The following is a 57,671-nucleotide window of genomic DNA, read 5'->3' on the forward strand; positions in this document are numbered from 1 at the left end:
AAACTCAAATATATCATCTTGCCTCGGCTGTCACTCTCCTTTATTCCCGCAGCATACTTTCTGATACAACACCTAATAACGAACCGAAAAATCTCGTGGAGAGAATTTATTACAAATAGTGAATAACAGTAAAATCCCAATAATCATTCCAATCCACGCTCCCGTTAAATCACTTGAAGCATCAATCAAAACACCTGCCATGAACGGGAATACTGAAGCAATTAAGTATCCACCACCTTGCACAAAAGCTAATAAAGTCATGGCTTGCTTAGCGTTAGAGGCGTAATCAAGCGCTATGATTAAAGATAAAGGAAATAAAGCACCAATCCCTAAACCTAAAATTATAACGGTTAAAAATGCAAGCTTTGAGGGGATATAGATAAGCAATATTAAACCAACTAATATGAGCGATAAAGTGACAAATAATGGCTTTCGGCGATCGGTGTATTTTTTGATAAATATAGAAATTAAGATGCCAGAAACTACTTCTGCTACCGTTAAAATACTTAGTAAAGCGCCAGAAGCATCTCTACTCCACCCAAGCTGGGTGTAACTTAGTGGCAACCAAGCTAGAACCAATGTGTATGCACCTGTTCCTATGCCAAAAAAAAGCATTAACAGCCATGCATTTTTAGATTTTATAGGTAGAGGTAAATAACCGTTTCTACTGCTCTTGATATGTGGCATACCAGAGAAAAACAGTATAATTGCCAATATGGCAGGGATAGCCATAATCGATAAAGCGATATTCCAGCCAAATACTCCTTCTAAAGGAGAGGTTGTAGCAGCTGATATTGCAGCCCCCGCCATAATACCTGTTGTAAATAACCCCATAAAAACGCTAGCATTGTCTGGCGCAATTCTTTTTAAATAGGCGGGCATTAGAGTTTGGATGATTGCTATACCAATACCTCCAATGAGAGAAGTCAGTAGTAGAAGTAATGTAGAGTCAGCAAAAAATCGGTAGCCACAAGAAAGTGCTATCGCCAACAATCCAGCTAATATACCTATATACTCGCTTACTCTAGATTGAATTCTGGGACCTAAAAGTGCAAAGCAGCCCATCATTGCAACTGGCAAAGTAGTCAATAATCCAGCAGTTTGATTATTGATTCCTATAGCATCTGCTAAAACGGGTACGATCGGAGATATCGAGGCCATAATAGGCCTAAGATTAAGACCTACGATTATTGTTATGATGGCTAATATCCATTGGTTATAGCTAAACTTACTCATTTCCTACCTCACACTCTTGGTTATGTGTCTTTTTTAGTTATGAGTCGATGCATTATCACGATTTTAATTGGTTATCTTTTGCAGTAGTACCAAGCAATAATCAAATATACGCTAGCACTTTAGATCTAAAACATCGTAAAATTTAATGGCTCTGTCTACTGTATATATTCGAGAAAATCTGACTTTAGGATGTCCAAACATACTGACATTAGCATTAAGGCCTTGTTACTACAGTCCAAACACTCTGATACGTTCACTGGCTGACTGATAGATTTTTTCGCCAGCTGGCTCAACGATGTTACCAAATGGCATTTGAGCAACCAGTTCCCACTGCTTAGGAATTGAAAAAGCTGATGCAATATCATTATTGATTAGTGGATTATAATGCTGAAGATTTGCACCAATATTTAAAGCACTTAATTCTAGCCACATAGCATATTGATGCATTGCTGAGGTTTGCTGCGCCCAAATAGGAAATCTATCAGCATATAGCTCAAACTTATCTTGCAACGATTGTATAACCTCCTTATCTTCGTAAAACATAACTGTACCCACAGCCGCACGAAAACCATCCATTTTTTGTTTACTACCTGAAAAGTCGTTACTGCCAACCGCCTTACGTAAATGGGTTTCGGTGATATCCCATAGCTGCTTATGCTGCTTACCAAACAACACTACCAGACGTGTCGTCTGTGAGTTGAAGGCTGAAGGGGTATTTAGTATTGTGCGCTCAGCAATATCAATAATTGCTTGTGGTTTTACTGGTAAGTTGCCACCTAAAGCATAAATGGACCGACGTTTAGTGAAGGCTTGTTGTAGGTTGGCTGAATTGGATTGCGGCATATTTTTATCCTTTTAAATTTTGTTAAATAGAATGTTATTTATATCGTGTGATTAAGGTTGGTCAAGCTTATTGAATAAACTTACAAAGGAAATCAAACTTTTTAAATTCAGGTCTTATCAGGCACTTCAAGTTTTTGTTTCGATAGTGTCATCATTTTCATACCACCCCATGTAACAAGTGCTACACCGAGTGCAATCAAAGAGGCGCCTAGAATGAGCCCGTCCGGTGGAGATTCACCTTGTAAAAAAACAGCGACAGGGACACCTACAATTGCTCCAACAGATCCTAATAAGCTTAATAAAACCGGGCCACCCGTTTTTTGAAGTAGAAACAATAATTGAAACTGACCGGCGAATATGAAGGCCTGTAAGGTAATTAAACCAAGTGGCAGGAAACCTCCCAGTGGAACAGTCAGTGAGAAGTTCGGTAGGAGGCTTGTTGCGCCAAGTAAGACTACAGCCGCAATAAGCATGCCTGGAGCAAGCGCATTGGGAGACGCTCCTTCCGGCCAACGCAATGTACGATAGAGGTTACCAATAGCGAGCAAAACAGGGCCACAGAGTGCTATCAAAATCCAAAACACACTGGCATCTGGTGCAGAAAATTTACGGGCAGCTAGGACACCTGCACCGGCAAGTGCAGCTGCAACCCCAAGAGCTCGAACAGTCTGAAATCGCTCCATCCCTAATGCTAGTGCCCCAAGATAGGTGAGAAGCGGTGGTAAGGAAATGATTAGGGCTACAAAACCGGCACCGACATGGGGAATAGCGGAAAAGAAAAGTAAGTTAGAGCCTGCAACGCTGACCAAAGCAGAGATAAAGTAATATTCAAAGCTGCGTTTATTGAGGGGTGGAAGTTCATGGAGTAGTAACGCAATAACTAACAAGATTGTGGCAGCACCAGCAATTGACCACAATAAAAAGGCAAGCGGAGACAAACCTATTTCACCCGCATATTTTGCAACGTTGGTAGAGATACCAAGTAACGCACCTCCAACTAGAAGACAAGTTAAAGGAACTAGCCATACACTTTTACAAGCAGAGCCATTTCGCTCTGTAAATTTAGTCATATAATATCCTAACGGCCTAAAATGGCCTTGATATCAGAATATCATTATATATCTTGATGTCAAGATAATAATATTGCTATTATTACTGCTTATGAGGAATTTTCAGTAGAAATAGAAGTTTTAATATCTCCAAAATCATAAATATTCTGATCATACCGAGGAGTAAATCAATGCAAACTGAAGGGTGTACACAAGAAGATGCAGTACAGAAGATTATTAGTCAGTGGCAAAACCAAGGATTTGCTACTGATAGCTTGTTAGCAATGGAGACCATAGGGCGTATAAAGCGGTTAGAAGTAATATTAATGCGAAAGCTATCTGCTAACTATAAGATAAATTATAAAATATCACATTGGGAATTTGATGTGTTGGCGACATTACGACGCACAGGCACCCCATATCTAATGAGCCCAACCGTTTTATTTGATAGCATGATGGTGAGTTCTGGTACGATGACCAATCGCTTACAGCATTTAGAAAAGAAGGAACTTATTGAGCGCATTGATAACCCAGAGGACAAACGAAGCTTATTAGTCAAACTAACCCCAAAAGGTCTTGAATTGATTGATAGAGCCGTCGCATCACACGTGCAATTGGAGAATGACTTGATGAGTGATATGAGTGAGGAAGAGCTACTTATTCTCAATTTATTATTAAAGAAAATTGAGAATAACCTGCCTATTGTTTAGATATAAAAAATATCTTTATGTAGAGATAAATAGTAGGTAATCGAAAACAATTGAACTTATCCTCGAAAAGCTTAATTAATGTGCATTACAAGTAAACCGTAATTCCATACCTTACGGAAGATATCAGTAGCCTACAGCCTAATATACAAGTCCTCACTAAGGTACCGAACTGATTAAATCAGTTCAGCAATTATCAGCTCATTAAATTGATCAAGTGGAATGTACAGTCATCGAAATATTAATGTTATTGTCTACATATTTAACAGCATAGGTCAGAAAGCGCTATGAATACATTGATGATCAGCAGGCTATTATTAATAATAGGTATACGTTGTTAGATTGAGTCATTGTTCTAGATAGTTCTATTAACTTCTTTCGTTAAGTTCTGAATTAAGCACAGTAGTAATTAATTGCCTCAGCCAGTTATGCGCCGCATCACCCTCACGGCGTTGATGCCATAGTAATTTAAAATCGAATGATGCAATTGGAAAAGGCGGTTCGAATATTTGAACCTGTGAGTTGCTATCAGTCACATCAAAGCTACGCCGCGCCGCTGTCAAAATGAGGTCAGTACCAGCCACTAATTGATTGGCAATTCCCCAATGTGGCAAAGTCATTACAACATGACGACTTAACCCTGCGCCACTAAGTGCGCGTTCAATTTCATTATTAGCACCTGATTGCATGGCAACGAGGATATGCGGTCGAGCCAACCAACTATCTTTATCGAGAATACCAGTCTCTGGCAAAGTTTTTTTGTCTGCTAAACAAGCAAAAGACTCAACAAATAAGGTGTGCATAAGAAGCGCTTCTGGCACTTTATCTGGGAATACACCGAAAGCCATGTCAGTTTCACCATCAAACACATCCGCCATCATCGCTTTGCGGCTTCCTTGACTCACCTCAAGCGCAATGCCAGGCGCAAGCACTCTTAATGAGCGCACCAAACTCGGCATAAATACACGTGCGCCATAGTCAGACATAGCCAGACGAAATACTCGCTTCGCACTGAGAGGGTTAAATTCTGGGGTCTCAATCAACGCACCGAGCTGCTCTAGAACATCAGTCAACGGCAGGATTAACTCGCTCGCTCGCGAAGTCAATTCCAATTTTCCTGAACGTCGAACCAATAGAGGGTCATCAAATAGGGTACGTAAATGGGCCAGTGCGTGGCTAACTGCCGGCTGACTTTTATGTAACCGGAGAGCGGCTCGTGATACGTGCTTTTCTACTAATAATGCGTGCAACGTCACGAGCAAATTAAGGTCAATACGTCTTAAGTTATTCATATAACGAATAGTGAAGTAAAAAAACAATAATTTCAATTCAAATTTTTAATATGAAATAATTATTCCAGAAAATTAAATAAATCTGGAGCAAACGTATGAATATATCGCTTACTGGCATCTCTTTTGCCTTTATCGCCTTAGTTGCTGGCGCTTTAGTCCCTCTCCAAGCTGCAAGTAACGCTGAGCTAGGCCGTGCTCTTGGACATCCTCTTTGGGCAACGGTAGTGTCGTTATTGGTGAGTGTACTTATAGCGATACCTGTCATTCTTTCTATGCGTGTCCCTACGCCCATATTGAGTGAAATCAGACAATTACCAATGTGGGTCTGGTTTGGTGGCATAGCTGGCGTCATCTATATTACATCCGCATTAATTCTAGTCCCTCGCTTAGGCGCAACTCGCTTTATTGTTTGCGTGATAGCAGGTCAAATGCTTATTTCATTAATATTAGACCAGTACGGTCTTATGAATTTACCGGTGAAAGAGATAAATGCTGGCCGTTTAGTAGGTGTTACTTTTGTTCTACTAGGCATGATCATGGTGCTGTGGCTCACGCCCTCATCTACCAATTCAAGTAACGTTAAAGCTAGCATAGCTGGCAATTTAAATACCATAGAAAGTACGTCGACAAGTAGTGCTAAGTCTGTTTCTCATTTTGAAAGCTAGTCATATCTATATCAATGCGTAAACAATGAGAATTAATTATTCAAATACTATTTGGTGATCTTGTTAAGCCTGTATTTGAAAAAAGATAACTGGGGTATGCTATTAAGTCCCTAGAACCAAACTTGGGAGATTTTAATCAAGCGGCGTTGCAATAAAACTCATGATAAACCTGTCTAGGTGATTTTATCCCCAAATCCTTTTGAATTATAGTTTGATTGTATTTAAGCTCAATATAGAGCTTGTAAGACTTGACCAAACCTTATCAGGTTATTATTTTAATAAGTAATTTTAGAAAAAATTATTTAACTTAATTTATGTAGAATTAAACAAATGTAATTACCGTACTATAATTTCCGTTTTCTGTACTGACCGCTATTAAAAAAGGAATTCTTATGAAAAATCTTGCGGCTTATCTTTGTTTTGCCTTGGCTTGTATCTCTACTTCTCATGCTGAAACCATCGCTGGTTACAGCTTTGAAAAATACCCTGCTAAAATCTATAACGCTAAACAAGCACCCTTAAAATTAGGTGACTGGAGCTCTTTTCGTACTCGACTGAAAGCAGCTCATAAAGATGGTGAAATTAACTTCGCGGGTAACTATATCGTAACAACCTGGGGCTGTGGTACAAGCTGTGTATCAGGGGCTATGATTGATAAACGTACTGGCAAAGTATACGGTATCCCACTGGGTGAAACTGAGGATAGTGTAACCCCTTATGAAAGTGGCGCAGAATGCTTCGCAGACGGCGCAGAACTTGATGACAACGAGCGTTTGGCTTTCTATCCCAATAGCCGCTTATTTATCAGCCGCAATTGTGAAGGCGAGCAAGTCAACGAAACCATCGGTAAACAACTTATCACCTATTATGTCAACATTTGGGATGAAAAGACTAAGACATTCAAACTAAAAAAGGTTCAGGAATCTAAACTCGTTAAAGTGGACTACAGTCAATTTTAAACTAACTTTTTCCTGTATTTATCTTTTAAAGCCAAGTTTTTAGCCTAAACTGGGCTCATACTACCCTCTACCTTTTTTAGAAGTCTTAGCTTGGGCTATCTTGACCAAAAAATAAACCATCTCGACGTTGTAGTGGCACACTAAATTTAAGCTGTATTTAAGAGAAGATCTGCTGCCCACAAAAAAGCCAGACAACCTAAGCTGTCTGGCTTTAAAATTTGAACGACTTATCTATGATTAGGTTCGCGCCACACAGCATGCTCACATACCTCACAGCACCAACGCTCTTTTGAGCGCATATACGGAATGTCTGCTGGTATCTGTAAAGGGCACACATAGCCGCAGTACTCACAAAGCACATCATCTAAATAAGCAAAACACTCACCGATTGTCTTGAATAGTACTTGAGGGCTAATCTCATACGTCTGACAAAGCGCTTTTACGTGCTTAACGTAGTCGCTTTGATTATCATATGCCCAGTAATCCTCACAGATTTTTAGATCTCGTGCGTTCTGCGTCATATTCGGCTGAAGTTTTACACTCATTACATTCTCCTTAGTAGCCGACATAGTCAGAGTGCGGTAGTAGCTCATAAAGCTCGCTTTGAAGCTGACAACGCATATCCTCAATCAACATAGTCAAGATCCACCTCCAAGCGCTTCTGAACCCACACACGCATCGCCATATCATTAGCAAAACAGTGCTTTACTCCTAAGAAGCGTGCGAGGTTATGACCCGATGAAATATAAAACTCACGCATCAATGCATTAGCAATCTTATTCGCATCCTCACTGATTGCACCGTCAGGTTTAAGTTCAGCAAACAGCTCTTCATAATTGATGATTGTCATTGTGACGTCTCCTTATCAGTCTGTTTATTCCTGATGAGTGCTTCAGCCTCAGAGCTATTCGATGCGCTGGTCAGCTTCTCCTTGCTAGCTAGTAGCAAATTATCCATCGCAGAGCCATCCTGACGGGTAATGTCAGGTACATAGCGGCTATACACCCGAAACAGCATCTCCGTACTACTGTGACCCATCTGCCGAGCAATCCACTCAGGATTCTCACCAGCAGCGAGCCAAAGCGTCGCTGCCGTGTGTCGAGTTTGATAAGCACGCCGGTGTTTGAGGCCGAGTAGGGCAAGGGTGGGTTTCCATACCCGCCTGTTCACATTACGGTACTCCATGGGATTACCTTGTAAGTTGCAAAACACAAACTCAGACTTACCAAAGGTGCGTGCCTTCTGCTCTTGTAGTGCGTCATAGACCAACTGCGACATCGCAATATCACGTTGTGAGCCTAACGTCTTCGTTGGACCCATCTCCCCATTCACTAATGCACCGCGAATACTGATCTCACGCCGATCAAAGTTAATGCAGTCCCACTTCAGCCCATCAATCTCACTGGTACGCATCCCTGTAAAGAAGCGGATGGTGTAGTAGGGCCTATAATCAGCACGGACATGCTTTAATATCAGCCACACCTCACTCAATGTAAAAGGATTTACATCAGGACGCGCTTGCTTGAGGTTCTTAATATTTTTATAAGGCATCTCAAACTCATGGCGATCTGATGCTTCTTCTAGTATCATACGAAGAAGTATCATGATCTGATTGATTCGTGCTACTGACAGACTTGACTGACTATCTTTACCGTAACGAACTTTGGCGAGGGAGCTACGGAAGGTCAGCAAGTCTGGTTTTTTTATCGCATGTACCGCTTTACCACCAAACTCAGGTAATAAGTACTTGCTCAAAATAATCTGCGTCTTTTGCCGATAGCTCGGCCGCCACTCAATCTTCTTCTCCTCATACCAAATATCGACAAACTGCCTAAAGGTAGGGTTGCGACTGATACAAGCTTCCGCTCTATCAACCAGTGCTGTCATCTCTTTTAAACGCGTACTCTTCGGAAAGTAGGTGCCATAGTCAAAGATGCCTAGGGTTATTTCTGCTTCCATTTTTTTCAAAACAGTCGCTAATTTTTTTCTGTTAGCTGGGTTGTCTTCCAAGCTAGTCTTTTCTCGACAACGTATACCTAGGTAGTAGAAGTCGGCAATTAGTTTGCCAAACCGTCCTTGTATAGTAGCCATAATAAACCTCCTTCTATTATTGAAGTGCCATACCGTTAATAGCGCTCATCACCGGCTTACACATATCCTCTTCGATACGCTCCCATACATACAGAATCTTACGACCACCAAAAGGGCGTATATAATGAATATTCTCAATCAAAACAGTGTCCTTAAGTTGGTTACGGATAGTACGTGCATCGTATTTGATACGATCGGCTAATTCTTGAGTAGTGAGATAAGTCTGTGACATAATAGTTCTCCAGTCAGTATTAAATAGTTTTTAATAAACACTTTGTTGTTGCCAACGAGTACTATATTATCAGAAAAGTAGTCATTGGCAAGTACTTTTTACTTACCAATAAGGAATTTATTGTGATTTCATGTAACTTACCTGTTCTTTTGGCAGAAAGAAGGTTGCGTGTGGCAGATTTAGTGAGAATGACAGATATCAGTAAATCGACGCTGCATAGGATCTATAACGATGATACGACTAGAATTGAGTTCGATACTTTGAGCAAGCTATGTAATGTATTAGAAGTAACGCCAGGGGATATTTTGAAATACGTTCCAGATGAACTTGGTGAGGACGACTCTTTAGAAGAGTAAATTAACTGTCGCTATAGGTGATAGGAAATTTCTAGCTAAAGGTTTACTAGAGCCAAAAGATGCTTACGAGGCTTAATAAATTTTTTATTGTTAGGTTGTAGTCATCGCTTTTTAAGTGAAGACCAGTAATAAATACTATAAATTTGAAACGTATTTCCAAAAACTAAGCATCTGAGAAACACGTTTTTTGCTGAATTGAGGTTGGGTTCAAAAATTAGCATAGGGCCAAATTTACTAGGTTAGGTGTCATGATGATTTTTGAACCAAAAATAGCTAGGTTGTGGTCAGATACGCATATGCAGTTTTAGGGCAGGGCACGGTTTGGGCACCAAATGGGCACCGCTCCGAAAATGGGCTCTTTGATTGAGTAGCTAGACTTAACTGAATTAGAAAAGATATTTCGGAATCTCTTCTACAGGCCTTAAAAATCGGACAAAAAAAAGCCTCACTGTTAAGTGAGGCTTTTTAAGTATTTGGAGCGGGAAAAGAGATTCGAACTCTCGACCCCAACCTTGGCAAGGTTATGCTCTACCACTGAGCTATTCCCGCTAATTATCAATTAACTATCGTCAGTTGATGAAGGCGTATTATACGCAGTTTTTTGAACGTGTCAACAGTTAGTATGAAAAAAAGTAAAAGATAGTAAATTGGCATATTATCCTAGCCTTCATCTGTGATATAACAGATTGTTGTAATCTATATTCCAAAAGCTTTGCTTTCTATAAATAGGCTGGAATACAGTTTTATAATGACTTTAACCATATTAATCATTTTCATGAGTTATAAAGATAACACTTAAGGATAAGTACTATGAGTCAACAATATACCATCGCTGATTATTTGTTTGATCGTGTCGCAGAAGCAGGCGCGTCAGAGATATTTGGCGTACCTGGTGATTTCAACTTAACTTTTTTAGACAATATTATCGCCTCTGATAAGCTGCGCTGGGTGGGTAACACCAATGAGTTAAATGCAGGTTACGCAGCTGACGGCTATGCACGTGAGCGTGGCTTTGCGGCGATGGTGACGACCTTTGGGGTGGGAGAATTGTCAGCGATTAACGCGACCGCAGGCTCTTTTGCTGAGTATGCACCAGTGCTACATATCGTGGGCGCGCCAAGTACGGCTCTACAAGATTCAAAGCGCCGCATCCATCACTCACTTGGTGATGGCGTGTTCAATCATTTTATTAAAATGGTAGAGCCGGTCACGGTAGCACGAGCGCAGCTTACCCCTGAAAATGCTGCCTCAGAAATCGACCGTGTGATTCGTTTAATTCTTAAAAAACATCGCCCAGGCTATCTGTTACTATCGCCTGACGTTGCTCGTCAACCTATTTATCCACCGACTACAAAGCTTGTTGATAGCCAAGAAGACATCACCAGTCAAGCAGCATTGGCAGACTTTAAGCAAGCGCTCATAGAGTTTCTGCCAAACAAAACCACAACGTTGATGGCAGATTTGATGGTGCATCGTTTAGGGCTGCAAAATCAGCTTAAGGCATTGATTGCCGATACAGATATTCCTTATACGACGTTGTCATGGGGCAAAACCTTACTTGACGAAAATAGTGAGCGCTGGGCAGGGACTTATGCTGGCGTGGCATCACGTCCCGTGGTCAAGGATGCAGTCGAAAACTGTGAGTGCTTAATAAAAATCGGTGTGCAATATACCGATACTACGACGGCAGGTTTTAGCCAAGATATTGATGAAAGTACAGTGGTTGATTTGCATTATGAGCGCGCGAGCATTGCTGGCAAAAACTTTGCGCCCATTGCCCTAAAAGACGCCCTAAAAACGCTACATGAAGTCTTGACCTCAGATATTAATATTGTGCCAAAGCAGTTCTGTAAAGAAGTCAAGCCGCATGAGCAGCAGGGTAAGGACGATGAGGCTATTCTTCAAGATGATCTATGGCATATCATTGCCGATCATCTAGACCATAATAATTTGGTGTTTGCAGAACAGGGAACGGCGTATTTTGGCATCAGTGATGTGCGTTTACCAGAAGGCGTGACTTGTTATGGACAACCAATGTGGGGCTCGATTGGCTATACGTTGCCGGCAAGTTTGGGTGCGGCTATTGCATCGCCAAACAAGCGCAGTGTCTTATTGATTGGTGATGGCTCAGCTTTGTTGACCATTCAAGAAATCGCGGTGATGATTCAAGAGCATATCAATCCAGTGATTGTACTGATTAATAATGATGGCTATACCGTGGAGCGGGCGATTCATGGTGAAAACCAGCGCTATAATGATATTCCTAAGTGTAACTGGCAGATGATGCCAAAAGCTTTTGGTGCTACCGATGATAATAGTCTGCTGCTAAAAGCAGAAACAGCAGGCGAGTTAAAAGCGGCTCTTACGAAAGCAGCGGCTGTAAAAGACAAGTTGGTTATGTTGGAGGTCATTGCAGATAAGCATGATATCCCGCCACTACTCGCCGATATCAGTGCCGCACTGAAGCCAAAAAACGATTGAGTGAGTAATAAAAAACTCGCTTCATAAAAATGAATAGCCCCATTTAGCACCATTGCTAGATGGGGTTTTTTGCACTTTTTTATCATATAGATTAATTAATCAGCGATGGCTCTTATGTCGGTTTGCAGACTTTAGTATCATGGTGGATTGGGCTATTTCCAGCCCTTATCATTCCATAGGAGATGACCCCGTCGTGATTTGGTTAAAAATGCTTATTGGTGCTCTAATGGTATTGGCGATTCAATTATTCGCGCAAACCAGATTTTTTTATTTGGCAGCACTCGCGCCACTGTTCCCCACATTTACGTTAATCAGTCACTTTATTGTTGGTACTGAGCGTAGCCCCGCTGATTTAAAAGTCGCATTAATATTTAGTATGTTCGGTGTCATACCGCACCTTATTTATACCTTTGTGGTGTTTTTCAGCATCGGTTACGTCAGCTTATATAAGGCATTACTGTTCGGCGTTGTCGCTTGGACAATAGCCGCAGCGATTTTGGTCCTTACATGGCAGTACATTCAGGCTTAGTTGTGGTTAGAAAAAAACGTAAACTCTGTCAAAGGGCAATATATCAAAGGTATATATAAAATTCGGTACATATTTCTACAGATAATTTTTATAGATTCGGTCGTAGATGTTATGCTTAAGAGCGATTTTATGGTGTGACCTGTAGCAAACTAAAATTAGAATTATCGCGATAACTCCATTCATTACAATTTATAAAAATAGGGCTTAAAAAAAGATGGATACCTTAAATATCATCTATCTCGTAGGGGCATTGTTAATTTTCGCCAGTATTATGGCAAGTACGTTATCGGCGCGCTTGGGCGTTCCTTTATTGTTGTTGTTTTTGATCGTAGGAATGTTGGCTGGCGAAGATGGTATTTTAGGTATCGAGTTCGCCCAATACGGGCTTGCTAATTTCGTTGGGCAGGCAGCTCTTGCTTGTATCTTGTTAGATGGTGGGCTACGCACATCTTTTAAGTCATTTCGAGTGGGTCTCAAGCCTGCTATTACCTTAGCCACTTGGGGCGTACTTGCGACGGTAATGATACTGGGTATATTCGTCACTTGGCTACTCGATGTTGATTGGCGGCTTGGTTTGTTGATGGCGGCCATTGTTGGTTCAACCGATGCAGCAGCGGTGTTTTCGCTATTGCGTAATGGCGGCGTCAAACTTAACGATCGTGTACAGGCTACATTGGAGCTAGAATCGGGCGCGAACGATCCTTTGGCTATTTTGCTGGTGACAGGATTAATCGCTTTAAATGTTGATCCCGCTGGACAGACAATACTAGGCTTTTTAGGGCTGTTATTACAGCAACTTGGCTTTGGTTTGGGCATGGGCTTACTGTTTGGTTATTTATTGGCAAGGCTATTACCAAAAATACACTTGGCAGAGGGTATGTATGCCATTTTGATCATGTCTGCGGGCTTGGCAGTTTTTGCCGCGACTAATCTGATTGGCGGCAGTGGATTTCTGGCAATTTATCTCACTGGTGTGCTAATTGGCAACCATAAAGTGCGCTCAACTGAGCATGTGATGCGGGTGATGGATAGCTTTGCGTGGTTGTCACAAGCGGTATTGTTTGTGGTACTAGGGTTATTGGTGACGCCATCGCATGTGATCGATGTTTGGTATTACTCCGTCGCGATTGCTGCTTTTATGATCTTTATTGCCCGTCCTATTGCGGTCTATACCAGTGTGAAACCTTTTAAATTTAAAGACAGAGAAATCGGCTTTATTTCTTGGGTAGGTCTGCGCGGCGCGGTTCCTATTACGCTTGCCATATTACCGGTGATGGCGGGAATAGATGGCGCTTTTATGTTGTTTGATATTGCTTTTGGCGTGGTGGTTTTGTCTTTGATTTTACAAGGCACGACCATTCCTTTTATGGCAAATTTATTCAAAGTGCGTATTCCTAGTAACAAAGACCCAGAAGAAGAGCATGAGGTTTGGGTATCTGACAAAGCAAGCATTACTTTATATGAGTTTGAAGTAAAGTCAGGGGCATTTGCGATTGATCGTCATCCAATGGCCATCTCTAAGCGCATAAGCCCTGATGAAATCAGTGTCTTTGCCTTGGTACGCAGGCAGCATATTATCATTGTTGATGAAAACACCAAGCTCAAATGCGGTGATAGGGTGTGGTATGCGATGACAGGGAACCACGCCACCCAAATTGCTAAGATTTTCAATGATACGACCCTTGACCATAAAGCCATGGATGATTTTTATGGCGATTGGCTGCTATCTCCAAGCGTGAAGCTTGGAGATTTGCCGTTTTTTACCGGTATTATGGCGTCTGAGTCGCTTGTCGATAAACTCAAATCCAAATCTGAGGACAGCGCCAAAAGTATGTGGGATCAAACGGTCGCTGAATATATTAATGACAGCTTAGAGATAAAGCCAGTATCGGGTGATACGGTCGACATCAATGACGAATGGTCGTTGGTCATAAAAGAAGTGGATGACAAAGGAAAGCTTAGAACGATTGGTTTAAAGCATCTAGAGTGATTAACAGCAGGGTAGCTATTTGCCGTTATTATTCACAAAAGACGCGTCATTTGACTTAAGAACTCGGCGACTTGTTTGTGTAAGTTTTCTCGATAAGCCCAATGATGCTTGACCTCGTAACTGGCCTCATTGGGCAGTAATATTTTCATCAGCCCCATTTCTTCATAACGCTTGGCTAAATCATTAGGCAAGTAACCAACATGATGACCCGCCAGAATGAGCTGCGCGGTTGCCTCCATATGATAGGTAGTGGCACTCAAGGTTTTTGGGCGGACATGATTGATACTCAAATCGGTAATATAGCCTCGTTTTATCCATGGATAGTTTTGTTCCAAATCCTCAAAAGTTAACCCTTCTGATTCATAAAACAATCGATGCTCGCGTCCACAGCAGACCACCTGCTTTTCAATAAAGGCTGGCTGAAAAGTTAGTAGTGGTGGAAAACTGCCAAAATATCCCACACCAATATCACTCTCGTTGCTTAGCAGCTTCTCTAGCATGCTTTCAGGGCTTTGCACATCGATAGAAAAGTGAATAAGGGGATTGTCACGATAGCTAGCAGCCAAGCATTGGCGCAAGGCATCATAAAAAAACGTCGGCATCTGGTCAATGAGACACAGTCGGATATGACCGCCACGCACCGAATCCAATTGGCGAATATAGTGCAGTTGATGCTGAAAACTGGCAACCGCTTCAGTAAAACTCAAACAGGCTTCATAAACCGCTGCGCCATCTTCTGTCAGCTTAAAACCCGCGCGTCCGCGATGACAAAGCGTCATGCCTAAGCGATCCTCTAAATGGGTCAAATGACCACTAATGACAGAGGTCGTCACATTTAAGCGAGACTGTGCGGCTGTCACGCCCTGACACTCTACAATCGCCATGAAACTACGCAAGGTTTTGATGTCTATTTTTATCAATTCATCTAGCATCGGTCATTATTCCTCAGTAGCTGTGATGTCCATCAAAATGCATCTTCTATTTATCACTTTTCTAACATCAAATTTATACCAAACTTCTGATAATAACGGTTAAATCTAAATTACTACGAAAAACCAGAAGTTTGCTTCTAAATTTTACCATGGTCTGACTTCAAATATTTAGGTATTGTCAAAGCATATAAAAAATTGCCTATTTTAAACAAACTGAAACAAGGATGTGATTTATGAAATTCAATCAACCATTAAGCGGCAACGATATGCCAAGATTTGGCGGCTTTGCTTCTATGATGCGCTTGCCGACTCAGGCTGATGCAGCAGGGTTAGATGTGGCGTTTGTGGGTGTGCCTTTAGATATCGGTGCGTCAAACCGTAGCGGTGCGAGATTGGGCCCACGAATCATTCGTGATGAATCACGAATGATTCGTCCTTATAATGTCGCCACTCGTGCAGCGCCTTTTGAATCTTTACAAGTTGCTGATATCGGCGACGTGCCTATCAATACTTTCAACTTGCTAAAAAGCATTGATATCATCGAAAAATTCTATACTGATAAAATCGTGAATCATAGTGCTATTCCATTGACTTTGGGCGGCGATCATACCATTGCCTTGCCTATCTTACGTGCGCTTGCCAAAAAACACGGCCCTGTCGGCATGGTGCATATCGATGCGCATGCAGATATCAACGATGAGATGTTTGGCGAAAAAATTGCTCATGGTACACCGTTCCGCCGCGCTGTCGAAGAGAACTTAATCGATGGCAACCGCGTGGTACAGATTGGCTTACGTGGTACAGGTTATAGCGCCGAAGAGTTTGATTGGTCAACCCAGCAAGGATTTCGTGTGGTGCCTGCTGAGGAATGCTGGTACAAGTCGCTGACACCATTGATGGCAGAAGTACGCGAAAAGCTCGGTGATGGCCCCGTCTATTTAAGTTTCGATATCGATGGAATTGATCCTGCTTTTGCACCGGGTACGGGCACTGCTGAAATCGGTGGCTTGACCTCAACGCAAGCGATTGAAATCATTCGCGGTATGCGCGGACTTGATGTGGTCGGTGGCGATTTAGTAGAAGTGTCTCCTCCTTACGACCCCTTTGGTAACACCTCTGTATTGGCGGCAAACTTACTGTTTGAGATGCTATGTATCTTACCGGGTGTGCGCTATGACGATAAGGTAAAGGCGGTGTATTAAGAATGATTTATAATCGCAAACTGCTTTTATCAAGCTGCTTTTTATAAGGGATTAAAGGGCAGCTTGGGTTTAACACTGAACAACTTATTTAAACGCGATTGAACTTTTTAGGATGATTAACTCATGACGCAAACGCTTCAAACATCTTCTTCAGCACCCGCCACGCCGTCTCTGACATGTGGTGAGTTGCTCGTACAGTGGCTAGAGTATTATGGGGTAGAGACCGTATTTGGTATTCCGGGTGTGCATACGGTCGAGCTATATCGTGGTCTGCCAAACACCAAAATTCGCCACGTGACACCGCGTCACGAGCAAGGTGCGGGGTTTATGGCTGATGGCTATTACCGCGCGTCTGGTAAAGTGGGGGTTTGCTTTATTATTACAGGTCCCGGTATGACGAACATCATGACGGCCATGGCGCAGGCGTTGGCAGACTCCATCCCGATGCTAGTGATTTCTAGTGTTAATAAAGTGGCAGATACGGGCAGCGGTGAAGGGCACTTGCATGAATTGCACGATCAGCAAGGCATGGTCAGTAAGGTTGCACTCACGAGCAAAACTATTTGGCAGCCTGAATCGTTACCCAAGGTCATCGCTGAAGCGTTTGCATTATTTAATGGCGCACGTCCGGGGCCAGTGCATATCCAGTTACCCATTGATGTGATTACCGCCGATGCCAGCCATGTCGCAAAGCCTTCTGATTATTTAAATAACTTTGTAAAAAATTCAACTGATGCACATGGTTTAACGTTACCTCAAGTAATGAGACCGCTGCCCAATCCTGCGCAATTAGATTTGATCGTTGAATCTCTAAAAGCGGCAAAAAATCCAGTGATACTTTATGGTGGTGGCTGCGTCGATGTCGATCATGACGCGCAGACTCTAGCAGAGCTTATCGATGCACCGACGTTTTTGACCATCAATGCCAAAGGTTTGCTGCCACCTAGCCACCCATTAAGTTTGGGTAGCAATCAGTCATTAGAGGCAGGTCGCGCCGTTATTACTGAGGCTGATTGGGTATTGGCGATTGGTACTGAGCTGGGTGAAACTGATTATGATGTGTTCTTTAACGGCCAGTTCAAAATCAACGGTATGCTGATTCGCATTGACTGTGATGCTCAGCAATTACAGCGTCCTTTTAGAGCCGATATCGCAGTATTGTCCGATGCGCAAATGGCGGTAAGTGGTCTATGTAGTCGTTTAAAGGGTCAGGTGTTAAATAATCAAGCGGTATCACGAGTAAATGAGGCAAAACAAGTGCTATTAGCAGGAATGACACCAGACTTTGCTGGGCAAAATGCGCTACTTCAATTGATTCGAGATGAAGTAAAAGACGTCATCTTCGTTGGTGATTCAACGCAGCCTGTCTATAGCGGCAATCTTGGTTTTGAGGCATTGGCGACGCGTCGATGGTTTAATTCATCGACTGGATTTGGCACGTTAGGTTATGGTTTGCCTGCTGCCATTGGCGCCATGATTGGTTCCAACAGTCCAGTGGTCAGCTTGATTGGCGACGGCGGTATTCAGTTTACGATTGCAGAACTTATCTGCGCCGCCGAGCTTGAGCTGCCATTGATTGTGCTGCTGTGGAACAACCAAGGCTATGGCGAGATTCGTCGTTATATGGAAGAGGGTGGATTGCCACTAATCGGGGTTAATATTAAGACGCCGAACTTTGAGCCGCTGGCAGCAGGATTTGGTGCAGGTTATCGTAGAATCACAGCCAAACAGCAATTGCTCGATGCTTTAAAAGAAGATATCAAGGGTAAGCAACCCATCATTTATGAAGTTGATGAAGCTGATGATTTTTTGATTGAAATGGGTAAAACGTTTACCTGCTTTAGCTAATGTTAATACGTCAAATATAATAAAGGCTGGTCGCTCAAGGAAGAACGTCTATGATGCCACATGCTAACCGCTCGTCTGGTCGCTTGAGCACCTCGCTGGCAAGCTTATTAACGGATTTATCCGCGATTGTTGGCGCGACCAATGTATTGACCAAACCCAGCCAGCAGCAGTCGTATACACAAGGGGCGATTGCTTCTATCACGGATGCTGTCGCGGCAGTTGTGATACCAGACTCTCTTGTGGCACTATGGCGCGTCATTAATCTCTGTGCGGCGGCTGATGTGATTGTTATTGCACAGGCTGCTAACACAGGGTTGACCGGAGGCTCGACACCGTACGGAGAGTACGATCGACCAGTCGTTGTGATCTCTACGCAACGATTGGGCGGTGTTCATCTGCTCAATGATGCAGCAGAGCTGGTTGCTTTGCCAGCGGCTAGCCTCCAGCAGTTGGAGTCTCAGCTTGCGCCATTAGGGCGTGAGCCGCATTCAGTGCTGGGCTCTAGTTGTGTTGGTGCTTCGGTGATTGGCGGTATTTGCAACAGCTCTGGCGGTATGTTGGTGCAGCGTGGTCTGGCGTATACCGAGATGTCACTATTTGCCAAACGTAATGCCATGGGTGAGTTTGAATTAATCAATCACTTAGGCATTGATTTAGGTGCAGATCCAGAAGAGGTGCTTAGAAACTTACAAACTGGCACGTTCAATAAAAATCCAGAGAGTGCCAACAGGAAGTCCTGTACCAACCACCATTATCAACACAAGGTGCGCGATTGCGAGGCAGACACACCTGCTAGATTTAATAATGACCCTAACGGATTATATGAAGCCTCTGGTTCAGCAGGCAAAGTCATCGTCTTCGCAGTTCGAGTCGCGACATTTGCCAAACCGACTCAAGAGCAAACGTTTTATATCTCGACCAATGACGCCGATACTTTGACCACACTCAGGCAACAGTGGTTAAAAAGCGAGCTAAACCTGCCTATTTTGGCAGAATATATGCATCAAGATTACAACGATATTACCATGCGCTATGGTCGCGATACTTGTTTGAGTATGCGAAAACTACCAGCCAGTAAAATAGGAGCGTTGTATCGGTTACAAGCCAAGATTGGCTATTATTTGGATAAATGGCGACTGCCTCAGACTTTACCAGATCGGATGCTACAAATGACTGGTATTTTCATGCCGCCGTCATTACCCAATTCTTTGGCTGAGCAGGCGTGTTCCTATCGTTATCATTTAATCATTAAAGTCGCGGATGGCAATAATACGTACGATGATAATAGCGATGATAACGGCAGTCATGGTCATATTGCCACCGCCCAAGTATTTCTACAGTCTCATATGCAGCAGCATCAAGGCGTCGTACATCTTTGTACAGCAGCAGAATCCCAAGCATTATTGGTGTTTCGTAGTGCGGCAACTGCTGCCATGTTTCGTTATCACAACCTTAACCACACAAGGTTTGGCGAGCTGTTATCTACCGACATTGCCTTACCAAGGAATGCCGTAGATTGGGATGAAGTGCTACCTATTAACTTACAAAAGCAGGTCAGTAAAACCTTTTATTTAGGACATTTTTTCTGTCACGTCATGCACCAAGACTATCTGTTATACCCTGAAGTGGATGCAAAAAAATTCAAGGATGAGCTATTGGCGTTTTATGATCGACGTCGTATAGAGTACCCTGCTGAACACAACGTGGGTCATGTCTATACCGCAAAACCTGCACTACATACTTTTTATAAAAAACTAGATCCGACCAATTCGCTAAATCCAGGCATTGGTCAGACAGCAAAATGGAAAAATTGGCGATCGTCGCCCATCAAGGAGGAATTAAATGACGAATTATCTCGATAAGTCGCAGCAACCGATATTAGGAAACGATATTGTCGATTCAGAAACGCCGCAAGGAGAGCAGTGGCGTGCGTCAATGTGGAAGTTTTTATTGTTTTCAGCATTAGGCATTGCACTATTTATTATTCCGTTTCAATGGGACGGAAAGGTTACGATTTTATTGGGTGTGTTAACGGACGCTTTGCAAGCTTTGCTGGGCGGTTCTGTCGTTTATGTGGCAATGGCAATCGTGACGACTTCCTTTCTTGGGGCGTTGGCTGTGAAGGTATTAAAACCCAACCTGCATGAAGACTCTATGGTCAAAAAACTCTTCGATGTTGATTGGTTTTGGCTCACTGCCCGATTATTAGGGATGGTGTTTGTTTGGATGATTTATCTGCAAGTCGGCCCTGAGTTTATTATTAATCGTAATACAGGCGGCGTTATTTTCGAAGATTTGATACCGATTTTGATTCCTTTGTTTTTCTTCGCCATTTTATCGTTGCCGTTTTATCGTTGCCGTTTTTGACAGATTTTGGTTTGATGGAGTTTTTGGGCACACTGGCGAGCAAAATATTTGTCAAGCTGTTTAAGTTGCCAGGACGCTCAGCGGTAGATGCGATGTCCTCTTGGTTTGGCGCGGCTTCTATCGGTTTACTGGTGACTATGCAGGAGTATGATAAAAGCTACTATAGCCAGCGTGAAGCGGCGATTATCGCGACGACTTTTTCGGTGACTTCCATCGCTTTTACTTACGTCGTCGCCAAAACCATCGGCGTGGACGATAACTTTGTTTATTTTTATCTGACCATTGCTTTGACGGGCTTTATCGCTGCGATTATTATGCCGCGTATACCGCCACTCTCCTTAAAGCCTGATACCTATCATTCTGGCAAAAGTATGCTCGATGAAGGGATTCCTGCTCAGTACACAACTTACCAGTGGGCAGTCAATCGTGCTGTGACGCGCGCGCACTCAATGCCAAGTCTGGGTCAAGTATTCAAACGTAGTGTAAAGAATTTATTCGATATCTATTTTGGGCTAATCCCCGTGATTTTCGCAATTGGTACGATTGGTCTGGGCTTAGCCGAATATACGCCTGTGTTTAAATGGTTGTCTGCACCGTTGGTACCGCTGCTTGATTTGTTACAGATTCCAGAGGCAGCAGAGGCGGCTCCAGCGATGATTATGGGCTTTGCGGATATGTATTTGCCAGCCTTGGTCGGCAAAAGTATTGAGAGTGAGATGACAAGATTCATCGTTGGTGCATGTTCTATTACTCAGATTATTTATATGTCTGAAGTGGGCGCGCTGATTTTGAAATCAAACATCAAGCTTAACGTGTTAGAGCTGTTTATGATTTTTATTCTTCGTACTCTGATCAGTTTGGTGGTGATTACTTCAGTGGCGCATCTACTTTATTAGCCATGTAGCCAATATTAACCCAGCCTCTAGCATAACGAGATAATGTGCTAAATAATCGGTTTATCTAACTAAAGAATAAACTGATTATTTAGCGAATGATTTATAGAAACACTTATAAATGCAATTAAAGACAATAGGTATAACAACAATTATATCAAACCATATAAGGTGATTGACCATCATGGAAATGACGAATGCTAACAGTTTAACGAGAGAAAGCGCCATCCAAACGGTTCACGATGAAGTGATGTTAAATGCAGCTTATATAGATGGCAAATGGATGACTATTGAAGCGCCTGCTACCGATACTGCTGACGCTGATAGCTATGATTCGAATCATGATTCAAGTTATGATTCGAATTCGGGAACAATCATCGCTACCACTCGATTGTGTACCAATACACAGGTAGAAATGGCAGTCAATGCGGCTTCTGCGGCGTATCCATCTTGGTCGCAAACCACCGTAAGCACGCGTGCATCGTATCTCAATGCCATTGCCGAGACAATGGAGCAGCAGTTTGACAAATTGGTGGGATTGTCTGTGTTAAATAATGGTAAGCCCATTGAAGAGGCGAAAATAGACGTGAGCGATGCCATTGCCTGCTATCGCTATTATGCCAATCTCATCACAGAACAAGCGATTTGGTCGGAGGTATCCATCAGCGAGTCAGGCATACGTTTGCTAAAAACGTATGCACCTGTTGGTATTTGCGCCCTCATTGTCCCATGGAATTTTCCAATGGTTACCACTGCTTGGAAGTTAGCCCCTGCATTGGCTGCAGGCTGTACGTTGCTATTAAAGCCCTCCGAGGTGACATTATTGCCAGAGTTGATGCTGGGCAATATATTGTCTTATATTAAACTACCAAAAGGAGTCGTTAATATTTTACCGGGTGCAGCTGAAGTGGGCGCTGCCATGACCTGCCATCCATTAATCGACAAAATTTCTTTTACTGGTAGCAACGCCGTTGGTGAAAAGGTAATGAGCCAAGCGGCAAAAGGTATCAAGGATATCAGCCTAGAGCTGGGCGGTAAGTCAGCCATCGTCGTATGTGCAGATGCTGATATCGACCACGCTTGTGATTTAATCATCGGTGGCATATTTACCAATGCCGGTCAGATCTGTTCAGCCACCTCAAGACTGCTTGTTCATGAAAGCATTGCTCAGTCGTTGTTCGACACATTAAAAGTTAAGACAGAAAGTTTGCAAATTGGTGATGGCTTTGACACTGATACGCAAATGGGTCCACTGGTTAGTGAGCAGCAACTAAATCAAGTAAAAAAATATTTCGACATTGCTGCTGCCGAAAACCTGACTTGTCTCACAGGTGGTGAGGTCTTAAATCGACAAGGGTATTTTGCGATGCCGACGATTTATACCAATGTTCCAGTGACCAGTCAGTTATGGACAGAAGAGGTTTTTGGGCCAGTACTAGTGAGTCAAACGTTCACCGACCATGCCGAGGCGATTGCTTTAGCCAATGATAGCCAGTTTGCTTTGGCCGCGAGCATTGTCAGCGATGATGAAACGGCGGCCGTAGAGATGGCGCTACAGATTCAAGCAGGTCATATCTGGATCAATGAGCAACAAATTATACTGCCAGAGTCAGGGTGGGGCGGCTTTAAGCAGAGCGGTATCGGTCGAGAGCTGGGTGTAGATGGCTTGTCTGCGTATCAAAAAAGCAAGCATGTGTTATTGAGTCATTAAACGTTGGGCGCTTTCATATCTTATTTAGCCATTGATATTGCTACCAATGGCTAAATAAGATATTTGCTTTGTAAATTAACTTTGCTGGACTAAGAATGCCATTCGATATAAAATTGAGCAATCATTCAAATTTTATCGCTGTGCTTGTTTTTATATGAGATTACGGCTTTTGAGATGGAAAAACTATGTCACGTACCGCACTTTATAACCGTCAGGATGCCTTAGAACGCGCGTTACAGCTTTTTTGGCAAAAAGGCTTTCATGCTACTTCGTTAAAAGACATAGAAGAGGCGCTCGATATGCGTCCAGGAAGCATTTATGCTGCGTTTGGCAGTAAAGATGGATTATTTCAAGAAGCGTTAGACTACTATGCTCGCCTAGGTTTGAGTGAGCTTGAGCGGGTAATGGGCGCTTATCAATCGCCGCTGTTGGGGTTAGCCGCTTTCGTGCGTCAGCTGGGCGGTATTCGTGATAAAGGGCTGCCGAGTCAGGCTTGCATGCTGGTCAAAAGTTTACTGGAGCTTGGTGCTCGTGAGCAGACAGCGCTACAAAAAGTTGAAATGCTGCTGGCAGGTATGGAACTGCGTTTTATAAATTACTTTACCGAAGCACAGCGGCTGGGTGAGCTTGATACTGAGCTTGACGCGACTAGGCTTGGACGACGACTACAGGCGGAAATCATGGGGCTGCGTGCTTTTGCGCAGCGTGATGTCGAGAGCTCAGCGGTGCAAGCGTTGGCTGAAGATATGGCGCTCTCTATAGAAGCGCTGCGTATTGATGAGCCTGTTGGCGAGTAGTGCATGTTGACTATTTGCAAATAAGCACTGCTAAAGGGTTATTGCCGATTAAGTAAGGCTGATTGCTAAGATATTTTTGGTATGAAAAAAAGGGTTTTAGCGTTACTGTATAGTCTCGGGCTATACAGTAACGCTAAAACCCTTAGTCTTGAAAACTCAACCATCAACAGATAATTTAGTCTGGCATATCAGCCAACTGCTGCAATATGCTTTTATAATTTTCAACACCTTGAGCACCGCTAATTAAATGACGCTCATTGAAAACCATAGATGGCACACTTTGAATGCCTTGTTGCTGCCAATGCTGCTTTTCTTTTTCTACCGCTGCCGCAAATCGCTGATCTTTTAAGACCGCTAGTGCTTCGCTACGATCCAGTCCAACATCGGCCGCAACATCTGCAAGTACAGCACTGTCAGCCACATTTTTATTATCGACGAAATGTGCGACGAACAATGCTTGTTTTAGCTCGTGCATACGCCCTTGTTGATCGGCCCAATGCAGCAACTGATGCGCATTAAAAGTATTGTAAGTACGAAAGTCATCGGTAAACTGAAAATTAAATCTAGCTTCAGCACCTACTTCTGTCATTCTAGCTCGGTTCTCTTGAATGTCCTCAGCAGTCGTACCGTACTTCTCCATGATATGCTCACGATAGTTTCGTCCTTCGTGCGGTGTATTAGGATTTAACTCAAATGGATGCCAGTGAATCTCGTGTGGAGTGTTGGTTTGTTTTAATGCCTCGGCTAGTTGACTATAGCCGATAGCGCACCAAGGGCAGACCACGTCTGACACGATATCTATTCGTAATGGCTTTTTTAAATTACTCATAGTGGCTCCTTATGTGGTTCTTATATAATTAGACAGCTTTATGCCATTCAAACTTTTGGAAAGGCTTGTCGATTGGCGTGTTGGCCAAATGGTTGGTGTAGTTACTCATCACTTTTTGAGCCGCTGCAAGAACCACTTCTAAAATCTGACGTTTAGTAAAGCCTGCATCTAAGAATGCTTGCACTGCGTCATCATTTACATTACCACGATCACGAACGACCGATAGCGTAAAGTCGCGTAATGCTTCTAGTTTTTCAGTTGGTAGAGGTGTCTCATTACGTAATGCATCAGTGATTGCGTCATCCACCTTCATGCTTTTTGCGATGCCAGTATGAGCGGGTACACAGTAATGGCACTCATGCTCTACGTTGATGGTTTGCCATACGACCGTGACTTCCTCATCATCGAAACTGCTGTCTAAAAACAGTTGATGTAGCTGTTGGTAGCCTTCGAGCAAGCCAGGCGCTTCAGCCATGACGGCATGTAGATTAGGTACCATGCCAAACGCTTTGATAGACACGTCAAGTAAGTCTTTGCTTGCTGCTGGGGCTGTGTCTTTGTCGTGTAGGGTAAATTCAGTCATGTGAAAGTCCTTAGGATAATTATTAGTGAATTGTTGTAAAAGTAAGTGTGTAGAAGCGACTTGAGAACCTATTATATAGTTGAGTGAGTACTCAATTTAATAAGTGAGATTTTTGTGAGTCGCTTAACAACTGCAGCCACTATAGTCTATTTTGAGTAATCGTTCAAATTATACTTGAGTGAATACTCAAGTTGTTTGTAAATTTCGTTTACATTCAAAGCTAGGCGGCATCACGACAGTTATTTGTTTTTCTTAACCAAGTCATTGCTAAATGGCATGGTTAACAATCCCCATAGCGAGGCATTTTGTTTGGCTGCTGGGTATTCTTTTAGTCCAATATCTAGCTCATTATCAGACTGCTTTGCTTCACCCTTATAACTACCAAAAATCCAATCCCACCAGATGACACTAAAACCATAATTTGAGTTGGTCTCACTAACGCGTTGGCTATGGTGAATACGATGCAAGATCTGGGTCATCAATATTAAGCGCAGCGGTTTTTCAAGCGCAGGTGGCAGGCGAATATTGGCATGGTTAAATATCGCTAAGCCATTTAACGCAATCTCAAATATCAATACGGCGATGGCAGGAACACCCAATAAGCTGACGGCAACGAGCTTCACTAGAATGCTTAAAACGATTTCAATGGGATGAAATCTAAGTCCTGTACTGGCATCGACATGTGCATCAGCGTGATGGACTTTATGCAAGCGCCATAGCATAGGCACGCGGTGAAATAATCGATGCTGCCAGTAAATGATGATGTCGAGCAATATCAAGCTTAGTATGACGACGACGATGCTTGGCAAATTGATGATATTAAATAGACCAATCCCATGCTGCTGATTATACAGCGCCGCAGCCGTTAGACCGACAGGCACCGCTAGACGAGCAATAACTGACGAGATAAAAACCAAGCCAAAGTTAGCGAACCAGCGTTTGCTGCTTTTGATCGGTGCTTGACGTGCAGGCATGCGCCATTCTATCAGCATCATAATCACTAAAATGCTTAAAAAGACCCCAAGCCGCCACCATACTTCGTTAGTCATTAGCTGCCTCTTAACTTATTCTATTTATATACTGTTTTTATCTATTTCTAGCTGTTTAAGGGTATGGTAGCCGCCATGGATACGGGTAAAAATCGTAATCGCGCAAGCAGTGGCAAAGATGCCAGCGAGTAATACAAAGTGCTGTGGCCACAGGCAAAAAGCGACAAACAGTGCGATGGTTTCGGTGCCTTCCGTCAAACCATTTAAATAATAAAAACTCTTATATTTAAACTGTGGTTTATCCAGTGTAAACTTTTCCGCAGCAATGGCAAACGCTAAGAAGCTAGAGCCTGTGCCAATAAAGGTGGCGAGTAATAAAGCGCCAGCAATGGCATTCTGTTCAGGGTTTGCCAATATAAATCCCAGCGGGATGGCGGCATAAAATAAAAAGTCGAGCGTAATATCTAAATAGCCGCCTGCGCTAGAGCTTTGCTTTGCATAACGGGCTAAAGCGCCATCAAGACCATCAAAAATACGATTTAATGCAATGGCTGCCAGTGCGCCATACCAAAGCTCAAACGCCAGTAATGGCACCGCTAACATACCGATTAAAAAGCCTGCCACCGTGAGTTGATCAGCCGTAATACCGCGTTTGTGCAAGACAACGACGACAGGGCTTAGTATCGGCTTAATCATGGGCGTAAGAAACTTGTCTAGCATGCGCTTGCCTTTTGTATTTCGCTTTGATGTTTAGAATTTAGATCTACAAGTTTAAAAGTATAAGCCTAAAACTACAGGTCTAAATGAATAACTTTACCGTTTGCGGCCTCAGCATCGCTATAATCGTGCGTGACCATGATGGCGGGAAGTTTATGAGTGCGGATTTGCTCAAACACCAGTTGCCGCGTATCTACTCGAAGTTGGGTATCAAGCTTGCTAAAAGGCTCATCAAGTAGTATCGCTTTTGGTGCGCTGAGCAAGGTGCGCAGTAGCGCCACTCGTGCTTGTTGTCCGCCCGATAAATTATCAGGATGGCGATCTCCCATGCCTGCTAGCCCCACTTGTGCCAGCGCTTGTTCTATTTTTTCACGGCGCTGTTTTTTATTGCTGTTTTTATTACTTTTAGGCATCGCAAACGCAATATTACCTGCGACCGATAAATGCGAAAACAGTAGGGCATCTTGATACAGTACCCCAATATGCCGCAGATGCGTCGGCAGATGGCTTACATTTTCATCATTTAACCAGACCTCACCAATAGCGGTAAAACCATTTGGCAATATACCTGTGAGCCAATTCAATAAACTCGATTTACCACTGCCAGATGGACCCATGATGGTTAGTATTTCACCACCAGCAATCTGCTCATCTAGGCTGAGTAATAGCTCGCCTTTTCGATATAACTGTAAGTTTTTTATCTGTAAAGAGGATTGCATCAAAGGCCCTTTTCTTTGCGTTTTTATTATTAGGTATTTTCAAAATTAGTGCTATTTAGAATCAGTGCTCTTCAAAACGAATATATTTTAAAAAACGTTTTAACGGCTGCTATTTTTACCACTTTTAAAGAAGTACTTTGGCAATATCCACGCCAATATAAAGCCAACTAAGGGTAGCGCCATTTGGATGATGGCATACACTGCACTGGTGCGTCTACTGGCACCATTAGCGAGGGTTACGGCTTCTGTGGTGATGGTGGCGATTCGTCCGCCACCTGCCAATAATGTCGGTAAGTATTGACCAAAGCTAATGGCTAAACCAAGGGCAATGGCAATTAACAACGGCGCAAACAGTTGTGGTAATTTCACCTGCAAAAATACTCTAGCAGGAGTTGCACCAAGGCTTGCCGCTACATGAGCAAAACGAGGGTCTAGACGTCGATAACTGCTAGCAAGCGATAAAAACACATAGGGCAGCACAAAGAGCAGATGGGTAAATGCCACATTAAAAAACGCCGTTTGATTATTCAGCAGTTGCTGTAGCCATACTAAGCCAAATAAAAAAGCAATGCTCGGCACTAACAGCGGCAAATAGATAATTAAACTGGTAAATGTTGAAAGTGGTTTTTGACTTAATTGCTCAGCCTCTAAACATAATAAAGTCAGCACAATGGCAAATATCGTACTCACGATACCGATAGTAACGGTATTAAATAACGGTGTACCCATTTGTGTAAAGGCGCTTTGAAAATGCAATGATACCAATTGCTCTGGCAAGACGGCGGGAAAGCGCCAGAAACCAGCCACTGACCACATTAGCAGACCAATGAGCGCCAGCAAGATAAAGCCAATCACCAAAGTGGTCAACGCTGCCGTGATTTTTTGCCATAATGCATCGGCATAGTTGCGCTTGCCGTTTATCAACGTACCATTAAAGCAAGTTTTTATCGCTCTCTCAGCGCCTAGCCACAAGCCGATTAAACCACCCGTCAACGCCAGCTGTAATAACGCGCCTGCCGAGGCTTTTATACGTAGGTTTAAATCCACATCGTTAAACCATTGCATAATCGTGACCGCAAGCGTTGGCGGCGTGTTTGGACCGAGTATCAATGGCATCTCGACACTGGCACTGGCATAGGCAAGCACGGCTAAGATAGGCAGACGTAAAAAAGGATAGAGGACAGGAAGTACCGCTTTAAAAAAGGCAGTAATGGGGTAATAGCCGAGATTTAACGCGACTTTATACTGCTGACGTAGCTTTTTACCAAGCTCAGGTTGTGCCAAAGCGCCTAGCGCCATGAGTAATAAAAACGGCAGCTCTTTTAAGGTTAAACCCAAAATGATACTGATGCCGTAGGGGTCATGTGGAAATATACCGTCTGGAGCCAATTCCCAGCCACTTAGCCATGGTGATATAAGGCGTGAAAACATACCAGAAGGCGCAATTAAAAAACCAACGGCGATGGCTGCTGCTGCATGAGGAATGACCAAGATTGGACTCAGCAAACGCTCAATACGAGTCAGCCAAACGCTATTAAAAAATGCTGCCAATATCATCAAGGTCATGAAAAAAGCGAATAGCGTGCTGATTAATCCAGTAGCGATGCTTAAAGCGACCATTTGGGTAAGACCGGGCGTCTGCCAAAGATCATGAAAGCCTTGTAGACTAACAGTCGTTTGCTCAAGTGCAGGCACCCAGCTAAAGGCAGGTAACAGCACGCACACCAAACCACCGAGTACCGGTAATATCAGTAGCAGCAGTAAAAATGTCGGACTCAAGGAGACGATACGCGTAAATAGATCTGTTTTATAAGGCGCGGTTATGCCAGTAATTGTTGCAGAATGGACTTTTTCCTTTGCCGTTTTATTATTGTAATCTGTACTCATGGGCTAACCCCATAACGCGCTTGCCAGCCTTGCATAATGGCATCAACCCAGCTTGGATGTGGTTCACTCACGGTACGTTTGATGCTATCAAAGGGCAGGGAGCTAGGGTGTGGTTTATTTTCTTTAAATAGCGCTTGTTGCTCAGGGCTGAGCGTAGAGAGAACAAGTACGGTTTTATCACCCCATATAGTAGGAGTCTGCTTTTTAGCCTGTGCTTCTGGGCTCAGCAAAAAGTTGGCGACCAGCTGCGCGGCTTGCGGATGGCTGGCGTTATAAGGAATGGCCACAAAATGGGTGTTACTTAAGCTGCCATCACTCATTGCAAAGCTACGAATGCTCTCGGGTAAGTCATAACGCTGCACGGCCGCGGGCACTTCAGGTGCAGAAAAAGTAAAGGCCAAACTCAGCTCGGTATCATCGACCAAACGCCGCATGTGCGCGCCCGTTTGCACAAATTGCTCACCCTTACGCCATAGACTGGGATGTAAGTCATCTAAAAATGCCCATAAAGGGGCTAATACCATATCTGTATTTTGCTCAGTGGCTGGCAGGTTGAGCTGTGCTTTGGTGTTTTCGCCTGTCTTAGCATCATTTTGCTCGTGCAGCATGACTAAGGCATATTTTAAAAAGCTCATGCCTAAAAAGTCAGGCGGCTTTGGATAGCTAAAACGCCCAGAATTTTGCGCGGTCCAATTGACCAGCTCATTTAAGGTGGTTGGTGGCTTGTCAGTTGATAAACTGTCGTAATAAAAAGTCAACGAAGTTTGTCCCCATGGCGCTTCCATGCCATTGGTCGGCACACCAAAATCAAAGTTAACGGCAGGATTGTTCTCTGGGTCGGTCAAGGCAAAGTTAGGGAGCTTGTTCGCCCATTGTTTCAGTAATAACGAATTCTCACTCATGGTGGCAAAGTTGGCACCATTTATCCAGATGAGGTCAACGCTGCCTTTATCATTGTTGTTGGCGGACTTTTCTGCAAGTACACGGCTAACTGCTTCACTGGTGTCGCTCAGTTTGACATGAACCAAGTTAATATTATATTTATCATCGACTTGCTTGGCAGCCCACTGTAGATAGGCGTTGATCTGTGGATCACCGCCCCATGCATAAAAGTAGACGTCTTGATTGCTACCTTGCGCCTCTATTTGCTGCCAAGATGATAAATTTTGATTAAGGTTACCAGTAGTGGGTGAGGCAGTGCTTGCTGATATGCTTGAAGAAATAACTGCACAAACGCTAAGCGCTATAGCATAGGCGCTATAGCGGCTTAGATTTTTTAACGTTGGCAAAGCTGGTAGAGATTTAATAACGTACATTTAAGTTTCCGTTATGATGATATGTTTTCAGCGCAGTTGATAAAGATTCAACTAACCTCGACGCCATGTATGATATTTCTCAAGCCAGTTTAATACCGTTTCAGGCGCATGATTGCGTTTCCATTCACCAGCCGCGTATTTGTTAGCCTCTGCCCATGTCGGGTACATATGAATGGTGCCGAGTATTTTGTTCAGCCCTAAACCGTGCTTCATCGCCAGTATAAATTCTGGCATTAAATCCCCAGCATGTTCAGCGACGATGGTCACGCCAAGTATTTTATCTTTGCCTTTAGAGGTAATGACTTTGATAAAACCATGATTGGCACTTTCCGTCACCGCGCGATCTAAATCTTTAAAGTCGTAGCGGGTAATCTCAAAATCGATGCCTTTTTCAATAGCTTCTTGTTCATTTAAGCCCACGCGTGCGACTTCTGGATCGATAAAGGTTGTCCACGGAATCACACGGTAATCTACTTTAAACTTCTTTAAATGTCCAAACAAACCATTTACGGCAGCGTACCATGCCTGATGAGAGGCCACATGGGTAAACTGATAAGGGCCAACGACATCACCTGCCGCGTAGATATTGGGATAGAGGGTTTCTAAATAGTCATCCGTCTCGATGGTACGCTCCGTTTCGATGCCCAAATCTTCAAGACCATAACCTTCTAAGCGAGCACTGCGTCCAACGGCACAAAGCAATTCGTCATATTCAATCGCGATTTCTTGCTTGTTTTGACGGTCTTGCTTAACGGTACTGCTGCCTTGCGCTTCAACGATAATGAACTTTTTACCATCGCGCGCTTCACAACGAATCGCTTGATGCGAGGTTAAGACATTCACGCCGCTCTCAACGAGGACTTTCTGTGCAAATTCAGAGACTTCCACGTCTTCTTTTTTCATGAGACGCGCGCCTCTTTCGATCTGGGTCACATCGGAGCCTAAGCGTGCAAATGCTTGCGCCAGCTCAGAGCCGATTGGCCCACCACCAAGGACGACCAGCTTTTTCGGTGCTGCTTCTAATTCGGTAAATTTATTCCATATGGTGTCGCTGGTCACGTAGCCGGTTTCTTCCAAACCCGGCAAATCTGGGATAAATGGGCGCGCACCAGTAGCGATAACGATGGAACGTGCGGTGAGTGTTTGCGTGCCGCCATCGTTTAACGCAATCTCTACCGTCCACGGGTCGATGAATTTGGCATAGCCTTTTAATACTTCGACACCCAAGTCCGTATAACGCTCGACGCTATCATTTGGGGCGATGTCAGCGATGACTTTATGGATGCGGGTCATGACGTTCTTAAATGAAAACTCTGGTGGTGTATTCTCCAAGCCATAACGTTCAGCATTGCGCATTTGTTCTGCCACTTTTGCGCTTTTAATGAGGGCTTTACTGGGTACACAGCCATAGTTTAAGCAGTCACCGCCCATCTCGCCCGCTTCGATTAAGGTTACTTTTGCTCGGACGGTCGCCGCGATATAGCTAGTGACTAGCCCGCCAGCACCTGCGCCAATCACGATCATGTTCCGATCGAATTTTTTAGGTTTGCTATAGTTTTTATAGACGCGGCGTTTTTTTAGCATATTTAATATGCCTTTTGCGATTAATGGGAAAAAACCTAACAATGCAAATGAGACAATCAAATTAAACGATAAAATCCCTGACAAACTGTCGATTTGCGCCAACTGCGTACCTGCATTGACATATACGAAGGTGCCCGCGAGCATACCGATTTGGCTTACCCAGTAGAATGTCCTCGCTTTAATCGCGGTGACGCCCATCAATAGGTTAATCAAAAAGAAAGGAAATATCGGCACTAAGCGTAGGGTAAATAAGTAAAATCCGCCTTCTTTTTCAACGCCAGCATCAATGGCTGCTAAGCGCTCAGGAAAGCGCTGTTTAATCGTATCACGCAGTAAATAACGTGAGGTTAAAAAGGCGAGTGTCGCACCAATACTGGAGGCAAATGAGGCGATCAGTAACCCTTGCCATAAACCAAATAATGCGCCAGCTGCCAAAGTTAAAATAGCGGCGCCCGGTAAGGATAGGGCGGTGACAACGATATAAAGTAAAAAGAATCCACCGATAATCAATAGTGGTGATTGCATTTTATAGTCGTTAAATTGCGCCATCGACCCTTTTAAACCGTCAAGCGTCAATAATTGATTGAGGTCAAAGTAGAAAAAGCTTGCTGCTAATATTAATATTAACAGTATTAACAATATTCTTTTAATCATAAAATATCCGGCTAAGTAGTAGAGCGAAGGCTAAAGTCATCGTCATTCTTTTATGATTAAGAACCTTGACCATGTTAGTGGTAATGACAAGTTAGTGGTAACGACAATTACGTTAAGTTGTTTGCATGGTTTGTGCATTTATATACAATAAAACAGCTAACTCAGTAGTCTTCATAGTATAGAGCTTGAGTTTCGGAGGCTAGTATTTATATTCTTGCATGTTCAATCCAGTCCAATCTAACGATAAATATGACTGATGTTTAGGCTAAAGAAACTTTTTTGCCCAAGGTTAAGGTATCCCAGTCTCTCATTAAGAAAAGCGCCAAACACGCAGCCAACATCGGCCATGCTGCAAAGAACAACAAGTTATCAAAAGGCTTGAGGTATAAGCCGAAGGTTGAGAACGTCGAAATCGCATGAAGTAGCAAGATAATGCCGTAAGTCCAAGTTTTGAATAATCCTGTGGCAAACAACAGAATGAGGATGAATTGAGCCGCGCCAATAACATAGAACACAGTGTCGCCTATACTTTCAAAACCATAAAAACTAGAAAAGACGCCTGCGGCATGATCAGGATTAATCAGCTTATCTAAAGTCCAGACTAAAAAAACAATGAAAATACCCAGTCGAAGCAATAACAGTGAAAGAGGGAGATGTTTTGGCATAAGTTATTTCTTCTTAATAAGCGTTAAAAGTGAGTGCAAAAGAGCTTGGTAAGTCTAATCAATAAAATATCTGGCAATGACTACTATTGTCAGGCAGTAAGCATGAATAAAGTGTTTATTTTGAGTGATTACTCAAAATTAGACAAAATACTAACGCTCAGTAAGTCAATAAACCGCATTGTAGTTGTTATTGAATGGTTGTTCAAGTTCGTAGCATCAAGCATGCTACCGTTCCAGAGCATCGTTACGTTTTTCAACCAAAGCAGCAATGCTGGGTTAAAGGTGGGCGCTTTTCGTACAATAAAAAGCCCTTCATAGACTGATATAGTCCATGAAAGGCTTTTGGCTGACATCATAAGTATGATGAAATTAAGCGGTTACCACATCAAGTCATCTGGAATCACATAGGCGGCATAAGGATCATCTTCTGCTAGTACTTCTTCTGATGTATCGTTAGACACTACCATGAAGCCCTCCATTTTTGCATCGATGCGATCTGCCAACGGACGAGGAAGGAGTGCATAGCCTTCTTCTAAGCGTGCAATCACCACATGACCGGCGACGATTTGCTCATATAGTTTTTGAGTGACAAAGATTTTTTTAACCTTAGTATTATCGACAAATTGATAATTGACATCGCCATTGGTATCGGCAATTTGATGCTGCTTAATCATTTGGACGATATTGGCCTTGAGCATCTTCTCTTCTAAAATACGTTGTTTTTCTTGATTGAGCTTTTGATCTTTCTCTAATTTTTTCGCTTGGGCTTCTGCCAACGCTTTTTTCGCTTCCATGCTTTCTGAGTCACCAGTACGCTTGGCATGCTGAGTCTGCTTGCTGATTTTCTTGGCTTTTTTGCTATCCACCAATCCCGCTTTTAATAACTGAGCCTGTAGGGCATTTTTTGCCATAATTCCATCACCTAGATAAGGATACTTAAATCATAAATGCTAAAAAAACCATTGTAGCAAAATTCGCTACGGCATGTTGTTAGACGATGACAAGACTTTTTTTAATTATGGTAGAAGTGGGCACACATCGCTGGCTGAAGCCGTTTAAATTGGTTATTATCAAGGCAATGGATACGCTTTTTTTGCCGTTATATTTTTTGGTAACTATGTTCATTGGTAACCATGTTTTTCGGTGACCATATTTATAGTGGGTATAGAAAGCTGTATAGGGTTAAATCGTTAAATTTAAGGACGGAATATGACAACATCACAGCACATTTTAGCCTGTATAGACGGCTCGGCAGTGACTGAATCGGTTTGTGACTATGCAGCATGGTATGCCAGTAAGTTAAATTTACCCGTAGCGTTGTTGCATGTGAGTGAGGTTCCAGCCTCGACCAGACGCGATTTGTCAGGCGCAATAGGAGTCAATAGCCGCCAGTTTTTATTGGAGGAATTGACACAGTTAGACGAGCAAAGAGCGAAGGTGGTGAACAGTTATAGCAATGCTTTGGTGCAAGACGCAAAAAGCCATATCCAAGGCAGCTTTACTGAGGTCGATATTCGTATCTATCAACGTCGCGGCAAGCTGTTACCTGCCATTGAGCATTTTAAAGCAGAAAATCGTGCCATCGTCATGGGACGCCGAGGTGAAGATCACAAAAGCAGCCGTATTAATATCGGTAGCCAAATCGAAACCGTTGCCCGCGCATCTGACGTTCCTATATTGATTTGCTCAGAGACGTTCAAAGAACCCAGCTCATATATGATAGCTTTTGATGGTAGCAAAACGGCTATTAAAGCAGCATGGATGGTTGCGAGGAGTCCTGTATTAAAAGGATTGCAAGGTCATATCGTCATGATAGGCAATCATAACGACGCGTCAAAACAAAGCTTAAGCGCCGCAGCGGCACAATTGGAGGATGCAGGTTTTAGCGTAGCGGCACATCATTTATCTGCCTCCGATGCCGTCGATGGCTTGTTAAGGTTTCAGGTAGAAAACAACATTGATATGATGGTGGTGGGTGCTTATGGACATTCGAAATTGCAACAATTATTTCTTGGTAGTACCACAACAGAAATTATCGCCAGCACGCTATCTCCTGTGATTTTAGTACGTTGAAAACTCGGTAAGGTTTATAATAGCGAGGTGCAATCATTGCGCCTTCAGCTGTCGATAACGTTCAATAATCATATCTGACGTTTGCTAAAGGATCATCTTATCATACTATTTTTGGACATGATTTTATGCTTATTAATGCAGACTTTACTCGCCGCGCTGCCCTTATACCTGAGCAACACCAGTGGATTAAGTCACCACAAAATGGGGTAGAGCGCGTGATGCTTGACCGTGTGGGTGCAGAAAAAGAACGTGCCACTAGCCTTGTACGCTATGCGCCCAATTCTTATTTTCCGCATCATCTACATCCGGGTGGTGAAGAGATTTTAGTATTGTCAGGTACTTTTTCTGCAGATGACAAACATTACCCAGCAGGTTGGTATTTGCGCAATCCACCGACTTCAGGACACAAGCCCTATAGTGATGAAGGCGCAGTGATTTTCGTCAAGCTACGTCAAATGCTAGCTAATGAACCTCATTATGTGGCTATCAATACTAAAGATAATGCTTATTGGCAACAGCAGGGCAGCCGTGATGTTTGTCCTCTATTCTCAGGTGATAATGAGCAAGTGAGTTTGCAGCGTATCAAGGCAGGCGAGTTACTGTTTAATGAGGCAGTCTGTGGCGGTGCAGAAATACTGGTGTTAGCAGGCGAGTTGATAGATGAGGGTCAAGTTTATCAGCGCAGCGGCTGGATACGTCTGCCAGCAGGTGAGCATGCGCAAATACAAGCAGGATCTGAAGGAGCTACGGTGTATCTCAAGACAGGGCATTTAATGCAAGTGATAGGGTTGTAAGGGTAGTGATCACATTTTATGAGCAGCTCACCAGCTGCTCATATTCTACAATGTCACTATATTTTGTCACCATACTTTTATTTAGCCAACAAAAGTATATAAGCAGTGGGGTAATGATTAGTAACGCAAAATTTATCAATCATTACTCAAACCGCTTTCAAAACAGTTCAAAAATACAAACCATAATTGCTCATCATTCTATACTTTGGGCATCCTCTCGTTTGACAATTTTATGCTGGTCTTCTGTGCTATCGACTTTCCAATAGCTAGATATGTACAAATGCGTTTTGGGTATTGGGCGATCAACTTTGAAGTACTGACGTAATGCTCGCATACTATGAAACTCACAAGCCGCCCAAACCGCAGGTTGTCCTGCTAGCCACGTAAGCGTTTTAATGCGATCAAGTAATGGGCTAGTTTCTACATTTGGATGCGCGTTTATCACCCAATGAATGTCAAGGTTGTCTGGCTTCTTGAGTAGTTGCTTATCTGCTTCAGTGGTAATCTCAAGGACTGCATAGCCGTGTGCGTCAGCAGGTAGCTGGGCAAGATTGACGGTAATTGCCGGCAGCGCTGTCATATCACCGATCAATAAAAACCAATCAGCCTCATTGTTAATCAGCTTCTTTGGTCCAGGGCCGCCTACTAATATTTGCTCACCCACTTGGGCGTTACGTGCCCATGCTGAAGCAGGGCCTTCTGTCTCATGCAACGCAAAATCGACATCTATCTCATTATCTCGTTGAACGCTGACGGTATAGGTACGCATCAATGGTCGAGCCTCATCGCCTTGAGGGAATATCAGCTTAATGTACGCGCTTTCTTGATCTGCCGGAAAATCAGTCAGTCCAGCACCGCCAAGCGTGACACGGCACATATGTGGCGTGAGGTATTTACTGCCAATCACATCTAGCATTCTTGGGGTAGATTTTGCCATATTAATACTTTCCTTCATTTAACTATTTGATAGTTTAGGTCATCATTTGAGATGAGACCACTCTATAAGATTGATATTCTCTAGTAATGGTAAGTTCTACATTGCCTAAAAATTGGCTTTTAGGCTGACGGACATTTGGCGCTCAGGTCCCATCCAGCAATTGTTAATATCATAACAAGCGCCGACGTAGGTTTTATCAAAGAGATTGTTGACACTCGCGCCGACAGTGAGCATCGGATTGATTTGATAATTGCCGCCAATGTCTACCAAAGTCACGCTTGGTAATTCGTCTGAGTTCTGTTTGTCAAGTTGCATACCGCCTTCATAGCGTACGCCAGCATTGAGACTGAGCTTGTCAGTAGCATAATAATCTGCCCACAATGTTGCCTTGTGCTTCGCCGTTTGCGCAGGGGTATTGCCAACCACCTCAGGGTTGAATTCATCTTCTGTAATTTCAGCATCGGTATAGCTATAACTGGCGGCAATATCTACCCAATCATTAAGCATATGGCTGCCTGAGACTTCAAAGCCTTTGGAGGTAATTTCACCCGTTTGTGTTTGACTTCTATAATTGATTTCATCAGCCACCACGACGTTTTTTTGAGTGATATCAAATACTGCTAATGTTCCTTGTGTGGCGCGATTGGCAGAGAGATATTTGACACCAGCCTCTAGCTGATCGGCAGTCGTTGGCTTAAATGGCGCATTGGTAATAAAGTTACTACCGACCACTGGCTGAAACGACTGAGAATAACTAGCATAAGGAGATAGCCCATTATCAAAGTCATAGATAGCTGCGAGACGACCACTGGTTTTCGAGGCATCATTGTCAATGGTTCTATCACTATAGATGGCACCTTCAGAAGCCTTGGTTTGCTCAGTACTACTATCAAAATTATCGTGACGTAAGCCTGCTACTACTGTCAAATCTTGCCATTTCATCTCATCTTGTACATAAAAACCAAGCTGGCTTTGTTCAACGTCTTCATTTTGACGATAAGCCTCTAAAGGCAACGTATCAGCATTGATTTGTGAGTAATCTGGATTGGATAAGTCAAGATTTGGCGTGCCATCTGCGCCAGCATCATAATAAGTGGCGCTACTGTCTGTCTCTTGATACTCAACGCCAAACAGTAGGTTATGTGAAGTATTAGCAGTATCGAATTTATAAGCTAGCTGATTGTCTGTGGTCCAGTTGCTCATGCTCTCATCGGTGGTGTAGGCCACGCGATTTAGTATCTTATCACTACCGCTTACAAACCCGCTGTTGTACATATTACGCTGCTGCGCCTCGGCGTCGGTATAGCGCAGAATGTGCTTGAACGTCAACTTATCATTAATATCCCAGTTCACAGTGACGCTTGGCATAAATACTTCTTTGCTGAAGTGATTCCACTCATCGCCGGCATAGGCGTCACTGGCCAGTTTGCCATAGCTGGCATGGTAGACAGTGCCAACGGCAGGCAGTGGGGTGGAAGGCACCATTTCTGGATCATCTTGATAAAACAGATTGGCAAGAACGGACACATCTTTTGTCGGTTGCCATTGCAGTGACGGATTGATCAGGGTACGTTCTTCTTTTGTGGTTTGCATCTGCCCGTCTTTTTGTCGTTTTAACGCCACCAGTCGATAATTGAGCGTGTCTGAGATAGGTCCTGTCGTATCGACCGCCACTTCTTTTAGGTTTTGATTACCCACTCGCAACTGTACCTCAGATGCTTGAGTGCTTTTTGGGGTTTTGGCGACTTGATTGACCATGCCACCTGGAGATGCATAGCCATAGAGTGAGGATGCTGGCCCTTTGACCACTTCCACTGCTTCTGTTGCGTAGATATCGACTTGCGGCATCAGATTCCAAGCCCCATCGTAGGGCAGTCTTAATCCATCGTAAAAATTGGAGTAAGTCTTAAAACCGCGAATATTGTATTCATCAAAGATGGACACCGTACCGCGACTCTCAGTACTCACCCCTGGCTCATAACGTAACGCTGCATTGACGCTGTCTGCTTGACGTTTTTGCAATAGCGCTTGATCGATTCTCGTATAGCTCATGGGTGCATCATTAGGGTCTAATGCTGTTTTGGTGCCCGTACTACGGTAGTTGTTGGCATAGACAGTAATGGTATCCAGGGTGGTCGATGGTGTCACGGTCTCATCATTATTAACATCATTATCGACGTCGTTCTCAACACTATTTTCGATGTTATTCGGCATTGTCTCAGCATAAGCTGCATGGCTCAAAACCATTGCCAATCCCAGTTGCACCGCGAGAGTTAAACGTTTTTGACGAATGGATGTAGACGTTGAGATAAAACGCATCATATTTCCTTGTAAGTTATCAAATGCCGAAAGCGAAAGAAAAGGAATAATAACATTAATGATTATCATTATCATTAAAAATTTACAAACAAAGCGCTGTTAGTAAGATGTCGAGTGAAGTAGCCCCATTTTTAGCCCATCAAGATGACTATGATGCAAACATGAAAATTGAAGAAACGCCCTAATATGACGATAATTTTTGACTATAAGTAATGGTGCTTACAGGGCTTTTCTCGTATGATGCAGCCGTCTATTTGGAATAAACTTTTAGATCAACCGGCAGACAGGATTTATTACTACTATTAATAAGTCTAGGTCGTTCACTGAGCAACCAAAGATTGTTAAAGGTCATATTTATGAACAGACATACAAGTCAATCAACCAATACTCAACGCTATTTTACGGTATGGCGTTGGCATTTTTATGCAGGAATATTTATAGCACCTTTCTTAATTATCCTAGCTTGCAGCGCACTTGGCATGCTGTTGATGTCTAACATCGCAGGTCGTGATGACGATCGCCTCACCATTACCACCCCAGATTCAGCGATGACAGCACCAATTACCGCACCTATTTCTACGCAAGCTAAAAATGCGTTAAACACTTTACCTAACAGTACACTGGTGAAATATATCGCGCCTCGTGATACGGACACCGTTGCCTTGTTTCAAGTTAAGTCAGCCAGTCAGGAGAATATGGTGGCGGTGAATCCTTATACGGCTGATATCGTCAAAAGCACGCCGACTAATAGTGGTCTGTACTATATCTTTAATGATATTCATGCTGATTTACTATTGGGCAAAGTCGGTGACTATATCCAAGAAACCACTGCGTCATTAACCATCTTAATGATTCTAACGGGTTGGTATCTGTGGTGGCAAAAACGCAAATCACTCAAAGCCATGCTTATACCCATTGATGCTGTAAATAATAAGAAAAAACGCTCATTCATTCGTATCATTCATGCGACATTGGGCAGTTGGGTATCTGTGTTGCTACTGTTTTTCTGTATTTCAGGAATGGCATGGGCAGGCATCTGGGGCGAGCGTATGGTACAGGCATGGAGTCAGTTTCCTGCGGGCAAATGGGGCGTTGCGCCAATGCCGCTTTCCATTGATCACAGTCAACATCATGCTGGTATGGATATGAATAACGCTGAAGCCACGCCGCACGTTCATGGAGCAACACCAGTCACAGCACCCACGCATGGTGATGCACTAAATACGGGTAGTACCAAAGATGTGCCTTGGGTGCTTGAGTTGACACCAATGCCAGCATCTGGCACTGTCGCTGGCAAGGATGGTATCGCGTCCAATATACCGATTATGATTGATACTGTAGATCGATTTGCCCGTGAGATTGGTATTGTCGGACGTTACCAATTAAATCTGCCACAGGGTAATACGGGCGTCTGGACGATTAGCCAAGACTCAATGAGCTATGATATGAAAAATCCAATGGCTGATCGTACGGTACATATCGATCGTTATTCGGGCAATATTTTGGCAGATATCCGCTTTGATGATTATAATGCTTTTGGTAAATTTATGGCGGCGGGCATTGCTATTCATATGGGGACGCTTGGATGGTGGAGCGTATTGGTCAATGTCCTATTTTGCTTATCGGTTATTGCTATTTGTGTGAGCGGTTACATCATGTGGTGGCAGCGCCGTCCACGTCATGCCAGTGAAAAGCTTGGACTGAATCCACCAGCGCGTGGTCTCAGTTTTTCTATATGGTGGCCGTTTGCCATTCCTTTGTTAGTAGTGGCGATTATATTCCCAACCGCCATCATCGCGATTGTCGCTATCGGATTACTAGATTTCTTAGTCATTTCACGGGTTGGGTTTTTACAGAAACTATTATTTTAAAATTAAATAAAAGAGCCATTCAAAAAGTTATTCTTATCTAAATAAAATCGGGGCAGCTTTCTAAAAGATGCCCCGATTTTTTATTGTTCGCCATTAACTTTTTACTAAGCCAGTATTTACGCCAACATAGCAATGGCATCGGCACTAGCACGTTGCCGTTCTTCAGCATTTAACTCAATGAGTCTGCCTTCTTTCATCAGTAATAATCGATCTGCATGTTCAAAATAGCCGTCATCATGACTGATGATAAACAGCGTTTTACCCAAGGCTTTGAGTTCAGGTATCAGTGTTTGATAAAACACGCGGCGAAAGGCAGGATCTTGGTCAGCCGCCCATTCATCGAGTAGCAGTATGTCTTTTTGTTCAGCCACGGCAATGAGCATGGCCAAGCGCTTGCGTTGTCCTTGTGATAGCTTGTCTGTCGATAATTGGTTATTAGTCACGCTGACTTTATCTTGTAAGTTCAATTTATGCAGCCATGTATTTACGAGCGCTTCATCGGGTTGCTGTCCCTCTCTACCAATCAGCTGTTTAAAGAGATGCTGATCGCTAAAAATGGCAGAAAAAAGCTGTCGATAATCAGCATTATTCTGTGAATCAACGAGCTGGCTGTCTATTTTTACAGCACCGATGCTAGGGGTGAAAATGCCTGTAATAATCTTTGCAAGCGTAGACTTGCCGCTACCATTCGCCCCGATTAAAAACACCACATCGCCACGTTTTAAGGTGAGATTAACCGATTTTAGGATATCGCTAGCATGCTCATTTTCTTTAACCACTACCTCGTTTGCATCGGTATCAATACTTGCATAACGATAGCCAATATCATTGAATGATATGGACTGCCAGTTGTTGACCACAATATCCGTGGTAAAGGTTGGTTGGTACTCCGCCAATTCCAACGATTGTATTTTATCCAGCGCCACTTGTGCCGTTTGTAAGGTCGGGTATGCGCCGACGGCATGGAGGATGGGTGATTGCATGAATAGAATGGTTAAGGAGAAAGTGGTGGCAATACCCATTGGAATAGCAAGATAATTTGACACGGCAAACACCACACCAATCGCTGCGAACATCATAATGTTCGACCAATTCACGGCGGATAAATGATATGTATCCGATTTAATCACTCGATTTTGATAAGACTTGGCATGATTTAAGAAATCATTTTTATAGAGATTTTCAGCGCGGTGTTGATTAAGCGCCAGCTCTTTGCGACCATCTATAATGGATTGATAGTCCTCATATAAACGATCATTGATCTCTCTGAGATCTCTTAAATGAGTATAGACATGCTTCACTAAAATGGTGCTTATCCAAATCGTCATCGCAATCCAAAACATGACAATCAATAATAATGGCAGCGACAACCAGCCTAAATAAAGGGCGACACCAACCGATAAAATAACGCCTTGCACCAGCTCTGGCATACGCACAAAGGCGACGGTAATTGATTGAATATCTGATGAGAGGCTGGCGAGTAACCGTGCGCTACCCAAATGGTCTATTTGTGGAACTTTGGTGTCGATGATTTGTTTGACCAGCTTGGTTCTAAGCTCGTAGACGAACTGATGCCCCAAACGAGTCAGTGCATATTGTGATACGAAGGTCGTGACTAACAGCAGCACCACCAAAGCTGAAAATTGACCCAAGCTCGCCCACGATAAGGTATTAAAAACAGGCTGACTGATAAAGGTGTGATTGATATAGGCAATGATGCCCACACTGACCGCCGCATTCACCAAATTAAGGAAAATAACTTTAAGAAAGGGCAGGCGATAGTGTGCCCAAATCATCTGATATAAAGAAACGGTGGCGTGAGAGGACATAATGGCTCAATAATAGAATGGTTTTTTGCGTATTTTTGATAACATAAAAGGGAGTAGGTTGTGCCTAATCCCTTTTATTTAAGTCTTATAAACGTGGTTTAATCTGCATGTCTTAAAAGTCGAAAGTCGCTGATACTTTTAGGGCAGTAGGCTCACCAGCATTTAAATACCCAGCACCCGCATAACCACCCACTGATTGCCAATAGTCCTCTCCTGTCACGTTAGTAACCACGCCTTTTAGCGTCACGTCTTGTCCAGCGAGCATGGTTTTGTAGCGAGCACCTAGATCTAGCGTGGTATAACCGTCAACTTTTAAGCTGTTGGCAGCATTGGCATAACGTGCGCCTGTGTGAATGATATCGCCGGTCACCGTCATTCCTTCAATTGCCGCAATATCATATTCTAGGTTGACGTTGCTTTGTAGCGTGGGCAGTCCGATGACTCGGTTGCCGTCGAACGTCACATCGCCCGTGTCTTTTTGCTCAGCCTTTAAGTAAGTAACACCAGCATTGAAGCGCATGTTTTCGCTTGGGCTACCAAATACAGTCAATTCCACCCCTTGATGGCGATTTTCTCCAGCAGCGGTAAATGTATTTGAGTCATTGATATAAGCACGCGGCTCATCGGTGCGGAATACCGCCAAACTACTGCCAATCAGACCGTTATCATACTTAACGCCAACCTCAGTTTGCTCACTCACATAAGGGTCTAAATTTTGACCACCATTGGTGACAGCACCACCATTATTAGTCAGAGGTGCCCTTGCGCCTGGCGCTAGGCTTTCGATATAGTTACCATAAACAGACCAGTCCATGCTTGGTTGATAGACAATTCCAACGCTTGGTGTCCACTCGCTTTTATCGTAATCAGCCGTTTTAGCCTGAGTGTTAGGATCATAGCTGGTGGTTTTTAAATTCTGATGACGCACGCCTAAAGTGGTTTTTAGTTTGTCATCGAACAGTGATATGGTATCGGCTAGCGCAAAGCTTTGGAATTGCTTCTCGTTGGTTAGCTTCGGATCGTCTAAGTTACCACCGAAGATTGCTGTGCTTGTAAAAGGGACCTCAGCGTAGTCGGTGGGATGGTACAAATTGGTCACGGGTTGATTACCAAAATCATAGGCGAACGCGCCTTTTTCTTCTTGGTCATAGAGATCCGCTGCTAGTACCCAATTATGAGCCACTTCACCTGTTTGCCATTTACCACGCAGACCGAGCTCAGCACTTTGTACCAAATCTTTTCTAGAATTATCAAAGCGATAAAACGTACCTGCACCATCAACATCGTTGACGGTTAGATTGGCCAGTGAGTTTTCTTCCTCACCACTTCGCACACCGTAAGCACCATAAGCGGTAATATTATCAGTAAAATCATATTCTCCTCGAATGGTACCAAAGACATCTTCTTCATCTGAATACGTCCAAGGCTGCGCCCAATTCTTTGAGCCGTCTGGTGCTTTTGGTACTCTAGAAACACCAGCAAGTGTGACACTAGGACGGGTCTCTTTGAGTTTGTTGTCTTGCCAGCCCAAATCAGCTGATAGTCGATACTGATCGCCTCTGTAGTCTAATCCTAACGCTGCCAGACCCAGTGTTGAAGATTCATCATCAATCGCGCTGTCGCCATCTTGATAAGCAGCATTAAAGCGAACGCCAAACGCATCATCAGTACCAAAGCGATCACTGACGTCTACGGCAACTTTGCCTTGATCGCCCTGACCATAACCGAGTGTCACCTTACGTAGCGGGTCATTACCAGCTCGTTTGGGCAGCAGGTTAATCGTACCACCGGCGTTACCACCACTGGGTGCTGCGCCATTGAGCATGGCGGATGCCCCGCGCTGAACCTCAACACGCTCGAACAATTCCGTTGCGATATACTGCCTTGGCAATATGCCGTATAGACCGTTATACATGGTGTCATCAGAGGTTGTGACAAAGCCGCGCATAAAGTACGCTTCTTGAAAGTTGCCAAAGCCTCTAGCGACACGAACAGTCGGGTCTTTTTTGAGCAGGTCGCCCACACTCTGGGCTTGTTGATTGCTGATATACTCATTGGTATATGAGGTAGTGGAGAACGGCGTGTCCATGATGTCTTGATTGCCCAAGATTCCGACACGGCTTCCTGTCGCTACTTGACCACCTTCATAGGCATCTGGCAACCCATCGGCTGATGCATCAGCACTACTGGTCACGATAATCTCATCGAGTACCACGCTTGGGGTATCGGATTGAGCGTCAGCACTTAAATCTGTTTGTGCCCACGCGACTTGGCTTGCACCCAGTAGTATTACCGATGTGGACAGACAAGATGAGCACAGTGATTTTAATGACAAGGGATGGCGAGACATATTCAATAGAGTAGGGCGAAATAAAGCAGAGTATAAGCGAGACAGTTGCATGAATATTTCCAGCACATAGATTAAATGCTTATTATAATGATAATCATTTTCATTACAATATATTACTGGGTTAAATCTCAATATATTTTTATCGTGTTAAGTGTACGTTTTTGTTAGGCAAAGTAGTAAGTCGTCTAAAGTTGATTAGTCGCGCTATACCAGCAGCAACGATTGCTAATCGCTCAATTTAGAAGTCAGAACAAGTGGTTGGTAAGTGTCTAAATACCTATTATTTACTAAATGCTTACTATTTATTAAATGTCTGCTGTTTACAGAGATATGCCACTTATAAAAAACATAATGCTTATTGCGCACGCCAATAGACTTTAATGACCATATCCTGACGTGATAGCCCAAGGGTTGTTTTTAGTTGCTGTCGTAATGATTTGATATCCGCTGCTTCCAGCGCGCCCCATACTTTGTCAATTTTGACAGGCAGTCGCGCAAATTGTGTATTTAATAATGTCATTATTTGTTCAGTAATATCAGTTGTTGGGGTATTCATCAGCTGGCACACATTATCTTGCAAAAAATGCGCATTATGGCGTAGTTGATTACTGAGCGTTAGGGTATGTAGATAACGGATATCGTCTGAATCCTTAGTGATGGCAATGACGAGGGGCGGCAATGGATTCTGCCAGTTTTCCAATAGATTGGCCACCGTAGGTAAGGAGGTTTCATCACAGATGAGTAAGCACTGACCAGTGCTGAGATGTTCTATTTTCTCTGGATATTCACGTACTGTTTTGATTTGACTGCCACAGTCAAGCGCGCGCGCCCAATTGCCTCCTGCCGTATCGCCATGAGTATAAACGTCTATCCACGCTTGGACGGACGAGCTGCTCGAATCTCGCCATGCTTTTCGCAAGGTATAGTAGCGCTGTAAAGGTTTGTTTCTATCTTTTGACTGGTGTTTTGTAGCAGATAGACCGTCCGCATCTAGCTCAAACAAATACGCGTAGCCCGGATGAGTGAGTGGCGTACTATCGGGTGCGGTTACCAGCAGTCGATACATATTGGGGCTGGCATAATAGCCATTAATGACCGTAAAACGCTGTTCTTGAAGCTTAATCGTGCGCTTGCCAAGCTTATTGGCAGATGTTTGCAATAGCGTTATATATTGCTCTTGTAGCGTCATAGAGTCACTAATAGGAACTGTAAAATCGATAAAATATTGACGGCTGAGCTTGCTGCTGTTTGTCAAGGTGTCGTTGTCATGATGGGCGGTTGTGACATCCATTAGTATCCCATCAGTATACAGCTCTGTTATCGAGGCGATCTCGTGCTCATTCACTGCCGTGGTAGTAAAGGCATTGATAAACATCGCGAGTTCATCTTGATGCTCTTCATTGACATGACTCATAAACTGGGCTTTGTCAGCCATGTCGAGCGGTGTTTTATCGAAATCGTACTGAGTAAGTAGTTGAGCCATAAAATGTCGTCCAAGCCAAAATTCAAATAATTATTCAGCAAAATTTTTATTAATAAATGATTGGCTGCTGATTAAGGGCAAGATGGAAATATAATAGTTAATAAGCATAAAACATTCAAATGTTAATGATTATTAATGTCATCTAGGTTTTGATTACGATAATATACCATACGTTAATTTATTTATAATCGCAAAAGGACAGGTGTTATCGAATGACTAATATTTTTCTTGTAATGATTGGCAGTGGTGACTCTTAAACTGTATATAAACGTTATCGCCCAACCCGTTTTTGCAAGGTTTGATAGCTTACAAAAAAGGGTTGGGCGAGCTAAAGTCGAACAGTAGAGTGTTAAGGAGCAGGCTGAATGTCTATTTTAAATTCCCATGAGGTCGCAGTCGTCGCTGAGCTATCAGGGTAATTGATTTTATCCAAACGCACTCGGGCATAGCTATTGCCTTCAGCAGATCTAATGAGCGCACCTTGAGCGCTGTCAACTGGTTTGGCATTTAGTTGATGCGTCATGCCATTGTAGTTATACCAGCCAAAGTCTAGGTTTGGGAAATTACCCGTATAAGCAGGGTTGAGATCTGAGCCTTTACTATCAATGACCCAGCTTCTGGCACTCATCGGTTTATCGTACACAGCGGTGTTGGTAAGGTCGGTTAAAGTCGCCGCACTACCATCGGTCATAAACTTACTGACAATGGGCTCACCTTTATCATCATAATACCCTATTGGTGTTTTTGATAAGAAACCACCAACTTTGCCTTTATTAGTGCCAATCGCAGAATCGCCACCATTTAAAATGACGCTATTACGCTTAAAACCAATCTGCCAAGTACTGTTTTTATCGGTGCTACTTTGTCCTGTGGTTAGATCAAAATAGACCCAGTTATCATTGTTTGAGGCATCGATGGTTTTCGTCTGTACCTTATTCGGTAGCGCCGTATCAATCCAGCGCAGAGTAGGGTAGCCAGAGGTTCCAGCATTATTATAGTAGTTGGTAATCTGCATGGCATAAATAGGCTGCTGTACGCTGCTGTCTGTAATGGCGCTGCTATTATCTGTAGTGACAAGATAGACACGATTGTTCGGGTAAAGCTGATGGTTGTCTTTTAAATTGTATTCAAACCAAGGCTGTGCATCAAAAATACCACCACTACGGTCTTCATTGTAGTGCATGGTAATATCACGACTGGTATCAGGATCTTGAGTTGCATTGCTATAACGGCTCAAATCTGACCAATCGATTAAACCAAAAACACCACCTTTGCCAGCACCAGAATCACCGCTATTTGACCAAAGCTTGACCGAACGCGCTTGATTATCAAACTTGATATCCCACTTATCCTCAGCACACGAGCTTTCAGCTTTGGCATCAAAGTCATAACAGGTCGCAGTATTAGGCGCTAGATTGGTGACTTGCCAAGTAGCCGTTTCGCTAAAGCTAGCACTGCTCACAGGCGGGGTAGTGCCGCCATTACCGTTACTGCCACTACTGGCACCATCACCGCCGCCACCGCAGCCAGTCATGCTGAATACTAAAATACTGCTACTAAACAGTAATGCCAATTTGGTCGGCTTGGTGTGAACTGCTGGGGAAATGGGGGTCATATCAGCTTCCTTGATGGTTGTGGTTTCAGATAGAGGGTACAAAATAAGGGTAAAAATAGCGGTACAAATACACTTGCTTTAGAATGATTGTGAATCAAAAGCTTACCAATGGTAGCTGGCGCCAAGTAACCACTCGCGATTATCAATGGGACGGTAGTCACTGGTATCGGTGACATCACGCTGCACATCAAAGATATTATTAATCGCTGCATACAAGCTCAAGTTTGCAGTGGCGTCATAATTGAGCTTGCTATCGAGCGTCCACCAAGACGGTGAATATGCTTGCTCGCTGGTACTAATCAGCTGTTTGGATTCATAATTGAGGCGCGGGATCAGCTGTAATTTGTCATTAAGCTGATAATCTAGTGCCAGCATCGCTTTGTGATTGGGCTTATAGGTCAGCTCGGTATCGGTGACATTGTTATGCGTCTTGAGGTAAGCGTAGCTGGCTTGTAGTTTGGCGCGCTCGTCCACTTGCCAATCAATGCCAATATCGCCGCCATAGGTTTTGGCACTATCGACGTTCATATATTTATAAATGGCGATATTTCCCTCAAAGCTCGCATTGTCTTCATCGGTCTGAATCAGGTCATCTATCTCGTTATAAAAACCATTGACCGTTAAATTCATGGTGTCGCTCAGCTGACCTTGATAGCCGATCTGGTAACTGGTTGAGGTTTCAGGCTGCAAGTCGGGGTTGCCCATGACTTTATAACCCAAATTGCTATGGTCAAAGACGTAGTATCGTTCTTTTAGATTGGGCACGCGATAACCACCGCCAATGCTGCTACGAAAGACATGGTCGCGCCCGCTTGCATCCAAATGGTTGTATTTGAGTGACACTTTTGGTGCAGTATGGCCACCAAAGTCTTCATCGTTTTGATAGCGAACACCGCTCAACACTTCCCAGTTATCGCCGATCAGCCAATCATCTTGTAGATACAGCTCACCGACATCACGGCTGACGTCATCGCTGATAAGCTCGCTGACTTGGTTTTTCGTTTGGCTTAACTTGTCTTGCTGAACCTGACCGCCGACTTGGATAAGATGAAGGTGCTTATCGGATAGCAATAGCTCAGGTAGATCGATCTGGGCTTGTGCCAACGTCGTACTAATCTCTGTATCACGGGCACTAGTGATGGCTTGCTGTGTTTTAGTATTGGATGCACTTTGATATTCCTCATGCAGCGCTTGAGCGGACAATCGATAAGTCCTGCTGCGATCATCGACATGCGGCGCGATATCAGCGCGTGCACCGATACTAAAGCGCTGCTTAGTAATATGCTCATCTCTTTGCTGTGCCAAATAGCGCGGCGCGACATAATAATTAAAACGGCTGATATCGTCTTCTTTATAGTGGCTGGCTTCTAGCCAATATTGAGAGTTTTTGACCAGTCGGCTATCGTTGCGGTCATTGTTATTACCTGATGTGTCGTTACCGTCAGGGCGGTAGCTGAGGCGGGCGCTGACTTGTGATTGCTCGCTGGCATCTTTTAATCTGGGCCATGCTTCATGGTCTAAGCTCAAACCATCATTGTCCAGATACGAGCCTGATAGACGCGCGTGAAAGCGCTGGTTCTTATCCAATGCCCCTTCCACGCTGGCTTCTACATAGCGCTTATTAGCATCTAGCTTTTTACCAGAGGGATTTTGCTGCCCATTGCTGGCAATCTCGGTGGTGATATGTCCTGTCGCCGCGCCAATGGGTTTGGTTATGATATTAATGACGCCGCCCATCGCTGCACTACCAAACTGCGCTGATGCCGCTCCTTGCACCACTTCTATTTGCTCAATATCCATATTCATATATTGATTCAAGTTTACTGTCGAGCCAGTGCTTGCCGTAATCGGCAAACCGTCAATCAACACTAATACTTGATCACCTGTGAAGCCTTGCATGCTGACTTCGTAACCTGTCTTGCCGTGGACTTCACGTAAGTAGACATTGGGCAACAAGGCCAGCGCTTCTTTTAAAGTATGCGCATGGTTGTCATCAAGCTGTTGGCGACTAAGTACTTGCAGGACAACTGGCGCATCACTTAAAGCGCGCTCAGAGCGAGTTGCCGTTACCACGATAGGGTCTAAACGTGTGCTCGGCATGGCTGCATCGTCGGTCATATCACCATTCGTCTCTGCGAAAATTGGCGCTGCTTGGGCTAAAACTGACGTGAATGCAAACAATGCTAATGCAACACTTATGGCTAATGGGCTACGACGCAGCAGTGAGGGATGGGTGTCTAGTCCCGTATGAGTCAACGATAAATCAAACGCTAAAATTGACATAAATAAAACAGCCATCGTAAAAGAGAAAGTAAGAAAGTCGCGTTGCTTAAAGACCTTTTGCTACAAAAAGAGCGATCTAAAGCGACCGTTTCATAGTATTAATTATTAAAGGTTTGGTTACTTGATTCACTAGATTAAGTAACAAAGTCCAGACATAGTATTTCAAACGATAATAATTATCAAGATGTAAATGATAATTATTATTATTTACAAAGTGAGAAAATGTTGCCATAATGATTTCGTCCGAAGCCTAAAGACAGAATTATAAATGATGAAATAGAAGCGATAATTGCCAAAAGTCTGCTTGGTAAATACACTCTTGCTGCATCCTTGCAAGCACTGTAGTACAGCAGGCATTGGTTTTATCAAACATCAATCATCATCGTCGCTGCTATTTTCTGAAGATATTCATATCTCAATACTATATAGCCAAGATCATTGGCTTTTTTACTGCTATTCATTTTATGGAGACCATCATGAGTCAACCGTTATCGTTAACCAAAAAAAATACTGAGCTGTGGCAACAGTACCAAGCATTAAAAGCAAAAACACCGATGTTATTTCCCACAGAAGGAGCGGCTGCGCTAGGCATCAGCGAGTTTGAACTGATGTTAGCTTCGCCTTATAGCCAGTATATGGGTGATCAGTGCAAAGCTGTATTAAAGCAATTTGAGAACTTTGGTGACATGGAAAGCATTGTCAGAAACGAGTTGGCAGTGCATGAAAAAACCGCGCCATATCATAATCTTAAGCTTGGCGAAAAAATGGGCTTGGCACTCAATGTTGGTGGTCTGGATTTGCGATTCTTTATGGGGCAATGGCAGCATATGCTGGCGGTAACGGATACCAGCCGCGCCGATAAGCCATCTTATAGTATTCAGTTTTATAACGCCCAAGGTGCTGCTATCGACAAAGTGTATCTACGAGAGTTGAGTGATGAGAATATCAGCCGTTGGCAAGCGATGATTCAGGAGCAGCTGCAAACGGTAAATAAGGAGACGCTGACATTAGAAGCACAAGAGCCGCTAAATGACTGGCGTTACAAGGCATTAAGTGAAGAGGAGCGCGCGCAGTTACAACAAGGCTGGCAGTCAATGACAGACGTGCATCAATTTCACTCATTATTAAAAAGTCTCGGTATCGATCGTGCTAGCAGCTACCGTCAAGCACCAGAGCAGATGACGCAGCAGCTTGATATTAGCGCTGTCGAAGCGGTATTTGCGCAAGCGCGTGATGCCAAATGCCCAATCATGATATTTGTTGGTAATAGCGGACTCGTGCAGATTCAGACAGGCACCGTACAGACTCTCAAGCGCATAGGGGATTGGTTTAATATTTTAGACAAAGACCATAATGACTTTACGCTGCATTTAAAAGACACAGCATTGGCGCAAGTATGGAGCGTTAAGCGTCCAACCAAAGACGGTATCGTGACTTGTATCGAAGGTTTTGATGGTCACGGCATCAGTATCTTTAGCGTGTTTGGTCAGCGAATTGAAGGCACGCCTGAGCTTGAAGCATGGCAGCAAATTGTCTCGACGGTTATCGAAGCGCATCCATATGCAGAAGCCTTAGCACCAGTGGTTATGGCTGAAGAAGAGAGCGTGTAAACCCGTCATAAAAAATCAGCAAATTTTGCGATATTGACACTAACATAACGGATAAGCCATAGCTGTTGTGTGAGTTATTTGGGATGCTTAATACACGTTAATGGTTCTGTTAATAGTGTCATTTTTTACGTTAGCAAATTAGGAATGCTTATGTCTTCTGCATTATCAAAAACAGTAATAACTCACGCAGTGATAAATAAAAAATTGATGAGTCGTGCTATCAGCACTGCTGCCATTATTGGCGCATTTGCCGTGCCCTCACTTTCTGCCCAAGCTTATGATCGTATTGTCGCAATGAGCCCCGATGTTGCAGACGTCGTAGTGGCACTAGGAGCGACCGATAAATTGGTCGGTAAAGATGCAACCAATCATAATCCAGCGTTAAAGAATGTACCTGCCGTGGGTATGCATCGTAATATCACTGCCGAGTCAGTGTTGGCGGTCAAGCCAGATTTGGTGCTCGGCAGTTATATGGTACAGCCAGTGAGCATTTATCAGCGCTTAAACGGCTTAAAAGTTAAAGCCATCAATGTCGCGCCTAAAGAAGAAGTAAATACCTTTGCCAATAGTATTAAAACAATTGGCAGTTACGTGGATAAAAAATCTGAAGGGTCGCAGCTTGCGAAGCGTTGGAATACAGGGATGAGTCCAATGGCAAAGACGGGTAAGCGTTATTTATTAAGTTACGATGGTCGTATCGTTGCAGGTAAAGGCACGGTAGGCGACGAGTTGATTCGCCGAGCTGGTGGGATTAACGCTGCAAACGTATCAGGGCTAAAACCTATGTCCCGTGAAGGCTGGCTGGCCGCCAAGCCCGATGTGATTATTATTGCCGATCATAATCAGGCAGTGGTTGGCGGGGTCAGTAAATTTAGTAAACGTCCAGAGATTGCAGCAAGTGACGCAGGCAAGAAGGGCGGCGTACACTTTTGGCCAGCTGATGATTTTCTGCGTTACGGCTTGCATTCGCCTGACGTCTTAAAAAAGCTGAACGCTGTAGCAAAATAGCCTAAGCAAAAATACTTTATCTTATCTTCAACAAAATGACATCTCACATGGCAAATACGATTTCTGCTTCTATCCCTATACAAACTGGAAAACACAAACTTAGCCTCTACTATATTGCTGCCGCTGTCGTATCTTTACTGCTAATTTGGTTGGCGCTTGGTATTGGCTTTGGCGAATGGTCAAGCCCTAGCCATCTTGACGATACTATTTGGCAGCTGCGTTATCCGCGTGTGGTGACGGCATTACTGGTTGGTATGGTGTTGTCAGTTAGTGGTGCAGCATTACAGGCTTTATTTGAGAATCCTTTAGCTGACCCAAGTTTAATCGGTACGTCAGGTGGCGCAGCGCTTGGTGTTGTTTTGGTTCTGGCATTGGGGTTTGGTGGCATTGGGATACCGCTTGCGGCGTTTACCGGAAGCGTATTGGTCTGTTTATTTATTCTCGCTTGTCATCGGTTTTTGGGTGGTGGGCAGATGGGCTTGCTGATATTGGGATTTGTCATTAGTGCTTTTTGTGCGGCGGTGGTCAGCCTAATTTTATTCATGTCTGATGACATGGTGCTGCGCTCCGCTACCAATTGGCTGTCAGGCAGTATGGCGGAAGCGGGCTTTGTACCGCTGCGATATTCAATTATTTCTATGGTTTTAGGCTTAGCGATTTTATTGCCATTAGGTCGTCAGCTAGATGGACTGATGCTTGGTGAGGCAGCCGCTAAATCTTTGGGTATCAAGGTGGGTGTGGTTCGTTGTTTGGTCGTGATTGCCTCGGCATTATTAACAGGGGCAGCGGTGTCTTTAGCAGGTGTCATTGGTTTTATTGGCATGATGGTACCAAACCTGCTGGCTATTCTGTTTGGCGGCGGACGTATGCGTCTCATGATTTGGTCTGGCTGGCTTGGGGCGATATTATTACTCGTCATTGATGGCGCTGCGCGGCATGTTGCTTATCCAGTGGATGTGCCCGTTGGCATCGTTTTAGCGTTGCTTGGCGGTCCATTCTTTATTTGGCTGTTTGTGCGTAGTAGCCGCCGTTAATTGGAGAGAGTGTTTATGTTTCATTCGTATTTTACGGCTACATCAAAGACATCGCTAGCAAATCGAGAAAGCAATATCAAGAGTAGTAATATCAAGAGTAGTAATGCAGGCGAGCTGTTGTCGATGCAAGATATTCATATCTCGCACGGTCATAAAAAATTGTTAAAGATAGACAAATTAACCGTGCCAAGCCAAAAGCTGGTCGCCTTTATCGGACCAAATGGCGCGGGTAAAAGCACGTTGCTGCACACGGTTTTGGGTCAACACACAGGAACCGCGCTTAAAACGGATGGTTACATTACGATTTACGGTCAGCCGATCAACGAGGTCATGAATGATGGTCATATCGCTTGGGTTGGACAACATGAGCGCTTTGAGCTGCCGTTAACGGTATTGGATTATGCGCTGTTAGGAGTCTCGCCAAATCTTGCATGGTATCAGCGCCCAAATAGCCATCATGTTGAGCGCGCGCAACGTTTACTACAGGATTTTGAGTTATCAAGTTTGGTCAGTGCCCGCGTGCAAACCTTATCAGGCGGTGAAAAGCAGCGCTTGGCTATCGTGCGTGCACTGATGCAAGACACTAAAATCATGATGTTTGATGAGCCGACCAATCATCTTGATATTCGCCATCAGCGTTTTTTACTGCATTATTTGCATAATTTGGTGCGACATCAACGCAAAAGTATCTTGGTTGTGTTGCATGATTTGACCCATGCGCATCGCTATACTGATGAAGTGGTGCTATTAAGCGGTGGACAAGTTGTTGCACAAGGAACGCCTAGTGAAGTGATGACACGCTCGCAATTAAGCGATGTTTATGATGTTGATATTAAGGTGCATCAAACTGAAGATGGTTTGGTGTTTATATGATTCTGAGCACTTGAGTTATTATTTTGACTTTACGATAGGCATTTGATGATCAACTTGGCTTTTTAATCTGTATATATCGCACTGATTTATTCGGCAGTAAAAAACCCTTCATGCTATATAAATAATAGCATTAAGGGTTTTTTCACATCTTAACTATTATAGTGAATCAAATATTTTTAATATAGCTATGCAAAATATAACCATACTAACAGGATGATTTTCAGTTAATAAATAATTTTAAACCTAAAAAATGTTGCAGTAAACTCGCATAACGATCGGATTTAGTAGAAACTGTAAACCACTAGGTATTTGTTCTGAACGGGAGAAACTCATTGCGCGCTATTCCTTATAAACTGATTGTTAGCGCACTACTGCTCATCATTGTTGCGGGCTTTTTTGCCTTTCGTTGGTGGCAAGGCCCACTATTACCAAGCTATAGAATATCTTCGATGCCTTTGGTGCAGACGGTCGTAGCGACTGGACGGGTCGTTGCCGTATCAAATACTGACATTGGTAGCGAGATATCAGGTGTCGTATTAGAGCGACGGGTAGCAGAAGGCGAACAAGTCGCTGCAGGAGATTTATTGTTGGTACTAAGCTCCGATGACGTTGCAGCCCAAGTGCGGCAAGCAGAAGCCGAGTTGGCGGAATTGATTAGTAGCACTCGTCCACAAGCAATGGTGGACTTGACCAATGCCGAAGTAGCGTTGGCGCAAGCTGACCGTAATGTCGAGCGTAGGCGCGAATTGGCTGCTATCTCGGCCATCTCTGATGAGGAAATGGAGCAAGCGATTCAAGCCCAAGCCCAAGCACGCAATGACCTTGAAAATGCACGCCTGAGAGCGAATGCACTCTCCTCTGGTGGTGTTGAAGAAGATTTATTACGTGCTCGTATCGCAGCATTGCAGGCTCAGCTCAATAAAGCGCAAGTACGTAGCAAAGTATCAGGCACTATTCTAACCCGAAATGTAGAAATAGGCGATTTGGTACAGCCAGGTCAGAGCTTGTTTACTATTGCCCTCGATGGTAAAACTGAAATAAGAGTACCGCTTGATGAACGTAATTTATCTCGATTGGCTTTGCAGCAACCAGCTGTCGCTATTGCTGATGCCTATCCGGATAAACCGTTCCCCGTACGTATTAGTTTCATTGCACCAAGTATAGATCCGCAACGCGGTACGGTAGAGGTGAGATTGTCCGTCGATCCTGTACCTGATTTTTTGCGTCAAGATATGACGGTATCAGTGAATATCGAAACGGATCAACGCGCAAAAGCCTTAGTCATTCCTAATGATGCACTAGCCAATGTTAAAGAAGACAGCGCCGAAGTATTATTATTGCGTGATGGTAAAACACAACGTCAAGTAGTGAAATTAGGGTTACGCGGGCTGTCAGCATCAGAGGTGCTCTCAGGACTGAGCGCAGGTGATGAGATATTGGTTGATGCGACAGTCTCACTGGCTGATGGC

48 protein-coding genes and 1 tRNA gene (1 of these 49 only partly in view) are annotated in these 57,671 nt (G+C 43.6%); 22 read left to right on the forward strand and 27 right to left on the reverse strand.

Annotated elements, in window-relative coordinates:
* Positions 1 to 72: 72 nt before the first annotated feature.
* The 3 genes from ACP7AE_RS08405 to ACP7AE_RS08415 form a co-directional block, all read right to left on the reverse strand.
* A complete protein-coding gene (locus tag ACP7AE_RS08405; RefSeq protein WP_426242489.1) occupies positions 73 to 1,236 on the reverse strand; it encodes an MFS transporter in 1,164 nt (387 codons plus the stop codon).
* Positions 1,237 to 1,464: 228 nt separating this feature from the next.
* Positions 1,465 to 2,079, reverse strand: coding sequence for a nitroreductase family protein (locus ACP7AE_RS08410; RefSeq protein ID WP_426242490.1), 615 nt, complete (start codon positions 2,077 to 2,079; stop codon positions 1,465 to 1,467).
* 107 nt (positions 2,080 to 2,186) lie between these two features.
* Positions 2,187 to 3,149: a DMT family transporter gene (locus ACP7AE_RS08415; RefSeq protein ID WP_193008864.1), complete on the reverse strand. Its 963-nt coding sequence runs from the start codon at positions 3,147 to 3,149 to the stop codon at positions 2,187 to 2,189.
* 170 nt (positions 3,150 to 3,319) lie between these two features.
* Between ACP7AE_RS08415 and ACP7AE_RS08420 the strand changes: the two genes are divergently transcribed.
* Positions 3,320 to 3,838 (forward strand): MarR family winged helix-turn-helix transcriptional regulator, encoded by a 519-nt coding sequence (locus tag ACP7AE_RS08420; protein WP_193008865.1) that lies wholly within the window; start codon positions 3,320 to 3,322, stop codon positions 3,836 to 3,838.
* A gap of 365 nt (positions 3,839 to 4,203) precedes the next feature.
* On the opposite strand, the gene ACP7AE_RS08425 is transcribed toward ACP7AE_RS08420, so the two are convergent.
* Positions 4,204 to 5,127, reverse strand: a complete 924-nt coding sequence (locus tag ACP7AE_RS08425) for a LysR family transcriptional regulator (RefSeq protein ID WP_426242493.1) — start codon at positions 5,125 to 5,127, stop codon at positions 4,204 to 4,206.
* A 95-nt stretch (positions 5,128 to 5,222) separates the two neighbouring features.
* Here ACP7AE_RS08425 and ACP7AE_RS08430 point away from each other — a divergent pair, with 95 nt between their 5' ends.
* Both ACP7AE_RS08430 and ACP7AE_RS08435 read left to right on the forward strand, forming a co-directional pair.
* A complete protein-coding gene (locus ACP7AE_RS08430; RefSeq protein ID WP_193217025.1) occupies positions 5,223 to 5,792 on the forward strand; it encodes a DMT family transporter in 570 nt (189 codons plus the stop codon).
* A 392-nt stretch (positions 5,793 to 6,184) separates the two neighbouring features.
* Positions 6,185 to 6,751, forward strand: coding sequence for a hypothetical protein (locus tag ACP7AE_RS08435; RefSeq protein WP_250162679.1), 567 nt, complete (start codon positions 6,185 to 6,187; stop codon positions 6,749 to 6,751).
* Between the two features lie 227 nt (positions 6,752 to 6,978).
* Here the strand turns inward: ACP7AE_RS08435 and ACP7AE_RS08440 are convergent, their stop codons facing one another.
* The 4 genes from ACP7AE_RS08440 to ACP7AE_RS08455 form a co-directional block, all read right to left on the reverse strand.
* Positions 6,979 to 7,296 (reverse strand): hypothetical protein, encoded by a 318-nt coding sequence (locus ACP7AE_RS08440; protein WP_250162678.1) that lies wholly within the window; start codon positions 7,294 to 7,296, stop codon positions 6,979 to 6,981.
* Positions 7,297 to 7,376: 80 nt separating this feature from the next.
* Positions 7,377 to 7,601, reverse strand: coding sequence for a hypothetical protein (locus ACP7AE_RS08445; protein ID WP_228138997.1), 225 nt, complete (start codon positions 7,599 to 7,601; stop codon positions 7,377 to 7,379).
* Positions 7,598 to 8,842, reverse strand: coding sequence for a tyrosine-type recombinase/integrase (locus tag ACP7AE_RS08450; RefSeq protein WP_250162676.1), 1,245 nt, complete (start codon positions 8,840 to 8,842; stop codon positions 7,598 to 7,600). The genes ACP7AE_RS08445 and ACP7AE_RS08450 overlap by 4 nt, the downstream gene beginning before the upstream one ends.
* 16 nt (positions 8,843 to 8,858) lie before the next feature.
* Complete coding sequence (locus ACP7AE_RS08455; protein WP_021815097.1) at positions 8,859 to 9,074, reverse strand: hypothetical protein; 216 nt, start codon at positions 9,072 to 9,074, stop codon at positions 8,859 to 8,861.
* Positions 9,075 to 9,196: 122 nt separating this feature from the next.
* Between ACP7AE_RS08455 and ACP7AE_RS08460 the strand changes: the two genes are divergently transcribed.
* The gene (locus ACP7AE_RS08460; RefSeq protein WP_193009007.1) at positions 9,197 to 9,430 is read left to right on the forward strand and encodes a helix-turn-helix domain-containing protein; all 234 of its coding nucleotides are present in this window, start codon (positions 9,197 to 9,199) and stop codon (positions 9,428 to 9,430) included.
* Positions 9,431 to 9,904: 474 nt separating this feature from the next.
* On the opposite strand, the gene ACP7AE_RS08465 is transcribed toward ACP7AE_RS08460, so the two are convergent.
* Positions 9,905 to 9,979: transfer RNA gene (locus ACP7AE_RS08465), tRNA-Gly, on the reverse strand.
* Between the two features lie 261 nt (positions 9,980 to 10,240).
* Here ACP7AE_RS08465 and ACP7AE_RS08470 point away from each other — a divergent pair.
* The 3 genes from ACP7AE_RS08470 to ACP7AE_RS08480 all read left to right on the forward strand — a co-directional run bounded on the left by ACP7AE_RS08470 (position 10,241) and on the right by ACP7AE_RS08480 (position 14,430).
* A complete protein-coding gene (locus tag ACP7AE_RS08470) occupies positions 10,241 to 11,911 on the forward strand; it encodes an alpha-keto acid decarboxylase family protein (RefSeq protein WP_426242498.1) in 1,671 nt (556 codons plus the stop codon).
* 193 nt (positions 11,912 to 12,104) lie between these two features.
* Positions 12,105 to 12,440, forward strand: a complete 336-nt coding sequence (locus tag ACP7AE_RS08475) for a GlpM family protein (RefSeq protein WP_426242500.1) — start codon at positions 12,105 to 12,107, stop codon at positions 12,438 to 12,440.
* Positions 12,441 to 12,654: 214 nt separating this feature from the next.
* Positions 12,655 to 14,430: a potassium/proton antiporter gene (locus ACP7AE_RS08480; RefSeq protein WP_201540327.1), complete on the forward strand. Its 1,776-nt coding sequence runs from the start codon at positions 12,655 to 12,657 to the stop codon at positions 14,428 to 14,430.
* A gap of 32 nt (positions 14,431 to 14,462) precedes the next feature.
* Here the strand turns inward: ACP7AE_RS08480 and ACP7AE_RS08485 are convergent, their stop codons facing one another.
* On the reverse strand, positions 14,463 to 15,362 hold the full coding sequence (locus ACP7AE_RS08485; RefSeq protein WP_060491318.1) for a LysR family transcriptional regulator: 900 nt from the start codon (positions 15,360 to 15,362) through the stop codon (positions 14,463 to 14,465).
* A 233-nt stretch (positions 15,363 to 15,595) separates the two neighbouring features.
* Between ACP7AE_RS08485 and speB the strand changes: the two genes are divergently transcribed.
* The 7 genes from speB to ACP7AE_RS08520 all read left to right on the forward strand — a co-directional run bounded on the left by speB (position 15,596) and on the right by ACP7AE_RS08520 (position 24,180).
* Complete coding sequence (gene speB, locus ACP7AE_RS08490) at positions 15,596 to 16,564, forward strand: agmatinase (protein WP_426242502.1); 969 nt, start codon at positions 15,596 to 15,598, stop codon at positions 16,562 to 16,564.
* 123 nt (positions 16,565 to 16,687) lie between these two features.
* Positions 16,688 to 18,412, forward strand: a complete 1,725-nt coding sequence (locus ACP7AE_RS08495; protein ID WP_426242503.1) for a 5-guanidino-2-oxopentanoate decarboxylase — start codon at positions 16,688 to 16,690, stop codon at positions 18,410 to 18,412.
* A gap of 50 nt (positions 18,413 to 18,462) precedes the next feature.
* Entirely contained in the window at positions 18,463 to 20,274 is a 1,812-nt protein-coding gene (gene dld, locus ACP7AE_RS08500) for a D-lactate dehydrogenase (RefSeq protein WP_426242505.1), read from the forward strand.
* Positions 20,255 to 20,779: a hypothetical protein gene (locus ACP7AE_RS08505; RefSeq protein WP_426242507.1), complete on the forward strand. Its 525-nt coding sequence runs from the start codon at positions 20,255 to 20,257 to the stop codon at positions 20,777 to 20,779. The genes dld and ACP7AE_RS08505 overlap by 20 nt, the downstream gene beginning before the upstream one ends.
* A complete protein-coding gene (locus ACP7AE_RS08510) occupies positions 20,776 to 21,675 on the forward strand; it encodes a YjiH family protein (protein ID WP_426242509.1) in 900 nt (299 codons plus the stop codon). Before ACP7AE_RS08505 ends, ACP7AE_RS08510 begins: the two co-directional genes overlap by 4 nt.
* Positions 21,676 to 21,856: 181 nt before the next feature.
* Positions 21,857 to 23,383 carry an aldehyde dehydrogenase family protein gene (locus tag ACP7AE_RS08515; RefSeq protein WP_426242511.1) on the forward strand — a complete coding sequence of 509 codons (1,527 nt, stop codon included), beginning with the start codon at positions 21,857 to 21,859 and terminating at the stop codon, positions 23,381 to 23,383.
* Between the two features lie 185 nt (positions 23,384 to 23,568).
* Positions 23,569 to 24,180, forward strand: coding sequence for a TetR/AcrR family transcriptional regulator (locus ACP7AE_RS08520; protein ID WP_426242513.1), 612 nt, complete (start codon positions 23,569 to 23,571; stop codon positions 24,178 to 24,180).
* A gap of 175 nt (positions 24,181 to 24,355) precedes the next feature.
* Here ACP7AE_RS08520 and ACP7AE_RS08525 read toward each other — a convergent pair whose 3' ends face one another.
* The 10 genes from ACP7AE_RS08525 to ACP7AE_RS08570 all read right to left on the reverse strand — a co-directional run bounded on the left by ACP7AE_RS08525 (position 24,356) and on the right by ACP7AE_RS08570 (position 35,034).
* Positions 24,356 to 25,009, reverse strand: coding sequence for a DsbA family oxidoreductase (locus ACP7AE_RS08525; RefSeq protein WP_426242515.1), 654 nt, complete (start codon positions 25,007 to 25,009; stop codon positions 24,356 to 24,358).
* 28 nt (positions 25,010 to 25,037) lie between these two features.
* Positions 25,038 to 25,592 (reverse strand): carboxymuconolactone decarboxylase family protein, encoded by a 555-nt coding sequence (locus tag ACP7AE_RS08530; protein WP_426242517.1) that lies wholly within the window; start codon positions 25,590 to 25,592, stop codon positions 25,038 to 25,040.
* 239 nt (positions 25,593 to 25,831) lie between these two features.
* Positions 25,832 to 26,641: a sterol desaturase family protein gene (locus ACP7AE_RS08535; protein WP_426242519.1), complete on the reverse strand. Its 810-nt coding sequence runs from the start codon at positions 26,639 to 26,641 to the stop codon at positions 25,832 to 25,834.
* Between the two features lie 24 nt (positions 26,642 to 26,665).
* Positions 26,666 to 27,301: a CDP-alcohol phosphatidyltransferase family protein gene (locus ACP7AE_RS08540; protein WP_426242521.1), complete on the reverse strand. Its 636-nt coding sequence runs from the start codon at positions 27,299 to 27,301 to the stop codon at positions 26,666 to 26,668.
* Positions 27,302 to 27,372: 71 nt separating this feature from the next.
* On the reverse strand, positions 27,373 to 28,017 hold the full coding sequence (locus tag ACP7AE_RS08545) for an ATP-binding cassette domain-containing protein (RefSeq protein WP_087814193.1): 645 nt from the start codon (positions 28,015 to 28,017) through the stop codon (positions 27,373 to 27,375).
* A gap of 99 nt (positions 28,018 to 28,116) precedes the next feature.
* A complete protein-coding gene (locus ACP7AE_RS08550; protein ID WP_426242523.1) occupies positions 28,117 to 29,904 on the reverse strand; it encodes an ABC transporter permease in 1,788 nt (595 codons plus the stop codon).
* The gene (locus ACP7AE_RS08555) at positions 29,901 to 31,220 is read right to left on the reverse strand and encodes an ABC transporter substrate-binding protein (RefSeq protein WP_201540338.1); all 1,320 of its coding nucleotides are present in this window, start codon (positions 31,218 to 31,220) and stop codon (positions 29,901 to 29,903) included. Before ACP7AE_RS08555 ends, ACP7AE_RS08550 begins: the two co-directional genes overlap by 4 nt.
* A 51-nt stretch (positions 31,221 to 31,271) precedes the next feature.
* Positions 31,272 to 33,458 carry an FAD-dependent oxidoreductase gene (locus ACP7AE_RS08560; protein ID WP_426242526.1) on the reverse strand — a complete coding sequence of 729 codons (2,187 nt, stop codon included), beginning with the start codon at positions 33,456 to 33,458 and terminating at the stop codon, positions 31,272 to 31,274.
* 260 nt (positions 33,459 to 33,718) lie between these two features.
* Entirely contained in the window at positions 33,719 to 34,123 is a 405-nt protein-coding gene (locus tag ACP7AE_RS08565; RefSeq protein ID WP_426242528.1) for a hypothetical protein, read from the reverse strand.
* A 377-nt stretch (positions 34,124 to 34,500) separates the two neighbouring features.
* Positions 34,501 to 35,034, reverse strand: a complete 534-nt coding sequence (locus ACP7AE_RS08570; RefSeq protein ID WP_201540341.1) for a DUF2058 domain-containing protein — start codon at positions 35,032 to 35,034, stop codon at positions 34,501 to 34,503.
* Positions 35,035 to 35,332: 298 nt separating this feature from the next.
* Here ACP7AE_RS08570 and ACP7AE_RS08575 point away from each other — a divergent pair, with 298 nt between their 5' ends.
* Both ACP7AE_RS08575 and ACP7AE_RS08580 read left to right on the forward strand, forming a co-directional pair.
* Positions 35,333 to 36,196 (forward strand): universal stress protein, encoded by an 864-nt coding sequence (locus ACP7AE_RS08575; protein ID WP_201540342.1) that lies wholly within the window; start codon positions 35,333 to 35,335, stop codon positions 36,194 to 36,196.
* 125 nt (positions 36,197 to 36,321) lie between these two features.
* Positions 36,322 to 36,990, forward strand: a complete 669-nt coding sequence (locus ACP7AE_RS08580; protein WP_426242530.1) for a cupin domain-containing protein — start codon at positions 36,322 to 36,324, stop codon at positions 36,988 to 36,990.
* A 193-nt stretch (positions 36,991 to 37,183) separates the two neighbouring features.
* On the opposite strand, the gene ACP7AE_RS08585 is transcribed toward ACP7AE_RS08580, so the two are convergent.
* On the reverse strand, positions 37,184 to 37,927 hold the full coding sequence (locus ACP7AE_RS08585) for a siderophore-interacting protein (protein ID WP_201540344.1): 744 nt from the start codon (positions 37,925 to 37,927) through the stop codon (positions 37,184 to 37,186).
* Positions 37,928 to 38,032: 105 nt separating this feature from the next.
* A complete protein-coding gene (locus ACP7AE_RS08590; protein ID WP_426242532.1) occupies positions 38,033 to 40,249 on the reverse strand; it encodes a TonB-dependent siderophore receptor in 2,217 nt (738 codons plus the stop codon).
* A 353-nt stretch (positions 40,250 to 40,602) separates the two neighbouring features.
* On the opposite strand from ACP7AE_RS08590, the gene ACP7AE_RS08595 reads away from it, so the two are divergent.
* Positions 40,603 to 42,117 (forward strand): PepSY-associated TM helix domain-containing protein, encoded by a 1,515-nt coding sequence (locus tag ACP7AE_RS08595; RefSeq protein WP_426242534.1) that lies wholly within the window; start codon positions 40,603 to 40,605, stop codon positions 42,115 to 42,117.
* 116 nt (positions 42,118 to 42,233) lie between these two features.
* Here the strand turns inward: ACP7AE_RS08595 and ACP7AE_RS08600 are convergent, their stop codons facing one another.
* The 5 genes from ACP7AE_RS08600 to ACP7AE_RS08620 form a co-directional block, all read right to left on the reverse strand.
* Positions 42,234 to 43,946 carry a multidrug ABC transporter permease/ATP-binding protein gene (locus ACP7AE_RS08600; protein ID WP_201540347.1) on the reverse strand — a complete coding sequence of 571 codons (1,713 nt, stop codon included), beginning with the start codon at positions 43,944 to 43,946 and terminating at the stop codon, positions 42,234 to 42,236.
* 112 nt (positions 43,947 to 44,058) lie between these two features.
* Positions 44,059 to 46,347: a TonB-dependent receptor gene (locus ACP7AE_RS08605; RefSeq protein ID WP_201540348.1), complete on the reverse strand. Its 2,289-nt coding sequence runs from the start codon at positions 46,345 to 46,347 to the stop codon at positions 44,059 to 44,061.
* Between the two features lie 304 nt (positions 46,348 to 46,651).
* Positions 46,652 to 47,779 (reverse strand): siderophore-interacting protein, encoded by a 1,128-nt coding sequence (locus tag ACP7AE_RS08610; RefSeq protein WP_426242536.1) that lies wholly within the window; start codon positions 47,777 to 47,779, stop codon positions 46,652 to 46,654.
* 349 nt (positions 47,780 to 48,128) lie between these two features.
* Complete coding sequence (locus tag ACP7AE_RS08615) at positions 48,129 to 49,394, reverse strand: HmuY family protein (protein ID WP_426242538.1); 1,266 nt, start codon at positions 49,392 to 49,394, stop codon at positions 48,129 to 48,131.
* A 102-nt stretch (positions 49,395 to 49,496) separates the two neighbouring features.
* A complete protein-coding gene (locus tag ACP7AE_RS08620; RefSeq protein ID WP_426242540.1) occupies positions 49,497 to 51,677 on the reverse strand; it encodes a TonB-dependent receptor plug domain-containing protein in 2,181 nt (726 codons plus the stop codon).
* A gap of 476 nt (positions 51,678 to 52,153) precedes the next feature.
* Between ACP7AE_RS08620 and ACP7AE_RS08625 the strand changes: the two genes are divergently transcribed.
* The 5 genes from ACP7AE_RS08625 to ACP7AE_RS08645 form a co-directional block, all read left to right on the forward strand.
* Positions 52,154 to 53,287, forward strand: a complete 1,134-nt coding sequence (locus ACP7AE_RS08625) for a ChuX/HutX family heme-like substrate-binding protein (RefSeq protein WP_426242542.1) — start codon at positions 52,154 to 52,156, stop codon at positions 53,285 to 53,287.
* 150 nt (positions 53,288 to 53,437) lie between these two features.
* Complete coding sequence (locus tag ACP7AE_RS08630) at positions 53,438 to 54,295, forward strand: heme/hemin ABC transporter substrate-binding protein (protein WP_426242544.1); 858 nt, start codon at positions 53,438 to 53,440, stop codon at positions 54,293 to 54,295.
* A 47-nt stretch (positions 54,296 to 54,342) separates the two neighbouring features.
* Positions 54,343 to 55,329: a FecCD family ABC transporter permease gene (locus ACP7AE_RS08635; protein WP_426242546.1), complete on the forward strand. Its 987-nt coding sequence runs from the start codon at positions 54,343 to 54,345 to the stop codon at positions 55,327 to 55,329.
* Positions 55,330 to 55,344: 15 nt separating this feature from the next.
* Positions 55,345 to 56,202, forward strand: a complete 858-nt coding sequence (locus ACP7AE_RS08640) for an ABC transporter ATP-binding protein (protein ID WP_426242548.1) — start codon at positions 55,345 to 55,347, stop codon at positions 56,200 to 56,202.
* 332 nt (positions 56,203 to 56,534) lie between these two features.
* Positions 56,535 to 57,671: the 5' portion of an efflux RND transporter periplasmic adaptor subunit gene (locus ACP7AE_RS08645; RefSeq protein WP_426242550.1), read on the forward strand. It continues 105 nt past the right edge of the window; the window shows 1,137 of its 1,242 coding nt (coding positions 1-1,137); it begins with the start codon at positions 56,535 to 56,537; the stop codon falls past the right edge of the window.

It is taken from the genome of Psychrobacter sp. TWP2-1-2, from assembly GCF_049896785.1.
In the GTDB taxonomy this organism is placed as follows: Bacteria; Pseudomonadota; Gammaproteobacteria; order Pseudomonadales; family Moraxellaceae; genus Psychrobacter.

What these genes read in the sequence shown, in the direction of transcription:
- ACP7AE_RS08430 (WP_193217025.1), top strand. Translation starts at nt 5,223, where the DNA reads ATGAATATATCGCTTACTGGCATCTCTTTTGCCTTTATCGCCTTAGTT.
- dld (WP_426242505.1), top strand. Translation starts at nt 18,463, where the DNA reads ATGATGCCACATGCTAACCGCTCGTCTGGTCGCTTGAGCACCTCGCTG.
- ACP7AE_RS08565 (WP_426242528.1), bottom strand. Translation starts at nt 34,123, where the DNA reads ATGCCAAAACATCTCCCTCTTTCACTGTTATTGCTTCGACTGGGTATT.
- ACP7AE_RS08515 (WP_426242511.1), top strand. Translation starts at nt 21,857, where the DNA reads ATGGAAATGACGAATGCTAACAGTTTAACGAGAGAAAGCGCCATCCAA.
- ACP7AE_RS08625 (WP_426242542.1), top strand. Translation starts at nt 52,154, where the DNA reads ATGAGTCAACCGTTATCGTTAACCAAAAAAAATACTGAGCTGTGGCAA.
- ACP7AE_RS08540 (WP_426242521.1), bottom strand. Translation starts at nt 27,301, where the DNA reads ATGCTAGACAAGTTTCTTACGCCCATGATTAAGCCGATACTAAGCCCT.
- ACP7AE_RS08425 (WP_426242493.1), bottom strand. Translation starts at nt 5,127, where the DNA reads ATGAATAACTTAAGACGTATTGACCTTAATTTGCTCGTGACGTTGCAC.
- ACP7AE_RS08560 (WP_426242526.1), bottom strand. Translation starts at nt 33,458, where the DNA reads ATGATTAAAAGAATATTGTTAATACTGTTAATATTAATATTAGCAGCA.
- ACP7AE_RS08480 (WP_201540327.1), top strand. Translation starts at nt 12,655, where the DNA reads ATGGATACCTTAAATATCATCTATCTCGTAGGGGCATTGTTAATTTTC.
- ACP7AE_RS08415 (WP_193008864.1), bottom strand. Translation starts at nt 3,149, where the DNA reads ATGACTAAATTTACAGAGCGAAATGGCTCTGCTTGTAAAAGTGTATGG.
- ACP7AE_RS08445 (WP_228138997.1), bottom strand. Translation starts at nt 7,601, where the DNA reads ATGACAATCATCAATTATGAAGAGCTGTTTGCTGAACTTAAACCTGAC.
- ACP7AE_RS08640 (WP_426242548.1), top strand. Translation starts at nt 55,345, where the DNA reads ATGTTTCATTCGTATTTTACGGCTACATCAAAGACATCGCTAGCAAAT.
- speB (WP_426242502.1), top strand. Translation starts at nt 15,596, where the DNA reads ATGAAATTCAATCAACCATTAAGCGGCAACGATATGCCAAGATTTGGC.
- ACP7AE_RS08545 (WP_087814193.1), bottom strand. Translation starts at nt 28,017, where the DNA reads ATGCAATCCTCTTTACAGATAAAAAACTTACAGTTATATCGAAAAGGC.
- ACP7AE_RS08455 (WP_021815097.1), bottom strand. Translation starts at nt 9,074, where the DNA reads ATGTCACAGACTTATCTCACTACTCAAGAATTAGCCGATCGTATCAAA.
- ACP7AE_RS08600 (WP_201540347.1), bottom strand. Translation starts at nt 43,946, where the DNA reads ATGTCCTCTCACGCCACCGTTTCTTTATATCAGATGATTTGGGCACAC.
- ACP7AE_RS08590 (WP_426242532.1), bottom strand. Translation starts at nt 40,249, where the DNA reads ATGATGCGTTTTATCTCAACGTCTACATCCATTCGTCAAAAACGTTTA.
- ACP7AE_RS08555 (WP_201540338.1), bottom strand. Translation starts at nt 31,220, where the DNA reads ATGTACGTTATTAAATCTCTACCAGCTTTGCCAACGTTAAAAAATCTA.
- ACP7AE_RS08495 (WP_426242503.1), top strand. Translation starts at nt 16,688, where the DNA reads ATGACGCAAACGCTTCAAACATCTTCTTCAGCACCCGCCACGCCGTCT.
- ACP7AE_RS08505 (WP_426242507.1), top strand. Translation starts at nt 20,255, where the DNA reads ATGACGAATTATCTCGATAAGTCGCAGCAACCGATATTAGGAAACGAT.
- ACP7AE_RS08550 (WP_426242523.1), bottom strand. Translation starts at nt 29,904, where the DNA reads ATGAGTACAGATTACAATAATAAAACGGCAAAGGAAAAAGTCCATTCT.
- ACP7AE_RS08410 (WP_426242490.1), bottom strand. Translation starts at nt 2,079, where the DNA reads ATGCCGCAATCCAATTCAGCCAACCTACAACAAGCCTTCACTAAACGT.
- ACP7AE_RS08485 (WP_060491318.1), bottom strand. Translation starts at nt 15,362, where the DNA reads ATGCTAGATGAATTGATAAAAATAGACATCAAAACCTTGCGTAGTTTC.
- ACP7AE_RS08405 (WP_426242489.1), bottom strand. Translation starts at nt 1,236, where the DNA reads ATGAGTAAGTTTAGCTATAACCAATGGATATTAGCCATCATAACAATA.
- ACP7AE_RS08580 (WP_426242530.1), top strand. Translation starts at nt 36,322, where the DNA reads ATGCTTATTAATGCAGACTTTACTCGCCGCGCTGCCCTTATACCTGAG.
- ACP7AE_RS08420 (WP_193008865.1), top strand. Translation starts at nt 3,320, where the DNA reads ATGCAAACTGAAGGGTGTACACAAGAAGATGCAGTACAGAAGATTATT.
- ACP7AE_RS08435 (WP_250162679.1), top strand. Translation starts at nt 6,185, where the DNA reads ATGAAAAATCTTGCGGCTTATCTTTGTTTTGCCTTGGCTTGTATCTCT.
- ACP7AE_RS08525 (WP_426242515.1), bottom strand. Translation starts at nt 25,009, where the DNA reads ATGAGTAATTTAAAAAAGCCATTACGAATAGATATCGTGTCAGACGTG.
- ACP7AE_RS08615 (WP_426242538.1), bottom strand. Translation starts at nt 49,394, where the DNA reads ATGACCCCCATTTCCCCAGCAGTTCACACCAAGCCGACCAAATTGGCA.
- ACP7AE_RS08570 (WP_201540341.1), bottom strand. Translation starts at nt 35,034, where the DNA reads ATGGCAAAAAATGCCCTACAGGCTCAGTTATTAAAAGCGGGATTGGTG.
- ACP7AE_RS08605 (WP_201540348.1), bottom strand. Translation starts at nt 46,347, where the DNA reads ATGCAACTGTCTCGCTTATACTCTGCTTTATTTCGCCCTACTCTATTG.
- ACP7AE_RS08610 (WP_426242536.1), bottom strand. Translation starts at nt 47,779, where the DNA reads ATGGCTCAACTACTTACTCAGTACGATTTCGATAAAACACCGCTCGAC.
- ACP7AE_RS08520 (WP_426242513.1), top strand. Translation starts at nt 23,569, where the DNA reads ATGTCACGTACCGCACTTTATAACCGTCAGGATGCCTTAGAACGCGCG.
- ACP7AE_RS08530 (WP_426242517.1), bottom strand. Translation starts at nt 25,592, where the DNA reads ATGACTGAATTTACCCTACACGACAAAGACACAGCCCCAGCAGCAAGC.
- ACP7AE_RS08620 (WP_426242540.1), bottom strand. Translation starts at nt 51,677, where the DNA reads ATGTCAATTTTAGCGTTTGATTTATCGTTGACTCATACGGGACTAGAC.
- ACP7AE_RS08630 (WP_426242544.1), top strand. Translation starts at nt 53,438, where the DNA reads ATGTCTTCTGCATTATCAAAAACAGTAATAACTCACGCAGTGATAAAT.
- ACP7AE_RS08635 (WP_426242546.1), top strand. Translation starts at nt 54,343, where the DNA reads ATGGCAAATACGATTTCTGCTTCTATCCCTATACAAACTGGAAAACAC.
- ACP7AE_RS08585 (WP_201540344.1), bottom strand. Translation starts at nt 37,927, where the DNA reads ATGGCAAAATCTACCCCAAGAATGCTAGATGTGATTGGCAGTAAATAC.
- ACP7AE_RS08440 (WP_250162678.1), bottom strand. Translation starts at nt 7,296, where the DNA reads ATGAGTGTAAAACTTCAGCCGAATATGACGCAGAACGCACGAGATCTA.
- ACP7AE_RS08595 (WP_426242534.1), top strand. Translation starts at nt 40,603, where the DNA reads ATGAACAGACATACAAGTCAATCAACCAATACTCAACGCTATTTTACG.
- ACP7AE_RS08535 (WP_426242519.1), bottom strand. Translation starts at nt 26,641, where the DNA reads ATGACTAACGAAGTATGGTGGCGGCTTGGGGTCTTTTTAAGCATTTTA.
- ACP7AE_RS08450 (WP_250162676.1), bottom strand. Translation starts at nt 8,842, where the DNA reads ATGGCTACTATACAAGGACGGTTTGGCAAACTAATTGCCGACTTCTAC.
- ACP7AE_RS08575 (WP_201540342.1), top strand. Translation starts at nt 35,333, where the DNA reads ATGACAACATCACAGCACATTTTAGCCTGTATAGACGGCTCGGCAGTG.
- ACP7AE_RS08470 (WP_426242498.1), top strand. Translation starts at nt 10,241, where the DNA reads ATGAGTCAACAATATACCATCGCTGATTATTTGTTTGATCGTGTCGCA.